The organism is Candidatus Rokuibacteriota bacterium, from assembly GCA_016188005.1.
Lineage (GTDB): Bacteria > Methylomirabilota > Methylomirabilia > Rokubacteriales > CSP1-6 > UBA12499.
The window spans coordinates 1-40,658 of record JACPIQ010000134.1 but is presented as its reverse complement, the minus strand read 5'-3'; the positions used below and the strand labels follow the sequence as shown (position 1 = coordinate 40,658).

The window sequence follows — 40,658 nt, the reverse complement described above, 5'->3', positions numbered from 1 at the left end:
CCTCAACCAGCTCCCGGTGCAGCGACCCATCCCGGTGTGGATGGGCGGCGAGAGCGAGGTCGTGCAGCAGCGGATGGCCCGCATCGCCGACGGATGGATGCCGCACTTCCGGCCCGGCGCGCCGGCGCAGGCCGCCGTCGATCGGCTCCACGGCATGATCCGCGACGCCGGCCGCGACCCGAAAGCGTTCGGGATCGAGGGCCGCATGACGCTGCCCCAGATCCCGCCGGCGGACTGGCGCAAGGAGCTGGAGGCCTGGCGCGCGATGCGCGGGATCAGCCACCTCTGCGTCCACACCTCCGGGATGGGCCTGGCGACGCCGGCCGATCACGTCGAGACGCTGCGCCGCTTCCGGGAGACCGTCGGGCTCCCGTAGCGCAACTGCCACTCACCACAGCGGCGCGTCGTTGATGGTGGAGACGAAGAGATCCTTGCCAGCGACCGTCAGGCCCGCGAGCGGGCCGCCGGGTGCACCCGCGAGCCGCAGCGGCGAGCCGGCGACGAAGGGGCTGGTCAACGCGCGACCCGGCCCAACTCTGTCGTCAGCCTGGAGATGGCGAGCGCCCGGATCTTGGTCGAGAGAGGATACGTGTCGCCGCCGGCATGGACCACGTCGATCGACTCGAGGCCCAGATCTCGGATCGCGACGTGCATGGATTTTGTGACGCCGGGCGCATCGGTCCGCTTGAACTCGAATCCGCGGCGCCTTCCCCCCCGCACCACGAGCAGGTCCAGCTCGGCGCCCTGATGGGTGGCCCAGAAGAAGCACTGCTCGGGTCGCGCGGAGAGCGCCCGCATCACCTCCTGCAGAGCGAACCCCTCGAACGAGGCCCCGACCTTGGGGTGTGTCTCGAGGGCCCGAGCGCTCGGAATGTCGAGCAGCGCATGGAGCAGGCCGGTATCGCCGATGTAGACCTTGGGCGTCTTCACCATGCGCTTGCCGATGTTCTCGCTCCAGGGCAGCAGCACGCGCACCATGAACGTACTGGCCAGCAGGTCGAGATATCGCTTCACCGTGGATTCGGCAATGCCGAAGGCCCGCGCCAGCTCGGCGCCATTCCAGATCTGAGCGTGGTAGTGGGCGAGCATCGTCCAGAACCTGCGGATCGTCCCGGCGCCGATCGTGATTCCGAGCTGGGGCTGTACCATGAAATCCTAGCGATATGAGCTAGGATTTCATGGACACGATCCGCCCGTCTCGACGTCCGGCGGGACTCGCTCCGCTCGCCGGCGGCGCCGACCGAGATCCTCGGGCCATCGCGGGGTGTCCGCCGGCGCGAGAATCCCGTATACTCTGGCCGCGCAGCCACCGCCCTCCCATCGAAAACGCCGGCGGCCACTGCCTGCACACACGGGGACGGCCGATCATCGTGAGCGACACCGACGTCAGGCAGAGCCCGTGGCGCGCGGTCGCGGCCGCCACCGCACTCAATACCCCGCTCGGCTCGCTCTATGCGTTCAGCGTGTTCTTGACGCCGCTGGAAACTCTGCTCGGGCTGAGCCGAGCCGATCTCGCGCTCGTCTTCGCCCTGGCCACGGCCGGATTTGGCGCCGGCATGAACCTGGCGCCCCACGTCTACGGCCTCGCGTCGACCCCGATACTGGTGCTGGCCTGCGCGGCCGCGAGCACCCTGGGCATCGCGCTTGCCGCCACGGCCGGCGGGCTGGCCCAGCTGGCCATCGGATACGGGCTGCTCTTCGGCGCCGGTGGCGGCGCTGGGTACATCCTCATGCAGCAGGCGGTGAACCTGGCGGTGACGAGACACCAGGGCCTGGTGAACGGCTATATCATCGGCCTGTATCCCGCGGGCGCCATGATCGCCGCGCCCCTCTTCGGGTGGTCCGTCCGCGAGTTCGGCGTGCGCGCCACGCTCGGGGGGCTCGCCACTGTCCTGGCCGTCACCGGGGTGATCAGCGCGTGGCTCATCGCGCGCTCGGGGATCACGCTCGCGGCGGCGACCGCGGCCGTCGAGCCCGACGCCCAGGAGCGTCGCCGGCCCCTGTTCTGGCGGTTGTGGCTCGTCTTCTTCCTGGCGGCGTCCGCCGGGCTCATGGTGCTCAGCCAGGCCGCGGGCATCATCGCCTCCTACGGCGGCGCCGCCGCGCTCGCCATCTACGGCACGACGTTCATCACCGGCAGCATCGCGGCCGCGCGCATGGGGGGCGGCTGGATGGTCGACTGGCTCGCCATTCCCACGGTGGCAGCCGGCGCCCACGCCGTCGCGCTCGCCGGCAACGTGGCACTGACGCTGTGGCCCGGTCCCGGGGTGTCGGTGCTCGCGCTGGCGCTCGTGGGGCTGGGCTACGGGCTGATCTCCGGCGTCACGGCGGCTGCGGTGGCTGTCTACTGGAGGCGTGCGCTGTACGGCCGGATGGCCAGCCGCCTCTACACCGCGTGGTGCGCCGCCGCCATCGTGCTGCCGATCACGGCCGGCCGCCTGTTCGACCTGACCCAGGGCTATGGCGCAGCGGTCCTGATCGCCGCCGGCTGCAATGCCCTGGGTGTCCTCGTGGCGCTCGGCCTGCCCCGTCCGGACGCGCCGCGCGCCGCCGACCCCGACGCCTGAGGCCGTTCCTACTCTCCGGCGTCGTCCTCCCTCGCGGCCTTGCGCACGAGCTGCTCCAGCGCCTCGTAGGGCTGCGCGCCCACGACGCCGGAGCGCCCGGCGACGAACGTCGGCACGCCCGTGATCCCGTACTGGCGCGAGAGCTCCCAGTCGGCGTCGACGGCGTCCTTGAACGTGCGCTTCTCCAGCACCTCGCGCGCGCGCTCGGTGGACAGGCCCACGTGCTGCACGATGTCCAGGAGCACCGCGGGTTGGGAGATGTCGCGCGCGGCCACGAAGTAGGCGCGGAACAGCGCGTCGTGGATGGCCTCGCCGCCCGGCTGCGTGTCCGCCCACTTGCCCAGCTCCTGGGCCAGGCGGCTGTTGTACGTCATGGTGCGCTCGCCGTACGGGAGACCTTCGGCGTCCATGCGGGCCTTCATCTGTGCGTGCATGGCTTTCCGGTCCAGGTGGCGCCCCGCGAACAGATCGGCCAGCGCGCGGCCCTCCGCCGGGGTGTCCGGGTGCAGCGGGAAATGCACCCACTCGACCTTCACGTTGTGCTCTGCCTTGAGCCGCTCAATACGCACGGTACTGAGGTAGCACCAGGGTCAGACGTAGTCGGAGAAGATCCTCATCGTCACTGGCTGAGTCACGATGCCTCCTGTCTTCGGCGTACCTGCTCGCCCGGCCGCGCCATCCGCGCGTGCTTCCGGGCAGCGCTCGGCTTGGAGAACGGGGCAACCGCGGCGAACAGGTAGCGCTCGAACCACCTCGGAAAGGCGCGCACCCATTCGCGTGGACCCTCGAGGATCAACCCTGCCGCGCGCGCCTGCGGGAGCGTCAGATCACCGCGCCACCATCCGATCAGGGTTCGGCGGTCCACGCGGAGGCAGAGCTCCTCCGGAAATCCAGGGTTGGCGGTGCAGAGCGACACCTCGCTGCGCCGGAGCAGCAGATAGCGACGACTCGCGGCGCCGCGCACGTCCGACAGCTCGATCCGGACGACGAGCGGCTTCTCCGGAAGCGTCTCCCTGCGTACGCGGCGATGGATGTCCCAGACGAGTGCGTCCACGTCCAGCTCGCTCGTGTGGAGCTCGCGGGGCAGCCACCGCTGGCCCCACGTGCCCAGCTCACGGACGACGGCCGCGAGCTCCATACCGGCTGCCGTCATTCGGTGCTCGGGCCCGCGGCTGCCGTCCGGGCGCTCGATCACCCCAGCGTCGAGCAGCTCACGGAGACGCGCCGAGAGCATCGTCCGCGAGATGCGCGGAATGCCGCGCTGCACCTCCCCGAAGCGACGGCTTCCGCACAGGAGCTCACGTACGATGAGCAACGTCCACCGTTGACCGAGCAGATCGAGCGCCCGTGCCACGGAGCAGAATTGACCGTAGCCCTTCATACACCAACGATACCCCGGCGGGCGGCGCAGACTGGTGCGGATTTCGTACCGCCGCGGGCGAACGCGCGATCGTAGCCTTTCCGAGGGAGGCGCCATTCCCAAGGCGGCCATGGATGGCCGGAGGAGGAGATGCCATGAAGAAGGTCGAGATGGAGAAGGTCCTGCGCTGCGCGGATGTGTCGGGTACGTCCTGCCAGTTCGTCGCCCGCGGGCGGACGGTGGACGACATCCTCCAGCAGGCGGGCAAGCACGCGGTGGAAAGCCACGGGCTCGCCGTGACGCCCGAGCTGGTCGAAGCAGTCAAGGCGCGGGTCACCGAGGAGTGAATGGCGGACCGGCGGGCGGCGGATGCTCGCCGCCCGCCGGCGATGGCGTGGGCTTTCAGGCGGTCACTGACAAGCCCGATGCTTCAGGCATTCTCAAACCTGAGGGACACCTCGAGAAGCCGTTCAGGGTGTCAGCCTGCTTTACACCCATCTGGGGCTCCTCTCTGACGGCCATATACAACTGATTGTTTTCATTCGCAGCTTGTAAGCTAGCGTGCACCCCAGGACCTCCACGTAGAACCGCTGCGAGGCCTCCTGGTCGCTCACGCGCAGGACGATGTGGTCGATGCCGAGCGGCTCGAATGCTCTCATCGTACGTCCTTCTTCGTTCTTCGTTCGGTGAGCAGCCGTCGAGAGATCCCGGAGAGTACCGGCGCCTCTCAGCCCCTGAATGATACTCGCCGTTGACGTTCAACGCTCGGAGTCACGGAGCAGGGTCGTCATCGGACTCTTGCTCAGGCGCCCGTCCCCCGTTCGGGAGCAGAGTCGCCCGTTCACGTTGTACAATCCAGGCTCACCCCGCATGCATGCAGAGAGAAGAGGTTACGGCCTCCGTCGCAGCCCCTTCGTCGTTCCGGGGATCCATGTGCGAAGAGGAGAAGAGGAGGCAACCGCGTGGCCAACATCGAGACCGCGATCAGGGAAGCAATCGCCCGGGGTGCCCGGCGGCAAGTGCGCCCGGTGGTCCTGCCGCTCCGGCGAGAGGTCTTTCGGCTCCGGCGAAAGGTGGCGCAACTCCACAGCGCGCTCACGGCTCTGCGTCGGCTGGCCGTGGGCTGGGAGCGACTGATGGAGGCCGCACCGCTTCTCCCGCCGGTGTCGGGGGAGGCAGCGAAGGCCGCCCGGCTGTCGCCCCGACTCGTCCAGAGCCTGAGGAAGCGCCTCGGGCTCAGCCGGATGGCTCTGGCGCGGCTGGTCGGGGTGAGCGCGCCGGCCGTGGCGCACTGGGAGGCGGGAGAATCGACTCCCAACGGGCAGAACCGGGCAGCCCTCGTGGCACTCCGGAAGGTGGGCAAGCGCGAGGTCAAGACGCTCCTCGCTCGACGCACGAAAGAGACCGCGTCGCGGACGCGGAAGGCTCGCCTTCGCGTGAAGAAGTCGCGCCGACGGACGAGGAAGTAACGGAGCGCCGGTCCGCCGGCGCGTTCGCCCGCGCCTCAGCCTCACGCCCAGCACCCCGGCAGCGTCCCGGCGCCCCCCCCTCGGGCCGTCCGGACTACGCTGGTCGTCCCGCGCGGCTCGTCGTCACCACGAGCACCCCGGCCAGCACGAGCAGGCCCCCCAGCACCTCGCGCGGCGACGGCACGCTGCCGAACAGGCCGAAGGACCACAGCATGGTCACCACCGGGCTGAGGGTCAGGATGATGGTGTGCAGGCTCATGTCGAGACGCCTCAGCGCGAGGTAGTAGAGCCCGCGGCTGATCACCGTGTCCACCGTGGCAGTGAGCGCGAGCAGCGCGAGGCCGGCGGGGCCGGGGACCGACCCGAGATGACCCGACGCCACGGCGATCAGGCCCAGCATCGCCGTCGAAGCCAGCAGGCGGTACAGGAAGAAAGTCACGAAGGGCATCTCGCCGCCGAACCGCTTCACCAGCGCCGCGTGGAGCGCGTACATGAACGTGCTCACGAGCGAGATGAGCGCGCCCAGGCGGAGATAGTCGCCCGGCCGGAACGCCACCACGACGACGCCGGCCACCGCGACGGCCGCGCCGAGGGCCTTGATCCGCCCGAGGCGTTCGCGGAGCCACAGCACGCCGAAGCCGAGACCGAAGATCACCGAGATGCGGCTGAGCAAGGAAGCCGTGCCCGGATCGATGTAGCGCACCGACAGCAGGCTCAGATAGGTGCTGGCGCCCACCAGGAGGCCGATGGCGACGAAGAAGCCGAGATGACGCCGCAGCAGGTCGAGCCGCCACCGCCCGCGCGTGCACAGGGCCACCTCCAGCGTGGAGAGGGCCATGATGTAGACGCCCGAGACCTCGGGCGGCACGTGAGGCAGCAAGAGCCGCGCGAAGACGAAGTGCAGGCTGTCGACCAGCAGCAGGGTGGGGACCAGGAGCCAGGGGCTATCCACAGGGTGACGCGATGGCGCTCAGCCAGCCGGGGTGCAGGATGTCTCCGGGGTCGGGCCCTCGGGCGGCCGACGCCGGGCGTGGACGTGGACGTGACATAGGCGGACATCTTCCAGCCAACACCAGTGCCTGCAGAGGTTGTGATTCAGCAGCACTCTCTTCCGCATGGCCTCGTTGTAGGACTTGAAGATCAACCCGGCCAAGCACTTCGGGACGCCGAGGCGAGACTCGATCATATCGTAGACCCCCCAGCATCCGTTCACTTCGCCCGCGTCCCCCTGGTTGCTCGGTCTCATCGCGTTCTCGCTTCGTGAAGCAGCCGTCGCTGGCCCGCGTGGCCCAGAAGTGTCGAGTGTCTTTACAATCCCTTCCTCGACTCCCGCTGGCCCTTTCTCAACTTACTGTCCTGCATATCTTTTCGTCCTCGTGTGTGAGTGGCACGACACATGCTCATCTCAGCTCCCACGGTGTGAACTGATAGGGCAAGGAGGCGGTATGTCCACGATCAGATCGATGGGGATCGGGCTGCTGGCGTTGGCGGCACTGGCTTTGCCTGGGACGGCTTCGGCATTCCCCATTGCCGCCCCGGGAACGGAAGGGCTGAAGGTTCTTGTCGGAAGCACCAGTAACGTGATCGCCACGTATCAGGGGAACTCCGCGGCCTTCAGCAATGACCTCTACCTGTCGACGCCCGCGGGTTTCTTCTCGACGAGCATCATCTTCAACAACCATACGTCCGCCGTCGGGAGCACCGTGGATCTGGGCTCCTTTCCAATCGGCACCGAGTTGATCTTCAGGTTGCACGTGAACAACACGGGACACGACTTCTTCACGGGTCCGGCCTCGCGCAATCCTGACCTGCACGAGCATGCCCGGGTCCAGGAAGGCTGGCAGCCCAACGAGACCCTCGTCAGCTTCGAAGACCTCCTCAATGGGCCGTTCGACTACAACGATCTGAGCTTTTCCTTCACGAATGTCCAAACCACCGAGCCGAGCCCGAGCGTTCCCGGGCCCGCCACTCTCGTGCTTCTCGGTCTCGGCCTTGCCGGGATGAGGCTGATCGCGCGCGGCAAGAGGTAGAACGGCCCCCTTCGCCTACGCCCCTCTTGGATACCTGAAGCGCGGATCCGTCCGGCGGTGAGGGGCCGGTTTGACCAGCCCCTGACGATTTGGCAGGATCGGCGCGATGAAGGTCGTCATCATCGGCGCCGGATTCGCCGGCCTCCAGTGCGCGCAGCGTCTCTCCGGCACGCCGGTGGACGTGCTGCTGATCGACCGCAACAACTACCACCTGTTCACGCCACTCCTCTACCAGGTCGCCAGCTCCCTGCTCAACCCGAGCGACATCGCCTACCCGGTGCGAGCGGTCTTTCGCGGCTCGCCCAACGTTCGTTTTCTCGTGGTCCAGGTGACCGGCGTGGCACTCGATGCGAAGATCGTGCGGACGGCCGACGGCGGCCGGCTTCCGTACGACTATCTCGTGATCGCGACGGGGAGCGCCACCAATTTCTTCGGGTTGGGCTCGGTCGAGCGGGCGGCGCACGGGCTCAAGGACCTGCCCGAGGCCGTGGCGCTCCGGACCCACGTCATCCGCGCATTCGAACGAGCGGCCCGCGAGACGGACCAGGCGGCCCTGCGCGCGTGTCTCACGTTTGTCGTGGTGGGCGGCGGGCCCACCGGCGTGGAGTACGCCGGCGCGCTTTCCGAGCTGATCCACCGGGTGCTGATCCGGGACTACGCGGAGCTCGATCTCCGCGCCGTGCGCGTGATCCTGGTCGAGGCGCTCGATCGCGTCCTCCCGGCCTTTCTCCCGGCCCTCTCGTCGGACGCGCGGACGCGGCTGGAGCGGCTCGGTGTCGAGGTCCGGCTGGGCGCCCGGCTGCTCGACGCGACGGACGGGCGGATCACGCTCTCGAGCGGCGAGATCGTTGCCGCGCGGACCCTCGTGTGGGCGGCGGGCGTCAAGCCGTCGGAGCTCGACACGGCACTCGGCGTCCGGCGCACCCCGTCTCGGCGGATCGCGGTGGACGAGTACCTCCGGATCCCGGATTACCCCGGAGCCTTCGCGATCGGGGACGTGGCGGGGGCCATCCAGGACGGGAGTGAGCTCGCGATGATGTCGCCGCAGGCGATGCAGGAGGGGCGTTATGTCGCCGATGCGATCGTCCGGCTGGAGCGGAAGCAGCCGCTGCAGCCTTTCCGCTACCGCGACAGGGGCATCATGGCCACGATCGGTCGCCACGCCGCCGTCGCCCAGGTGGGACCGCTCTCGTTCACCGGGCCCTTCGGCTGGTTCGTGTGGCTCTTCGTGCACCTGTACTACATCATCGGCTATCGGAACCGTCTGGTGGTGCTGATCTCGTGGGCGTGGAACTACGTCTTCTACGATCGCCCCATCAGGCTGATGACGCGGGGGAAGGACGGCACGGAGGGGGAGTGAGGCCGGCTCCAGGCCGCGCGCCCCTCGATGGCGACGGGGCGCGCGAGGCGGCGGAGCCGGGGGCGGCCGCCTCCCGCGTCGTCCCCCCAGCGGCCGCGGGCCGGATCCTCTCCGGCCTCGGCGGCCCCTCCCCTGCGGAGGCCCGCCGCGCGAGCGGGCCTGAGGCGCTACTTGAACGGCTCCTTCACGACCACCTTGACGCCCGCGATGACGCCGGTAGCCGCCTTGCGAACCTGCTCCACGGCTTCCTGGCTGATCTCGCCGGCGCCCCTGAGCGCCCCGGTCGCCGCGGCCGAGGCCGCTTGCCCGACGTCGAGACCGATCTGCTTGGCGCCGGAGATGGCTCCCTCGACGGCGTTCCTGGCGGCGACGCCGACGTCGCTGCCCACCTCGGCGGCACCCTTGACGACGGCGCGGGCGCTGGCGCTGACGGCGTCGGTACCCTCGATCCCGACCTCCTTGGCACCCTTGAGAACGCCCACCACGGCGCCCTTGGCGGCGGTGCCGACGTCGCCGCCGACCTGGGCGGTGCCCGTGATGGCCCCGCGCAGGATATCGGAAAGGGTCGTCGTCAACGCAGCGCCGACGGCGCCGGTGCCCTTGATCGCCGTCACCATCGTGCCACTGACCGTCTCGATGACGCTGTTGGCGACTTCACCGGTGCCGCGGATCGAACTGACCACCGTGTCCTTCACCGACTCCATGATGTCCTTCTGGCTCTCGCGCGTGTCCATTGGGACCTCCTTCCGGAAAGGCGCTTCGATATTCGCCCAGAAGAGCGGCTCCTATCCCGCGTCTCCCCCTCTTGAACAAGGCTACACCCCGCCCGGCAGCCCGCGAACGCGGCGTATCGCACCGCGTCGGACATCGACGTCAGGCGCCACGCTGCACCGCGCCCCGCGTCGCCACCGTTTCGGGACCGGCCATCATGCTCGTCGCCCTCGGCTTCGATCTTCGCGGCGATCGCCGTCCGCGACACCCTGGATCCCCGGCTGCGCGAGGAGGGCTGGGCCCGGGGGAGCCGGAGTGGACATGTAATTCCTACTCCGCGACCGGAAGACCTTACTGGAGTCTGCGTCTCGCCGGCGTGCGCATGACCGCGTTTCCGCCAGGTTCACGCCACTTGCGGGCTTGGCACACGCGATGCACCCTTCCGGGAAAGAGCATTCCATCGACTGCGGAGGCGGCTATGGTCTTCGTCTATCTGCTGATGGCGATCATCGGAGTGGCGGCCGTGATCTTCACGATCCAGAACCCTGACCCGGTGGCCGTGAGCTTTCTGCACTGGCGTTCCGTCAGCCTGCCGCTGTCGCTGATCATCCTGCTCTCGGCCTCGGTGGGCGTCGTCGTCGCCTCGATCAGCGGCTTCGCTCAGCAGATCCGGCTCCGGGGCAAGATCCGGAAGCTGGAGCGCCTCTGCGCCGGGCTGTCGACCGCGGCGGCGCCGGCCAGGGTCGAGCCGATCACGCGGTCAGGTCTTTCACCAGCCCCACGGACACCCATACCAATCCGAGGAGGTCACCCCATGGAGGCGACTCAATTCATCAAGCAAGAGCACGACAAGGCCAAGGCGGCTTTCGACAAGGTCCTGCACGCCTCACCGCAGCAGCGGGGCCAGCTCTGGGAGGAGCTCAAGCCCGAGCTCAAGCTCCACGAGCAGATGGAGGACGCGTGCCTGTACGAGCCGCTCGCGCGCGATGGGGGCTCGAAGGACGCGAGGCTATCCGAGTGGAGAGAGCAGCACCACAAGGAAGTCCAGAAGGTCGAGGGCTTGATCGAGGCGACCGGCCGGATGCGGCCGGACGAGGCCGCCTGGCTGGACAAGATCAAGGAGGTTCACTCGAGCCTCGAGACCCACATCCGCGAAGAAGAGCAAGACATCTTCCCCCGCATCACCAGGGTCTGGGACGAGGGACGGCGCGAGCGCGCCGGAACGCAGATGGCGGAGATGCATTCGAAGAAGGTGGGCCGGATCGCCTGAGAGCAGGGATCCACAGCCGCTGCGAGGCCCGCCGGCCTGCCCCCGGTTGGGCCCGCAGCGCTCCCGGCCGCCGCCCGCTTCAACGCAACCCCCGCCGACCGCCGCGACAGCAGCCCGATCACTCTCAGCGACCGCCGATTACTGCAAGCGCGCGATCTTCTGGCCCGCACTGAGGATTACGACTGTCGGATTGGCGGCAGTGTGCTTCGGGAGACGTGATTGTCCTGTAGACTAGGCGACCATACCAGCCTCTTCCCCCGCTCCGACGGGGAGAAGGCGAGGGCCAATCTCACCCTTGGCGGAAGAGCATGGAGACCAGAATGCAAGCCATCTTCTGTGAGCAATTGGGGGGCCCCGAGCACCTGGTGCTGCGCGAGGTCGCGTCACCGACGCCCGGCCCTGGAGAGGTGAGGGTCGCGCTGCGTGCCCGCGGCGTGAGCTTCGTCGACGTGCTGATGATCGCCGGGCAGTACCAGACGAAGCGCGAGGTCCCCTTCATCCCGGGGAGTGAAGCGGCCGGAGTCGTCATCGAGACCGGGCCGGGGGTCGAGCACGTCACCGCCGGGGACCGGGTGCTCGTGCCGGGGGGCTTCGCCGACGAGACAGTCGTGGCGGCGCGGCAGGCGATACCCTTGCCCGCGACCGTGAGCTTCGAGACCGCGGCCGCCTTCCGCTCGAGCTACTGCACCGCCTACTACGCTCTTCAACGCGGCCGCTTGCAGGCCGGGGAAGTCCTGCTCGTGCACGGCGCCGCCGGCGGCGTGGGGCTGGCCGCCGTCGACGTCGGCAAGCTGCTCGGCGCCACCGTGATCGCCACCGCCAGCACCCCCGAGAAGCTCGCCGTGTGCACGCGCATGGGAGCGGATCACGTCATCAACTACACGGAGGGGTTCCGGGAACAGGTGAAGGGTCTGACGGCTGACCGCGGCGCGGACGTCATCTACGACCCCGTCGGGGGCGACGTGTTCGACGAATCCATGCGCTGCATCGCTCCGTTCGGTCGGCTGCTCATCGTCGGGTTCACCAGCGGCCGGGCTGCCGTCGTCAAGACCAACCACCTCCTGATCAAGGACGCGGAGGCGATCGGGTTCACGATCGGCGCACTGGGCCGGCTCGATCCCGTCCGGGAGCGCAAGAATCTTGCGACCCTGATGGGGTGGCTCGCCGCCGGGCGTATCACCCCGCATGTCTCCCACCGGTTCCCGCTCGCGCAGGCCGCCGACGCGCTGACCGTGGTGCGCGAGCGCAAGGTCATGGGGAAAGCGGTACTGGTGTAGGTCGGTGTGAGCGCGTGCCCCCCCACCTCTTGTGCCGCGATGCGATCAGTAGAGTCGGAAGCGCTACGATCAGGCCGGGCGGCCCGGACGGGGCGAACGGGGCGCCCGGGAGGCTGACGCCACCCGGTGAAAGTCGCTACTGTCGGAGTCGGTCTTTCCGCCCACCTGCGTCCCACAGACACTGCACGTGTAATCGTACTTGTTGCCGCTCGGCAGGACGAGCAGGAGCTTCTTCCGCACGGGCGTAGCCTGCTTGCAGCGGGGGCAGAAGAGGCTCGACGCCTCGAACTCGCCGAAGCTGTCTGCCATGCGCTCATTCTAGACCAGGAAGGCGTCGGAAGGGCATCGGCCGCGTCGGCCACGGGCGAAGTGGAAGGGCGCTGGGGGGCTGCAATACGACCGGGCCTCTCCCCGGCGTCCTGAAGTGGTTTGCCGGGATGAGGTGCTGCATGATGAGCGTACCGAGGAGGAGAACGGCGATGAAACATCACGTGATGGCTCTGATCGCCCTGCTGATCGCGGCCCTCGGCCTCGCCGGCTGCCCGACCAAGTCGGACGCCGAGCGGTGCAGGGACGAAGGCGGAGTGTGGCGCGATACCTTCTGCGAGAGGCAGGCGAGGTAGGAGGGGAACCGCGCGCAGTATAATCGTCCCATGCTCGCAGCGGTCGTCTCCGCGCTCCACGTGCTGGCGCTGGCGATCGGCCTGCCGAGCGTGTGGTGGCGCGGGCGCGCGCTCGAGGGGCGGCTCGACGCCGACGGGTTCCGGCGACTGTTCGCGGCCGATACGGTGTGGGGCCTGGCCGCGCTACTCTGGATCCTGACGGGCTTGCTGCGGGCCTTCGGCGGGCTCGATAAGGGCTCGCAGTTCTATCTGAACTCGACGCTCTTCTGGGCGAAGCTGGCCCTGTTCCTGGGCGTGGTGGCGCTGGAGATCTGGCCGATGCTCACCTTCATCCGGTGGCGCGTCCAGCTCCGCCAAGGTCGCACGCCGGATACCTCGCGCGCCCGCACCCTCTACGTGCTCAACCACATCCAGATGGGTATCGTTGTGCTGATCGTGTTCGTGGCAAGCTCCATGGCCCGGGATTTCGGGCAGAGATAGCGGCAGGTCGAGCGTGGACGTGGCTCGTCGCGATCTGCTCAAAGCCGCGGTCGGGGCGGGCGCTGCGTGCCTGCTACCCAATGGCCGACCCGCGGCCCAGCCGGGGTCCCTGATCGAGCGGTCGATTCCCTCCACGGGCGAGCGCGTGCCGGTGATCGGCATTGGGACGGCGCGGCGTTGGGAGGCGGGGCCGAGGTCCAGCGACCGGGCAACCCTCCGCGAGGTCCTGCGGCGGTTCGCGGCGCGAGGCGGCCGGGTCATCGACACCGCGCCGTCCTACGGCGCCGCCGAGGCGGTGGCGGGCGAGCTCGTCGCCGACCTGGGCGTGCGCGGGTCCCTCTTCCTCGCCACCAAGGTCGGCGCGACCGGGCGCCAGGCCGGGATCGAGGAGATCGAGGCCTCGTTCCGCCGGCTACGAACCGCCCGCATCGATCTCATCGCCGTCCACAACCTGCGCGACACGACGATCCAGCTGCAGACGCTCCGGTCGCTCAAGCAGACGGGGCGCATCCGCTACGTGGGCATCACCACGTCGTTCCCGAAGCAGTACGCCGACTTCGAGCGGACCATGCGCGCCGAGACGCTCGACTTCATCCAGGTGGACTACGCGCTCGACCGCCGGGACGCGGCGGCGACCATCCTCCCGCTGGCGGCTGACCGCGGAGTGGCCGTCATGATCAACCTGCCATTCGGGCGGGGCCGGCTGTTCCAGGCCGTCCAGGGCCGGGCGCTGCCACCGTGGGCAGGCGAGTTCGACTGCGCGAGCTGGGCCCAGTTCTTCCTCAAGTACATCGTGTCGCACCCGGCCGTCACCTGCTGCGTTCCGGGGATCGCCAGGGTCGACTATCTCCTCGACAATCTGGGCGCCGCCGAGGGCCGCCTGCCGGACGTGGCGACGCGGCGGCGGATGGAGGCCTTCATCGACCGGCTGTGAAGCGCCGCCCGAGATGACCGGGCCCGTACTACATCCTCCGGCCCATCCGGGACGAGCCGGGGGTCGCGGGCGGGGGGTCGCGGGCAGCGTAGCGCACCTGCCGTGGCTCTTCCTGGATGCGCTGGCGGGCATGCTCGCCGTCAATCCCCCCTTCGCCGGGCTGGTGCGGTGGCTTCCGCGGGCACGCTTCGCGCCTCGCCCGGCTCCTGGCGCCCGCTGGTGCTATAGTGCTCCCGGATGCTGGCAGACACTGCCCCACGCCATTCGGCCCTCACCGGGCGCTGGCGCGCACGGACGCCGGAAACCGCCCGCTCAGGAGGGCCGCCGCGCGCCCGGACGTGGCCCAGCAGACGCACTCCCGTTGACCGAGACGCCTCGCAGTCGGCGCCAATCCGAGGCCAGCGCCCGCGCCGGATCGTCCCCCTCGCATGACGGGGTACCTCCATCCGGGATATGCAGGCTCCTTCGACGCCTTTGGTCGCCCGAGAGCCCTTCCCCGCTCCGGCGCCTATGTCCTGGAGCGGCCCATCCCCGGCTCGACCGATCGTGACGCGATGGGCTGCTACCCACTCCTCTGCTGCGCGGAGTGGCGCGCGCTGCCCCAAGACCTGCGCGACCTGGAGGACCTCGTCAGCCTCACGTGCGTGGCAGACCCCTTCGCCCCCTGTGACCGCTCCACGCTCGAACAGTGGTTCGACGTGGTGCTCGACTTCAAGCCCCACTTCGTGACCGAGTTGACGCGCCCGGTGGAAGCCATTGTCTCGCGCTCGCACCAGGCTGCGGTCCGGCGGGCGCTCCGGCACGTCGACGTCGAGGTCTGTCACGACCCGGCGGCGCAGCTCGACCAGTGGGTACGGCTGTACGACTGCCTCATCCAGCGCCACGGGATCACCGGCATCCGAGCTTTCTCGCGCGCTGCCTTCGCACGACAGCTTGCGCTGCCCGGGATGGTGATGTTCCGGGCCACGTCCGGCGCCGGGGAGACGATCGGCATGGACCTCTGGTACGTTCAGGGCGACGTCGCGTACGGACACCTGGCGGCGTTCAGCAGTCGGGGGTATGAGCTGCGAGCGTCGTACGCCACCAAGTGGCACGTCCTGCGCCACTTCCACGGCAAGGTTCGCTGGCTCGGGCTGGGCGGCGCCGCGGGCACGCGGCCCGGAGTGGCCGACGGCCTCTCGGCGTTCAAGCGCGGCTGGGCAACGGGCACGCGCATGGCCCACTTGTGCGGGAGGATCCTGGACCGGTCGCGCTATGAAGCCCTGTGCGCCTCCCGCGGCACCGGGACCACGCGCTACTTCCCCGCTTACCGTCAGGAGGAGTTCGCGTGACGGGATCTTTGCGGTTTGCCTTCGTCTCGTCCTCGGCGGGGTCGATCATGGACCAGGTCCTGCACCACGCCCTGGTGCGCCGCCTCACCCTGGGGCTGGTCTGCGACCGCCTCTGCCCCGCGCTCGACAAAGCAAGAGCGCACGGCCTGGCCGTCGAGGTGATCCCCGAGCCGGATCCGGATCGGTTTGGCGACCGGCTGCTCCGCTACCTCCAGGACCGCCGCGTCGACTATGTCTTCTCCTTCTACACCCAGTTCTACTCCGCAGCCGTCCGCGACGCGTTTCGCGACCGCATTCTGAACTTCCACCCCTCCCTCCTCCCAGCGTTCAAGGGGATGGACGGCTTCGGCGACGGCTGCCGCCACGGCGTCAAGTTCCTTGGCAGCACCGTCGAGTTGATCGACGAGGTCATGGACGGAGGCAAGATCGTCATGCAGACTCTCTTCCCGCGGGACCCCGCGCTCCCGGACCTCGTGCTTCGCCATCGCCTGTTCGTCCAGCAGTGCAAGTCGCTTCTCCAGGCGGCCAAGTGGCTGGTCGATGGACGCCTTCACGTGAATGGCAAGCGCGTGACGGTCACCGGCGCGCGCTTCGACGATCCGGAGTTCTCCCCGGCGCTCGACTGGGACGAGGCCCGCCGGCTCGAGATCCCGTTCCCGGGAGCCGCCGCTTTCGCCAGCCGCGCGATGACCGGGCCACCGCTCGATGAGCGGCGCCCTGACTGACGGGAGCAGCGGCGCCGGCCGCCGGGCGTGCGCGCCGCCGCCACGGAGCGCCCGCTGGGGACTGACGCGGGCCCAGCCGGCGCGGAGCGGGAGACTTCCATGACGAAGACGCGGATCGACGAGTTGGCCATCTTTGGCGGCGCGCCGAGCTTCACCGAGCCTCAGCACGTCGGGCGGCCCAACATCGGCGACCGCGACGCGCTCATGGCCCGGTTGAACGACATCCTGGACCGGTGCTGGCTGACGAACCACGGGCCGTACGAGCAGGAGCTCGAGCGGCGGGTGGCCGCCATCCTCGCCGTCAAGCACTGCCTGGCCGTCTGCAACGCCACGGTGGGTCTGGAGATCGCCATTCGGGCCGCGGGCCTCACGGGAGAGGTCATCGTGCCCGCCTTCACCGCGGCTGCCACGCCCCACGCCGTCCACTGGCTCGGCCTCACGCCCGTCTTCTGCGACATCGACCCACGCAGGCACAACATCGACCCGGGACGTGTCGAGGAGCGCATCACGTCACGGACCACGGGCATCCTCGCGGTGCACCTGTGGGGCCGGCCATGCGACGTGGACGCCCTGTCGGCGATCGCCCGCCGCCACGGGCTCAGGCTGCTCTTCGACTCCGCGCACGCCTTCCTCTGCTCGTATCGCGGCGCGCTCGTGGGCGGCTTCGGCGACGCGGAGATCTTCTCCTTCCACGCCACCAAGTTCTGCCACAGCCTCGAGGGGGGCCTGATCACGACCAACGACGACACCCTGGCGGAGCGGGTCGACCGCATGCGCACGTTCGGCTTCCGCGGCGCCGACACCGTGGTGTCCGAGGGGACGAACGGCAAACTCAACGAGTTCTCGGCAGCGATGGGGCTGACGTCCCTCGAGGGCGCCGGCGACGTGGTCGCCGTCAACCACCGGAACTGGCGGCGAACGGTAAGGAACCTCGCGGGCCTGCCCGGTGTCTCCGTCATCGAGTACGACGAGACCGAGCGAAACAACTACCACTATCTCGTCCTGGAAATCGACGAGGTGCAGGCGAGTGTGAGCCGGGACGCCCTGGTCCAGGTGCTGACCCGGGAGAACGTCCTGGCCCGACGGCACTTCCATCCGGGCTGCCACCGCTGGGAGCCCTACCGGACGCTGTACCCGCAGGCCCGGCTTCGGCTGCCGCAGACCGAGAGGGTCGCCGCGCGAGTGATGCTCCTGCCCAACGGGACGGCCGTGTCCGAGAGGAGCGTCGACGCGATGTGCGCGGTCGTCCGCGTCGTGGTGGAGAACGCGGGCGAGGTCATGCGCCGGCTGGCGGCGGGCGGCCTGGTGCCGGGGCATGCGTCCGCGTCGTGACCGGGCGTCTCCCGTGAAAACCAGCGTCCTCATGCTCACCTACAACCAAGAGCGCTTCATCACCCAGGCGATCGACAGTGTGCTCATGCAGCGCGTGAGCGAGCCCTACGAGGTGGTGATCGGAGACGACTGCTCCACGGACGCCACGGGTGCCATCATCCGGCGCTACGCCGAGCGATACCCGGACCTCGTACGCCCCCTGTGGACGGACCGGAACCTCGGGATGATGCCGAACTTCCGGCGATGCTGGGAGGCCTGTCGCGGTCAGTACATCGCGGTCCTCGAAGGCGATGACTACTGGATCAGCCCCCACAAGCTGCAGCGACAGATCGACTCCATGGACCGGCACCCCGAGTGGTCCATGTGCTTCGTGCGGGTGCGGATGGTCTTCGACGACGGGCGGCCCCCGCTCGAGCATCCCGCGGGTCCGCAGGTGCCGGTGTTCACCGTCCGGGAGCTGCTCGCATCCAACCCGATCCAGCCGTGCGGCGTCATGTACCGCCAGGGGGTGCTCGGGGCGTGGCCGGAGGTTCTCGACGTGCTCGCGCTGGGCGATTGGCCCTTGGGCATCCTCCACGCCCTCCGTGGGGACGTGGGTTTCCTCGACGAGGTGATGGCAGTCTATCGACAGCACGGGGCCGGGACGTGGTCGTCCAAGCCCCGCGACTGGAAGGTGAGGCAGTCCGCCCGCATGTTTGATGTGATCCGTCCACAGGTGGAGCGTGGGCTCCGCGACCGGCACCTGATGTGGACGCACGACGTGCGGTGGGTCGTGTGGTGCATGGAGATCGGCTGGCGGGCCCGCGCCCGCCGGCACGCCAGGCTCTGCGTGAAGGAATCGCCCCTCCGCCCCTACTCCTGGCGACTCCTCCTCTGGTCGCACCTCGGGCCGCTGGAACGGCTGCTGGACCCGCAACCCGCGAAGCGGCGGGAGGCGAAGACGCGGGGCTGAGACCAGGGGGGTCGGGCGCTCACCTCCGGTCACCCGCGGGGCGAGGACGGCAGCTTCTCGACCTTGCCGGGCCGGCAGCACCCGTGACGGCATACGGGCGAGTAAGGCGCCTCCAACCTGTGAAGTTCGAGGTAGGGTTCCAGGCGATACGGGCTGCACGCGCCGTGGCGCCGGCACGGAGTCACCCGAGAACGGATCGTCCCAGATCTCGCTGGCTCGGACCAGGGGCGAGCCGGCGCCACCCGGCACCCCGGGATGTCAGTTCTCTTTACAGGTTGCGGCAGGCCGCCCTGGAGCGGGCGTGTAACTGCCCAGGGGGAAAGCGCTCTCTTGCGCGGCGCAACGCTTGCATACCCAGGACTCCTGAGTCATATGCGTCAAGCTATTCGACAGTGCAGATGATGTAAGACGAAGTGCATTCTCACGGAGCGTTCAGGAGGTGGCAATGGTCGCTCGATTGGCTATAGTGATCGCCCTTGGCGTGGGGCTGCTCCCCGTGGGCCCGGCGGGAGCGGTAACCCTGTTCGGGCCGTCCCCGTACCTCTGCTTCGACACGGCAACGGCGCCGGCCGGCTGCGGGGGGGCGGATAGCCCGTTCAAGTCGCTGTCGTTCTCGTCCTTCTTCCTCGAGACGTTCGAGGATGGCTTGCTCAACACACCCGGCGTGAGCGCCTCCTCGGGAGCTCCGTTTCCGCCCACCGGCATCACCGACTCCGTCGACGCCGACGACGGGACAATCGATGGGTCCGGGACCGGCGGACGCTCGTTCTTCACCTCGCCTCCTGTCACCTTCACCTTCAGCTCCGTGGCGCTCGGCGGGCTTCCGACTCACGTAGGCATCGCGTGGACCGATGGTGCCGGCACCATCTCATTCTCGGCCAGCGGACCAGGCGGCGTCCTGGCTCCATGCGCGGTCGCGGGCTTTTCGGATGCGGGGTCTCCGGACGGGGGGATCTCCGGCACGACCGGTGACGACCGCTTCTTCGGCTGCAGCGATCCGGGTGGGGTCTCGTCGATCACCATCTCGAACACCGCGGGTGGTATCGAGGTCGACCACCTCCAGTACGGTCTGGCCGCGGCAGGCCCCGGGCCTGTCACGCCGGGCGTTCCTGCACCGGCCGGCCTCATCCTGATCGGATCGGGCCTGATGAGCATGGCGATAGCACGGCGGCTTCGCCGCCGCAGGTAACGCTCGCCGCAGGACTTCGTATCTCACACGGGCGCCGGCCATGGTTCGGCGCCCGTGGCATCTTCGGTGACGCGGCGACGGTTGCCCCGCGCTCGGGCCCACGAGCCGGCGAGCACGATCTCCCGGAGCGGCCGCCGGTCAGCGGTCCGGGTGGATCAGGACCTTGAGCGCCGCGCCGTGGGCCATCATGTCGAGGGCGCGGGGCACGCCCTCCAGCCCCATGGTGTGCGTGAGGAGACGATCCGGCACGAGGGTCTGTGCCTCCAGGAGCTCGACCGCGCGGTGGATCAGGTCCGGCGTGTGATGGAAGGCGCCCACGAGAGTCAGCTCCTCGTAGTGGGCCCGTCGCGTGTCCAGCGCCACGGTCGTCCCGGGTGCGCAGCCGCCGAAGAACACCACGGTGCCGCCACGCCCGGTGACGGTGATGGCGAGCTCCCACACGGCCGGCTGGCCCGTGGCATCCACCGCCACGTCGGCGTCCCGCCCGCCCGTGGCCGCCCGGATCGCGGCCTGGAGATCGGGCGCCGCCAGCACATCCAGGCAGTCGGCGAGCCGCGCCTCGCGGATCCGGTCGAGGCGCCATCCCGCCTTCCCCACGAGCAGCACGCGCGCCTTCCGCTGCGCGGCCACCATCGCCAGGAGACAGCCGAGGGGGCCGTGGCCGAAGACGACCACCGTCATCCCGGCCTCAACCCGCCCGCGCTCGATCCCCCGGAGCGCGCACGCCAAGGGCTCGACGAAGGCCGCCCGGGCCGCCGGGAGCCCGGCGGCGATCCGGATCACGTTCCGCTCGACGAGCCGGGCAGGCAGCGCGATGTACTCTCCATAGGCCCCGTTCACGAAGAGGAGATCCTCGCAGAGGTTCGGGCGCCCGGCTCGGCAGAGGGCACAGCGGCCGCAGGGCGCCGAGTTCGCCGCGACCACCCGATCGCCCTCGCGAAGGCCGGTGACGCCGGCGCCGACGCCGGCCACGGTGCCGGCCAGCTCGTGACCGAAGACGGTGGGCAGGCGCGGGATCATGACCGGGTGGCCACGGCGGAGCGTCTTCACATCGGTGCCGCAGGTGAGTGCCGCCTCGACCTTGACGAGCAGCTCGCCTGCGGCGGGCTCGGGCGTCGCGATCTCCTCCAGGCGGAGGTCGCCCGGCCCGTGGAAGACCTGGGCCCTCATGGGGTCACGTACACCTTCACGGCCTGCTGCCGCTTGACGAGCTCCACGCCCTCGGCCAGCCGCGCCAGCGACAGCCGGTGAGTGACGAGGCCGTCCACCGTCACTGCGCCCCGCAGGAGGAGCTCGAACGCCGCGGCGAGCTCCACGGGCGAGGACGAGTACGTGGCCGAGAGCGTCACCTCGTGGTGGTAGAGGCTTTCCAGCGACAGCGGCAGTGCCTCCCCTGCCCCGCCGGCGAAGTAGTGGAGCGTCCCCCCGTCGCGGACGCGGGCCCGGGCCCACGGCAGCACCGCGCCCCCACCGGCCGTGAGGACGACGGCATCCGCGCCGCGGCCCTGCGTGGTGGCGCGTAGCTCTCCGTCCAGCTCCGCCTCGCGCTCGTGCACCCGCGCCCCCGCCGCGATCCCCAGGCGCCGGCGCTGGGCCAGGAGATCCGTGGCCAGCACCGTCGCGCCGGCCAGCCGGAAGCTCTGGACGAGGAGACAGCCGATGGACCCGAGCCCGACCACGAGCACCGTGTCGCCGGCTGCCGTTCCGCAGCGGTTGACGGCGCGCAGGCAGCACGCCAGGGGCTCGGTGAACGAGGCCGTCTCGTCGGACATGCCGGCCGGGATCGCGAAGGCGGCGTGCGCGACGTTCGGCGCGGGCACGCGGACGCGTTCGGCGAAGCCGCCCGGGTCCAGGTTGCCACGCTTGAAGGACCGGCACATGGACGGGCTGCCCCGCCGGCAGTAGTGGCAGTGGAAGCACGGCACGTGATGGGCGACGACGACGCGGTCGCCCGGCGCGAAGCGCGAGACCCCCGGGCCTGCGTCCAGCACCTCCCCGACGACCTCGTGCCCCAGCACGGCCGGCACTGTGGCCTGGCTCGAGGCGAGCTTGGCGATGTCGGAGCCGCAGAGTCCGCACCCCCGGACTCGCAGCAGGAGCTCGCCGGGCCCGACGGAGGGTGCGGGCCAGTCGCGCAGCTCCAGCATCCCGGCGCCAACGTGCACGCAGGCTTTCAATTATCTCGCCTGAATGTGGATGACATCGCGTTGCGGTTCGGCCTCTTCGCCCTGTCGGGCTCATCGGGGCGTCGCTTCAACCGCGGCCTCTTCGCGCCTGCGGCGCTCTGTTCATCTCGCCTGAATGTGGATGACATCGCGTTGCGGTTCGGCCTCTTCGCCCTGTCGGGCTCATCGGGGCGTGCGCGTCATTGGAGTTTCCGAGCGGCGGGGGCGGAGGCGGGCACCGGCCCAGCAGCGGAGGGCGATGGCCAGCCGGCGGGAGGCCCGGACGCTGACGCGCCGCTCGAACACGCGGAAACCTCTCGCCTCCATGGCGCGCAGCAGGGCGAAGTAGGTCCGCCCCATGATCTCGGCGGCGAAGAGCGTCCGCCGGTCGGCCTCCGGGAAGGCCCGCCAGGCCCGCCCGTAGTAGTCGCGGGCGCGTCCGGCCTCCCACGTCATCAGCTCCACGAACGCGGGAGTGTAGCGCCCCTCTCGGAGCTCGTCCGCCGTCACGCCGAAGCGGCGCAGATCCTCCTGCGGCAGGTAGACCCGCCCCATGCGCGCGTCGGGCTGGACATCGCGGAGGATGTTGGTGAGCTGCAGCGCGATGCCAAGGTTGATGGCGTACTCCCGGGCTCGCGGGTCGGAGTGGCCGAAGATCGCGATGGCGCACAGCCCGACCGCGGAGGCGACCCGGTAGCAGTACGGGTAGAGTGCCTCGAAGGTCTCGTAGCTGGGATGGTCCAGGTCCATCTCCACGCCGTCGATGATGTCCTCCAGCGCCCCGCGCGGGATGGGGAAGGCGCGGATCGCTTCCAGGAGGCGCTGGGCGGCGGGGTGCTCGGGGCGGCCGTCGAACACACGGCCGATCTCCTCCCGCCAGCGCAGCAGCTCCTGGCGCTGGGCCGAGCGGTCCTGCCCCACGTCCACGGTGTCGTCCACGATGCGACAGAAGGCGTAGACCGCAAAGATCGCCTCGCGCTGGGCACGCGGCAGGAGGAGGAAGGCGTAGAAGAAGTTCGAGCGGCTCTTGCGGGTCAGCCGCGAGACGAAGCGCTCGGGGTTCACGCCGCCCGCCTCCCGCCAGCCCGCCGCTCGGCGTAGCCGCGCGTCAGGAACCACTCGACGGCCTCCCCGAGCGCCTCCTCGATGGGCGTCTGGGGGAGCCCCAGTTCCCGGACGGCGCGGGCCGGGCTGAAGTACATCCGCTTGCGCGCCATGCGCACCGCCGTCAGGGGCACCGAGGGCGGGACGCCCGTCAGCCTGGCGATGCCCTCCATCCCGACCGCCGCCAGCCAGGCCACGGCGTACGGCACCCGGAAGCGGGGCGCGGGCACCCCCGTGAGACGACCCAGCAGGCGGAAGATCTCCAGCAGAGAGACGTTCTGGTGCCCGAGCACGTAGCGCTCCCCGACACGCCCGCGCTCGGCGGCCAGGATGTGGCCGCGCGCGACGTCGCGGACATGGACCAGGTTGAGCCCCGTGTCGAGGGAGGCCACCATCCTGCCCCGGAGGAAGTCCACGATCATCCGGCCGGTGGGGGTCGGCTTGACATCCCACGACCCCACCGGCGCCGAGGGATTGACGATGACCACCGGCGTGCCGCGCGCCGCGTACTCCCGGGCGACTTCCTCGGCGAGGAACTTGGAGGCCTTGTAGGGGCCCACCATGTCCGCCAGCGACACCGGCGTCCGCTCGTCCCCGGGGCTGCCGTCCTTCGGTATGCCGAGCGCTCCCACGGTGGAGGTGTAGACGATGCGCTCGACGCCGGCGGTCGCAGCCACCTCCAGCACGTGGCGCGTGCCGTCCACGTTGGCCCGGAAGAGTGCCGAGGCGTCCTTCGCCCACAGGCGGTAGTCGGCGGCCACGTGGTAGACGCGACGCACGCCGCGCACCGCCGGGACGAGGGAATCCGGCACCAGGAGATCGCCTTCCACGATCTCGACAGCGCAGCCAGCGAGGGCCCGGCGATCACCCCCCGGGCGGGCCAGCACACGCACCGTCTGGCCCTCCGCCAGGAGCTCGCGGACGAGGTTGGCGCCGACGAAGCCCGTGCCGCCCGTGACCAGGGCGTCCATGCGCACCCCGCCTACGCCATCAGCGCAGCCAGCGATCGTGCCACCGCGCCGAGGGCCAGCCGGCTGCCCCGGCGCAGGGCCACGGCCTGCGCGATGCTCCCCGGGTGGGTCAGGGCCAGGGCCAGCGCTCGTCCGCCGTGGAGGCGGCCGTCCGCCCCGACCAGCCCACTCAGCGCGGGAAGCACGCCGTGGGCCGCCTCGTCGGAGACGCCGCGGACCACGAGGGACGGCCAGCCCGCCTCCTCCGCGCAGGTCAGGATCGGGGCCGATTCCATGTCCACCGCCACGGCGCCCGTCCCGGCGCGGAGACTGGCCTTGGCCTCGGGCGTGGCGGCGACCTCGCAGATCGTCACGAGGCGCCCCGCGCGGGCCCGCCCGCCCGCGCGGGCAAGGAGGAGCCCATGCGCCTGCGCGTTCACCCGCAAGAGCTCGCCGGACGGAGCGAGGACGGCCTCGGGAAGGACGAGGTCCCCCACTCTCAGGTGGGGATCCAGAGCTCCGCAGAGCCCCGCGGACACCACGAGCGGCGCGTGCAGCCCGCAGGAGAGGCCGTACCAGCGCTCGGCGAGGAGGCTGGCCCGTGGGCCGATCGCGGCGAGCCGCACGTCGCCGCGCCCGAAGGCGCGGAACGGGAGCCCGGAGAGGCGCGGGAACTCGAGCCGGCGTGCCAGCGCCGCGGTCTCGAGCTCCACGGCTGTCAGGATCAGGAGTCCGCTCACCGCGCTACGCGCCGGAGGCGGCGGCTTTCTCGGCCCTTTCCCTGTCCTTGCGCTCGAGCCAGGCGGTCCACGAGTTGCCGGCGGCCGTGTCCTTGCCGGTGAACGTGATGGTCGCGATGTCGGCGAGGCGAATCCGGATGGGGCCCTGGCCGGCCTCGTCGAACATCTCGACGAAGGGCTCGGGCGCGCCCGCGTCGCGATTGAACAGATAGCCGACGGTCTCGGTCCCGTCTGTGCTGACCACGGTGACGTTGCCGCGGTAGTCGAAGGCGTGCTCGACCACTTCCTCCAGCGTGAGATAGGGCCCGAGCTGTGGCGTCCACCCTTCCAGGGACATGCTAGAGCCTGTGCGTCAGCGTGACCACCACGGTCTCGAGGAAACCCCTGAGCGAGCCGAAGGTGTGGTTCACCGCCGTCGCCTCGAACCCGCTGTGCACCATGCAGTCCTGGCACTTCTCGTTGCCGCTCCGGTGGCCGTACCGCTGCCACTCGGTGGTCTCCATCAGCTCCCGGAAGGTCGCGGCATAGCCCTCCTGCAGGAGGTAGCAGGGGCGCTGCCAGCCGAACATGTTGTAGGTCGGCATGCCCCAGGGCGTGCAGTCGAAGTCGTGCTTGCCCATGAGGAAGCGCAGGAAGAGCGGCGACTGGTTGAACTTCCAGCGCCGCTTGGGGCGGTCGAGCATCCGCGCGAACAGGGCATGGGTCTTCGTCCGGCGCAGGAAGTGCTCCTGATCGGGCGCCTTCGAGTAGCTGTACCCGGGCGAGAGCATCATGCCCTCCACCCCCAGGCTCATCATCTCGTCGAAGAAGGCGCGCATCCTGACCGGCGAGGTCCCATCGAAGAGCGTGGTGTTGGTGGTGACGCGGAACCCGCGGGCCAGGGCCTCGCGGATCGCCCCCACGGCGCGGTCGTAGACACCCTCCCGGCAGACCGCGTCGTCGTGCTCGTCGCGCAGCCCGTCCACGTGCACGCTGAAGCTCAGGTACCTGGAGGGCGTGAACAACGCGAGCCTCTCAGCGAGGAGGAGGCCATTGGTACAGAGGTACACGTACTTCCGCTTCGCGACCAGCGCCGCCACGAGCCTGTCGATCTCCGGGTGCATGAGCGGCTCGCCCCCGGGGATGGCCACGATGGGGGCCCCGCACTCCTCCACGGCATTGACGCATTGTTCCACTGTCAGGTGCTTCTTGAGGATCTGAGCGGGGTACTGGATCTTCCCGCACCCGGCGCAGGACAGGTTGCAGCGGAAGAGGGGCTCGAGCATCAGCACGAGCGGGTAGCGCTGCCGGCGAGCGAGCTTCTGCCTCACGATGTAGGAGGCCACCGTCACCATCTGGGATAGTGGGACGCTCATTTATCTCGCTTGAATGTGGAAGACATCGGGTTGCGGTTTGGCCTCTTCGCCGCTACGCGGCTCATCGGGGCGCCCGCTCCACCCCGAGCCTCTTCGCGCAAAGGCTCATCGGGGACCATCCTACCGCGTTCCCGGTCATGAGGTAGAGGTGGCACCCTCGGGCTCGCGGGGGCCGGACGAGCCCCGCCAGTGGCCGCCCGCATCCGCCAGCGCCACGGCCCGGCCGGCAAACCCGCCCCAGAGTACCAGAAACAGAGCGCCGTGAATCAGGAATCCCGTCGCGGCCAGCAAGGGCTGGCCGATCCAGACCGTCAGGATCCAGCCGAAGAGGAAGACGCCGTAGTAGAGACCGGCCCCGAGGCGCACCGACCCTCGCAGAGGCGTGGATCCGGCCGCTACCCGTACGTACCCCGCGACGATGACCCAGCCGACGATCGTCCAGCCGAAGAAGTTCGACAACGGCACGCCGAAATAGGCTCCCCCGTCCGGGTAGAAGAAGATGTAACCGAGAAACCACCGCTCCCCCCGGACCGCCAGCGGATCGATCACCACGTCCAGGAGCATCATCACGATCCCGGACAGCCCCACCGCGGCGGCGCCCCCCGCGCGCCCCGACGCCCAGCGGGCGAGGCACCAGGAGGCATAGGCCAGGACGGGAAAGGACAGTGAGTCAAAGAGCGGGATATTCGACAGGTACAGCTCGCGCCCCACCGTCGCGCCCGTGTAGTGGTAGAGGCCGAAGGGCAGGCCCACCCGGGTCGAGGCGTACTCGGCCGCGAAGGCGACGGCCCAGCCCCAGACGAGGAACGCCGCGGCCTTCCTGCCCCCCACGTCTCGTACCGCGAGAACGAGGAAGGCCGCGAGAAGGACGACGACATAGGGGCGCAGGGACACGGTCCCCCACACGAGCGTGCCGATCGCCACGACCTCGCTCACTCGCAGTGCCCTCCGTGACACCCGCCGCCGCTGGGCCGCGTGGAAGCGGGCCGCTGCGTCAAGTTATCCAAGCCCGCGAGTTTTTTCAAGGTTTGGCTGCATAGGGATTGCCGGGGCGCTGTGCTAGTATGTAGCGATGTTTGTCCCGAGAACCGATCCGGCCCCTGCCTCTCGGGCGTCGTCTGGCACACGCGCACGCGACATCGACGCCGCCATCGAGCGGGCCCAGCAGCATCTCCTCTCGGCCCAGGCCCCGGACGGCCACTGGGTGGGCGAGCTGGAGGCCGACAGCACGATCACCAGCGAGTACCTCCTCTCCTGCCACCTCCTCGGCCGCGTCGATCGGGAGCGGGAGGAGAAGATGGTGCATTACCTCCGTCGCCAGCAATTGCCAGACGGGGGTTTCAGCCTCTATGACGGCGGCCCGGCGAACCTCTCGGCAACCATCAAGGCTTACTTCGCCATGAAGGCGGCCGGGGTGCTGCCCGAGGATCCGGCCATGACCGCGGCCCGGGCGCTGGTCCGGCGATCAGGCGGTCCCGTCGAGGCCAACGTCTTCACCAAGATCCTGCTGGCGCTCTTCGGGGAGTACGACTGGTCGGGTATCCCGGCCATGCCCGTGGAGATCATGCTCCTGCCACGCTGGTCGTACTTCAACCTGCTCGAGGTCTCCTACTGGTCGCGCACCGTCATCGTACCGCTCCTGATCCTGATGGACGTCAAGCCGGTGAAGCGCCTGGCTCCGGAGTGCCACCTGGACGAGCTCTGGCCGGTCCCCCGGGAGCGCTCCAGCCTCCGGTTCCACCGGGTGCCCCGTCCCTTCTCCGCGAAGACCTTCCTCTGGAAGAACTTCTTCATCGGCGTGGACGACTGCCTCAAGGGCTGGGAGCGCCTGGGGCCCCGGCCGTTCCGCCGCCGCGCCATCGAGGCGGCGCGCCGCTGGCTCGAGGAACGGCTGGCCGTGCCGGGCGGGCTCGGGGGAATCTTCCCGGCCATGGTCAACTCGGTGCTTGCCCTGCGCTGCCAGGGATACCCGGACGATCACCCGCTGATCCGCGGCCAGGTGAAGGAGATCGAGGCGCTTGGCGTGGAGGACGGCCAGTCGCTGCACTACCAGCCGTGCGTGTCGCCGGTCTGGGACACCTCCATCGCCGCCAACGCGCTGATCGAGTCGGGGCTGCCTGCCGATCACGCGGCCCTCGTGCGCGCCGGCGAGTGGATGATGGACCACCAGGTCACGGTCCCCGGTGACTGGCAGGCCAAGCGCCCCGATGTCACGCCGGGGGGCTGGCCCTTCCAGTATCACAACGACTTCTACCCGGATCTTGACGACTCGGCCATGGTCATGATGGCCCTCCGCAAGATCGACGGGCTCGATCCGGCGCGCCGGCGGCGCGCGCTCGAGCGGGGGCTGGAGTGGTTCCTGGGGATGCAGGGCTCCGACGGCGGCTGGGGTTCCTTCGACGCCGACAACAACCGGCTCATCTTCAACAACATCCCCTTCGCCGACCATGGCGCCCTCCTGGACCCGTCTACGGAGGACCTCACGGGGCGCGGGCTCGAGCTGCTCGGCACCCTCGGCTACGCCCCCGACCTCCCCGTGGTCCGCCGAGCGGTCGGGTTCATCCGGCGAACCCAGCGCCACGATGGCCCCTGGTACGGGCGCTGGGGGGCCAACTACATCTACGGCACCTGGTCCGTGCTGCGCGGCGTCGGCGTCGTCGGGGAGAGCCTGTCGCAGGAGTACGTGGAGCGCGCGGTGGCCTGGCTCGAGGCGCGGCAGAACCCGGACGGCGGCTGGGGCGAGACTCTGGCCTCCTACGAGGACCCGACGCTGGCGGGCTGCGGGGAGTCCATCCCGAGCCAGACTGCGTGGGCGCTGCTGGGCCTTCTCGCCGCCGGGCGCCGTGACGGCCCGACCGTCGAGCGGGGCATCGCCTTCCTGCTGGACAGCCAGGGGGGGGATGGAACCTGGGAGGATCCGTTCTGGAACGGGACGGGCTTCCCGCGCGTCTTCTACCTGAAGTACCACCTCTACGCCCGCTACTTCCCGCTCTGGGCGCTCGGGGTCTACCGGAACAGCCGCGGATGAGCCAGTCCGTCCCCCCCGCGGCCCAGGCCCTCCCGGCCCGTCTCGTGGGGACCCTGGGGGCGGGCGCGCTCGACGTGGTGGCCGCGCTGGGGCGCTTTGGCGCCTTCCTGGCCGATGCCGTCGTGCATGTGTTCATCCCGCCGTTCAAGGTGCGCCAGCTGGTGGAGCGTATCCACTTCATCGGCTTCCGCTCCCTCACCATCGTTCTCCTCACGGGCGCCTTCACGGGCATGGTGCTCGGTCTGCAGGTCTTCCTGACGCTGTCCCGCTTCGGCTCCGAGGCCTTCCTGGGCCCGGCCGTGGCGCTGGCGCTGATCCGCGAGCTGGGCCCCGTGCTCTGCGCCCTCATCGTCACCGGGCGCGCGGGCTCGGCGCTGACCGCCGAGATCGGGATCATGCGCATCTCCGAGCAGATCGACGCGCTCAGGGTGATGGCGCTGAACCCGGTCCGCTACCTGGTGGTGCCGCCCGTCGTCGCCGGCCTCCTGACCTTCCCGCTCATGACCGGCATCTTCGACGTGGTGGGCATCTTCGGCGGCTACCTGGTTGGGGTGGAGCTCCTGGGGATGTCCGCCGGCACGTACTTCGGCGAGATGCAGAGCTTCGTGGACATGACCGACATCATGACGGGCTTCTGGAAGGCGCTCTCCTTCGGGGTCATCGTGACATGGGTCTGCACCTACAAGGGCTTCCGCTGCGGGCACGGCGCCGAGGGGGTCGCGCGCGCCACCACCCAGGCGGTTGTGCTCTCCTCGGTCCTGATCCTGGTGTGGGACTACTTCCTGGGGACGGTGCTCCCGTGATCCGCGTCGAGAATCTCCATCGGTCCTTCGGCGGCCAGCGCGTGCTCCGCGGGCTGACCCTGGAGGTGGCTGCCGGCGAGATCATGGTGGTCATCGGGCGGAGCGGCGGCGGCAAGTCGGTGCTGCTGAAGCACCTCCTGGGGCTGCTGCGGCCGGACTCGGGCCGCGTGCTGGTGCACGGCACGGACATCACCCGACTCCGCGGCCCGGCGTTGGACCGCGTCCGCGAGCGCTACGGGGTCGTGTTCCAGGGGGGCGCGCTCTTCGACTCCATGTCGGTGTTCGACAACGTGGCGTTCCCGCTGCGGGAGAAGACGCCGCTCCGCTGGCGCCAGATCGCGGAGCGCGTGGAGGAGAAGCTCGACCAGGTAGGCCTGGCGGGCATGGGGCACAAGAACCCCGCGGAGATCTCGGGAGGCATGCGGAAGCGGGTGGCCATCGCGCGGGCGCTGGTGACGGAGCCCGAGGTGGTGTTCTTCGACGAGCCGACCACCGGGCTCGACCCCATCCTGGTCAACACGATCCACCACCTCATCCTCGCGATGCACCGGAAGTTCCGCTTCACGGCCGTGATGGTGAGCCACGAGATTCCCGAGATCTTCGGGATCGCCGACCGCGTGGCCATGCTGCACGACGGCGTGATCATCGAGCAAGGGGCGCCGGATGCCATCCAGGCCTCCGCGAACCCCACCGTGCAGCAGTTCATCCGCGGGGACGTCGAGGGAGCCCTCCGGCCGGCATGACGGCCCCGACGACACCGATGAGCTCCATGGGGGCGAAGAGGCCAAGCTGCCGCGTGAGGTCATTCACGTTCAGGCGAGACAAGAGAAGAAGGCGGCGGCTGACATCGCGAGAGGGAACACACGGAGGCGGAGCTTCCGGCGGGGGCGGGCGGGCGACAGCCCGGGTGCCCGCCCCTGGTGAAGGAGACCCGGCATGAGGCGTACCACGCTGGAGCTGTCGGTGGGAGTGTTCGTGCTGATCGGCGTCTTGGCGCTGGGGTGGCTTTCCGTCAGACTCGGCAAAGTCGATGTCTTCGGAGGGCAAGGCTACCGGGTCACCGCGGATTTCCCCTCCGTCGGGGGGCTGAAGGCCGGCTCCAGCGTCGAGATCGCGGGGGTCGAGGTGGGCCGCGTGGACGGGATCACGCTGTGGGACTACCAGGCCCGGGTGCTCATGAGCATCCGCCGGGGCATCCGCCTCCAGGAAGACTCCATCGCCTCGATCAAGACCAAGGGCCTCATCGGAGAGAAGTACATCCGCATCAACCCCGGTGGCTCCGAGAAGATCATCCCGCCCGACGGACGCATCACCGAGGTGGAGCCGCCGGTGGACTTCGAGGAGCTCCTGTCCAAGTACATCTTCGGGAAGGTGTGAGCACAGGTGGGAGGGAGCAACGCCGCATGAGCCGCAGAGATCACGCGCGGGGCCTCCGCCTCGGCATCGCCGGACTGCTGGCCGTGCTCGCCACCGCCGCGGGCGCCTCCGCCCAGGCCCCGCGACCGGCCGGCACCGTCGTCCTCACGCTCGCCGACGCCGTGAAGGCGGCTGTCACCCGGAGCCCGGAGGTGAGGGGCGCGGCCCTCGACGTCGAAGCCTTCCTCGCGAAGAAAGAGCAGGCCGACGGCGCTCGCTGGCCTCAGCTCACGGCGCTGGGGGTGGTCGGGCCGTCCCCGGAGGCCGAGCGGCTGGACGGTTCGGGGCTTTCGACGCCACTGCGCTCGGTGAACGCCCGGGAGGGTGCGGTGAACGGCGCCTTCGGCCGTCTGGATCTCCTCCTCGTCCAGCCCATCTACACCTTCGGGCTCATCGACAATCTCCGGGCCGCGGCCGAGCACGGCGTGCGAGCCCGGCAGGCGGGACGCGACAAGACGGCCGCAGAGGTCGCCCTCAGGGTGCGCGAGGCCTACACGGGGCTCTTGCTCTTCAGGGAGCTCGGCTCCCTCCTCGACGACCTGCACGAGCAGCTCGTGAGGGCCGGCGAGCGCCTCGAGCTCCTCCAGGAAGGCGGCTTCGCCGCCGAGCAGGACGTCTTCAAGCTGCGCGCACTCCAGGGCGAGCTGGAGAAGAACATGAACATGGCCGCGCGCGGTGCCGGCATCGCCGCCGAGGCGCTCCGCGTCTGGACGGGGCTCCCGGCGGGGGCCAGCGTGGAGCCCGGGGAGAGCCGGCTCCTGGCGGACCTCGAACCCCTGCCGCCGCTCGAGCGCTTCGTCGAGGACGCGCGCGCGAACCGCCCTGAGTTCACCCAGCTCGCAGCAGGACTGCGCGCGAAGCGGGCGCTGGTGGAGGCCGAGCGGGCGAAGGCCTGGCCCATGGTGTTCTTCGGCATCCAGGGCTCGGTGGCCCAGGCGACGAACCGGGACCGCGTGCTCAACAACGCCTACCTCTCCGATCCGCTCCAGCACGCCTATATCGGCCCGGTACTCGGGCTCAGGTACGATCTGGACTTCGGCGTCGCCTCGGGACGCGTCCGCGAGGCCCAGGCGGAGGTGGCCAAGCTCGAGACCCTCCGGGTGCAGGCCGTCGAGGGCATCCCGCTGCAGGTCGCGAGGGCCCACGGGGAGGTCCGCGAGGCGGCACAGAACGTGGCCGTCCTCGACCGGGCCCGCGACAACGCCAAGAAGTGGGTCGTCTCGGCCAGCGCCAACGTCGACCTCGGCATCGGCGACACCAAGGATCTGGCGGACGCGGTGCTGGCGCTGGCGAAAACCCGCGCGGAGTACCTCCAGGCCGTGTTCAACTATCGCGTGGGACTGGCTCGACTGGACAACGCCGCGGGTCGGGATCTCGAGGAGATCCGCGCGCTCATGGCTGGGACCGTCACGTCACTGACGACAGCGGAGGTCACTCGATGACTGTTTCTCGCGTGGTGGGCATGGGACTCGCGTGTCTCCTCGGCCTGGCCGCGGCGGGCGGCGCGTGGGCGGGGACGCCCACGGAGCAGCTCCGGGGGGCCATCGACCGCGTGATCAAGACGCTCGACACCCCGGCCCTGAAGGGGGACAACAAGGTCGCGGACCGCCGGAGCGCGGTCCGGAAGATCGCCAACGACATCTTCGACTTCGGCGAGATCGCCCGCCGCTCGTTGGGGCGGCACTGGCAGGGGCGCACCGACAAAGAGCGCGAGGAGTTCATCAGGCTCTTCGGCGACCTCCTGGAGCGCTCCTACATCTCGAAGATCGAGCTATACGGGGGCGAGCGGATCCTGTACACGAGCGAGCGGGTAGAGGCGGAGGTGGCGGTGGTGAGCACCAAGATCATCACCAAGAACGGCAGCGAGGTGCCCATCGACTACCGCCTGCTCCGCCGGGGGGACCGGTGGCTCGTCTACGACGTGAACATCGAGGGCGTGAGCCTCGTGTCGAACTACCGCACGCAGTTCAACAAGATCATCCAGACCTCCTCGTACGGCGAGCTGGTCAAGAAGATGAAGGCGAAGCAGGACGAGGTCTCCTTCGAGGACGAGGCGCAGAAGAAGAGCAAGACGACCAAGACGCAGTAGACCGGCGCCCGCCTGCAACCGCGCGGGTCCGCCCTGCGCCGGCCCCGGGGTGACCCCGGCCCGCCGCGGGCGGAGCGCGTGGTCTTCGACGGCGGCCGCACCGCGCGGATGGGCCAGGGCGCCCTGCCGAGGATCGGGGGAGGACCCGTGAAGGAACAGGACCGGCCGGTGCACTTCGTCCACGTCGCGGCTTCCGCGGCGCAGGCCACGGACCGCGTCCGGCAGGCGCCCGGCGGCTCGGCGGGGGGGCGCCGATGAACGCCGTCATCCTGGCGGCCGGCGTCGCCCGTCGCCTCGGCCCGCTCACCGACCACACCCAGAAGTGCCTACTGCCCGTTGGCGGCCGCTCCCTGCTGGACCGCATGGTCGCTGCCCTCGCCGGCAGCGGTGTCGAGGAGACGGTTATCGTCGTCGGCCACTGTGAGGACCAGGTGCGCGCGGCGGCCGGCGAGCGGCGGGGCGACATGCGCATCCGCTGCGTCTACAATCCCGAGTACCAGAAGGGCTCCATCCTCTCGCTCTGGCGGGCGCGCGAGGTCCTCCTGCAGGACACGACCCTCGTGATGGACGCCGACGTGCTGTTCCCGTCGACGTTCCTGTCGCGGCTCATGGCCTCCCCGCACCCGAGCGCGCTGCTCCTGGATCAGAGCTTCACGGACACCGGCGAGGAGGTGAAGCTCTACGGCGTCGGGGATCGCCTGATCGCCCTGGGGAAGAAGTTCGTCCCCCAGCGCTGGGAGGTGGTCGGCGAGGGCATCGGGTTCTTCAAGTGCAGCCCGACCCACGCTCCCGAGTACATCCGGCTCCTGGCCGAGTCCATCGAGGAGACCGGCGGCGTCAACGAGTACGAGGACGCCCTCCACCGCCTGCTGGGCGTCGTGGAGGTCGGCTGGGTGGACGTCACGGGCCTGCCCTGGACCGAGGTCGACTTCGCCGAGGACCTCGCCCGCGCCGAAAGCCAGATCCTCCCGAGGATCGAGCGCCTCGGGCACTGACGTGGCGCGGGCCGTCCTGTACCTCCCAGACGCCGCCGAGCGCCGCCTCGCCGCGCTGCCAGTGGCCGGCCGTCCGCTCGCGGTGCGGGCCATTGTGGCCGCCGCACGGACGGGCGCCGAGAGAGTGGGCGTCCCGGCCGCGCTGCGCACTCCCGCTCTCGAGGCGGCGCTCCGGCGCATCCAGGGGCTGGCGGGCCGGGTGCGCTGGCTCGACGGCCGCGACCCGGCCGAGAGCCGGGCCTTCGCGTGTGAGCCGTGCCTCCTCGTGCCAGCCTCGGCCCTGATCGAGGCACGCACGTTGGCCAGCCTCCTGGCGAGCCCCATGGAGGTCGGTGGGGCGGCCATCGTCGAGTCGGCAGAGAGCGGGGCGCCCGTGCTGCTGGCGCCGCCCGAGCTGGTGACGCGACTCTGGGCCCTCCTGGCGGCGGGAGCGGGTCTCGGGGCCGCGCTGATGCGCCATGTGGAGGAGACGCGGCCAAAGCTCCGTCCGGCCGGGGGGCTCTTCGTGCGGGTGACCGCCGAGGCCGACCGCCGGGACGCCGAGGCGGCCCTCTACGCCTCCCTCGGCACCGACGATGACACGGCCGTGGACCGGCTCATCCATCGGCGCTGCTCCCGGCCGATCACGCGGGTCCTCGTCCAGACGCGAGCGACGCCGAACCAGGTGAGCGCCGCGAGCCTCCTCATCGGGCTCGGGGCGGCGTCGGGCTTCTGCCAGGGCACGCCGCTGGCTGCCGTCCTCGGCCTGGGGCTCTACTCGCTGGCCGTGGTCCTGGACCATGTCGACGGCGAGCTGGCGCGCCTCACCTTCCAGGAGACGCGATTCGGCGCCGCGCTGGACTGGACCATCGACACGGTGGTCCTCTCGCTGGTCGTCCTGGCCATGGGGCTGTCGGCCGGGCGCGGCCCCGGGGCCGTCGCCATGGGCTTCCTCGGCGCGCTCGGCGTGACGCTGAGCGCCCTCGTGGCGCGCTACCTGCCGCGAAAGATCGCCGTCGGCGAGACCATCGGGGGGGCGCTCAAGAGCATGGGAAACCGCGACCTCTTCTACCTGCTGCTGCTCACCTTCGTCCTCCTGACCTGGGCGCTGCCTGCGGCGCTGCCGATCCTCGTCCTGATCATCGCCCTGGGCTCGCAGGCGTACTGGATCGCCTGCGTGGCGAAGATCCGGCGCCACGCCGCCCTGCTCTAGGGCCGGCCACCCGCTCCCGTCTCCCGTGTCCCGCCTCGACGGTCCCGCCTCGGTTCTCCTCCGGATGCTCCGTCCGCTCCTGCTCCTTGCAGGCGCCGCGTTCATCGTGTACCTGGTGTACGAGGTCGGCCCTGCCACCGTCTGGGAGTCGGTGCGCACGCTCTCCTGGCGCCTGCTGCTCGTGGTCTGCTTCCCGTACGCGCTCACCACGACACTGGACACGCTCGCGTGGCGCTGCGTCTTCCTCGGGCGCGCGGCGCCCTTCTGGCCGCTGTGGGGTGCCCGGCTGGCCGGGGAGGCGGTCAACGCGACCACGCCGACAGCCTCCGTCGGCGGGGAGCCCGTGAAGGCCTACCTGCTGCGGCCCTGGGTGCCGCTCCCGGAGGGGCTCGCCTCGGTGATCGTCGACAAGACCACGGTCGTCGTCGGCCAGGGGCTGTTTCTCGTGCTCGGCCTCCTCGTCGCCACCTCGCTCGTGCCGGCCGCGAGCCCCCTGATGACCGCGATGGTCCTGCTGCTCGGACTCGAAGTAGCCGGGGTGGGGGGCTTCGTCATGGTCCAGCTCCGGGGCCCGGCGGGGCGCGGCGGCCGCCTGCTCGGGCGCCTCGGGATGGGGCCAGGCGAGCGCGGACAGGAGCGGCTCGAGGGTCTGGACCGGGCCCTGGCCGCGTTCTACCGCGCTCACCGCCGCCGGCTCCTGGCCGCCGTCCTGTTCCACTTCGCGGCCTGGACTGCCGGCAGCCTCGAGATCTACCTGGTGCTCACCCTTCTCGGGCTGCCGATCTCGCTTCCCGCCGCCGTGGCGATCGAGTCCTTCGGGACCGCCGTCAAGTTCGCGAGCTTCATGATCCCGGCCTCGCTGGGGGCGCTCGAAGGGGGCAACGTCGCCATCTTCGCCGCCTTCGGGCTGGGCGGCGCCGCCGGATTGTCCTACACGCTGATTCGTCGGCTCCGCGAGGCGGCGTGGATCCTGGTCGGGCTTGCCGCCATGGCCCCGCTATCGGGGCGCCAGGCGGCGGCCGGGGCCGCCGCCACGGAGCACCAGACCCGACCCGGCCGCCCCCCGTTGTGCTAGACTCGGGCCGGCCGCGGCTGCCCCCTGCATCGCACGCCGGAGGGGGTCCCGTCTACGGTGCACTCATCAAGGAGGCTCACGTGGGTTCCGTCCGCGTCGCCATCATCGGAGTGGGCAACTGCGCCTCGGCCCTCGTCCAGGGCATCCAGCACTACGCGACAGCCGACGCTGACGGCTTCATCCCCGGGCTCATGCGGCCCCGCGTCGGCGGGTACCGCGTCGGCGACATCGAGTTCTCCGCCGCCTTCGACATCGACGCACGCAAGGTCGGTGCCGATCTGTCCGAGGCCATCGCCACCGCCCCCAACAACACCGTGCGCTTCGCGGAGGTGCCGCCCCTCGGCGTACCGGTCCACCGCGGAATGACCCACGACGGCCTCGGGCACTACCTCTCCCAGGTGATCACCAAGGCGCCCGGCTCCACGGCCGACATCGCGGGGATCCTCCGCGAGACCCGCACGGACGTCGTGGTCAACTTCCTGCCCGTGGGCAGCGAGATGGCGACCAAGTGGTACGTCGAGCAGGTGCTCGACGCGGGCTGCGGGTTCGTCAACTGCATCCCCGTGTTCATCGCCCGGGAGGCGTACTGGCGGGGGCGGTTCGAGGAGCGGGGCCTGCCCATCGTGGGGGACGACGTGAAATCGCAGCTCGGCGCCACCATCGTGCACAGGGCGTTGACCAAGCTCTTCATGGACCGGGGCATCCACATGGACCGCACGAGCCAGCTCAACGTGGGCGGGAACACGGACTTCTACAACATGCTGGAGCGCCAGCGGCTGCAGTCCAAGAAGATCTCCAAGACCGACGCCGTCCGCTCGCAGCTCGCCCACGACCTCCCCGACGACGCCGTCCACATCGGCCCCAGCGACTACGTGCCGTGGCTCGCCGACCGGAAGTGGGCGCACATCCGGATCGAGGGGCGCGGCTTCGGGGACCAGCCGATCAACATCGAGCTCAAGCTCGAGGTCTGGGACTCGCCAAACTCGGCCGGCGTCGTGATCGACGCCATCCGCTGCTGCAAGATCGCCATGGACCGGGGCCTCAAGGGGGCCCTCCTCGCCCCGTCCGCCTACCTGATGAAGTCCCCGCCCCGGCAGTGGTCGGACGAGGAGGCCCGGGCGCGCCTCGAGCAGTTCATCGCCGGCGACGAGTAGCCCCGCGGCCCCGGGGAGCCCGGGACTCCCCTCCGCCACGTGTCGCCGCTGGCGGACCCCGGTGGTAGACTTGAGGCGTTCTGCGTGTCCCTTCCCATGATCGCGATCTCGAGAACTGGCCGCCTGCTGCGCAGCCTGGTTCGGGTGTCCTGCCGGCGCCCGGTCCTGACGGTCGCGCTGTCCCTGCTTCTGGCGCTGCTGGGTGCGGCGGTCACGGTCCAGGGCCTGCGCTTCAAGACCTCCGGGCGCGACGTCCTGCCCAAGAACGCCGGCTACGTCCTCCGTTACGTGGAGTACAGCCGGGAGTTCGGCGAGCTGGAGGACATCGTCGTCGTCGTCGAGACGCGCTCGTTCGAGGCGGCGAAGGACTATGCGAGCCGCCTCGTCCAGGAGCTCCGCCACTCCCCGGTCCAGTTCCCTCGCGCCTCCTACCGCATCGACCCGAAGCGTTTCGAGGGGCGCCAGCTCCTCTACCTGTCCACGGCCAAGCTGCGCGAGATCCGCGACAAGATCTTCGATCACCAGGAGTTCATGGAAAGCTTCGCCGCCGATCCGAGCCTTGCCCAGCTCGTGGAAGGGGTGAACAGGCAGCTTGCTGCGGCGTTCATCACGAACATCTTCGACCTGGGCCTGTCGGACAACCAGCCCACCGACACGCGGTTCCTCCGTGTCCTGCTGGAGCAGATCGCGACCCGGCTCGACCGCCCGATGCCCTACCGCTCCCCCTGGGGGACGCTCTTCTCGTTCGGCGGGGAGGCGCCGGCGGATGCCGGCTACTTCCGCTCCGATGACAAGAGCCTGCTCTTCGTGCTCGTCGAGACCCCCGAGGGACAGAAGGGCAGTTTCGTCGGGGATCAGCGGGCCATCGACACGATCCGGAGCGTGATCGATCGCCTCCGCCCGGTCTTCCCCTCCGTGCAGGCGGGCGTGACGGGAGCCCCCGTGCTCTCCAACGACGAGATGTCGGCGGCCTTCCAGGACAGCCAGGTCGCCACCGTCCTTGCGTTCGCGCTGACACTCCTGGTGATGACGCTCGCGTTCTGGCGCGTGGGGAAGCCGCTCCTGATGCTGGTTGTGCTCGCCGTGAGCCTGGCCTGGGCCATGGGCGTCGTCACGCTCACGGTCGGCCACCTCACGATCTTCTCCGTGATGTTCATCTCCATCGTGGTCGGCATCGGCATCGACTACGGGATCTACTTCCTCTTCCGCTACGAGGAGGAGATCTTCCTGGGCCGGAACTTGAAGGAGGCGCTGGAGCTCACCGCGGCCCGCACCGGCCCCGGGATGCTCCTCGGGGCGCTCACGGCGGGCGGGACTTTCTACGTGCTCGGGCTCACGGATTTCCGGGGGATCCAGGAGCTGGGCTTCATCGCGGGCAGCTCGATCCTGCTGGCCTGGGTCAGCATGATGACCTTCTTCCCGGCGCTCCTCGTCCTGATTGACCGGCACCATGCCGCCCGCCCGCGGGACCAGAAGCCGCGCGCCCACGAGCTCGAGCGCATCCGTGTGCCGATTCTCGAGCGCCTCACCCGTTTTCCGGTCACCATCCTCGTGGCGGCCGGCGCGCTCACGGCCGCCTCCGTCTGGGCGCTGCCGTCCGTCGGCTTCGACTACAACATGCTCAATCTCCAGGCCAAGGGGACGGAATCCGTGGCGTGGGAGAAGCGGATCCTCGCCACGACCGGGCGCTCCGGCTTCAACGGGCTGGCCTCGGCCGGCTCCCTCGAGGAGCTCAGGCGGAAGCAGGAGGCCTTCGAGCGGCTCCCGTCCGTCTCCGAGGTGGACTCCGTGCTCCACCTGATCCCGGAGGAGCAGCGGGAGAAGACCGCCCTCATCAAGAGCTTCGCCCCGCTGGTGGCGCCGGTGAAGGTGGCGCGGTCCAGCGCGGTGGACGTCGACCGGCTGACCCAGGCCGTGCGCGATCTCAAGCGCCGCCTGGACCTGGCGGCAAGCGAGGCGGGCGACCGGCTCCCGAAGGAGGTCCGCCAGCTGCGGGAGCAGACGGGGGCGCTGCTGAGCCAGCTCGCCTCGGCGGACCGGGAGCTGGCCGAGCCGGCGCTCACCCACCTGCAGGCGCAGCTCTACCGCGACTTCGTGGCCAAGTTCCACATGCTCCAGCGGAACCTCCGGCCCCGGCCGGTGGAGCTGACCGACCTGCCCGACGAGCTGCGCCGGAAGTTCGTCGGCAACAGCGGGCGCTTCCTCCTGCAGGTCCACCCCAAGGTGGACATCTGGGAGCGCGCGGGCGCGGAGCAGTTCGTCACCGAGCTCAGGTCGGTGGACCCGGACGTGACCGGCGCGCCCATCATCACCTACGAGGCCATCCGGCTCATGGAACGGGCCTACGTCCAGGGGACGGCCTACGCCTTCATCCTGGTGGGCGGGCTCACGTTCTGGATGATCCGGCGGGTGCGCCTGACCCTGCTGGCCCTGCTGCCGCTGGGCCTCGGGCTGCTCTGGACCCTGGGCCTCATGTGGGTCTTCGACCTCAAGTTCACCATGGCCAACGTGTGGGGGCTCCCGCTGATCATCGGGACCTCGGCGGAGTTCGGGCTGAACATCGTGATGCGCTACCTGGAAGGCCGGGAGCACGGGGGCCCGCTGGTGGCGCGGAGCACGGTGATGGCGGTGGCGCTCAACGGGCTCACCACCATCGTGGGCTTCGGCAGCCTGATGATGGCCCGCCACCAGGGGATCTTCGGCCTCGGCCTGCTCCTCACCCTCGGGTCGGCCTGCGGGCTGCTGGCCTCGCTGGTGGTGCTGCCCGTGGTGCTCCGCATGCTGCCGCGCACGGGGGTCCGGCGGCAGCCCGCGGCGGACACGCTCACCCGCTCCCCCGCCGCCTAGCGTGAGTTTACCCCGGAGCTGGTGGGCGCTTCGGGAAACGGGCTGAAATCACGCGCGATTCTCGCCCGAGGAGCGTAGTTACTACGGAGTCGGGAGCAAGTCAAAGCCCACCGCCAGCCGCCGCGCTGGCTCGGG

Annotated in this window: 43 protein-coding genes; 28 read left to right on the top strand and 15 right to left on the bottom strand. The window is 70.0% G+C overall.

All coding sequences use genetic code 11. From position 1 onward, the window contains the following. Nucleotides 1-376: LLM class flavin-dependent oxidoreductase (locus HYV93_25715; GenBank protein MBI2529373.1), on the top strand; the 376-nt coding region annotated here is incomplete at its 5' end. 137 nt (nucleotides 377-513) lie between these two features. Here HYV93_25715 and HYV93_25710 read toward each other — a convergent pair. Continuing rightward, nucleotides 514-1,149, bottom strand: a complete 636-nt coding sequence (locus tag HYV93_25710) for a DUF4143 domain-containing protein (protein MBI2529372.1) — start codon at nucleotides 1,147-1,149, stop codon at nucleotides 514-516. A gap of 221 nt (nucleotides 1,150-1,370) precedes the next feature. On the opposite strand from HYV93_25710, the gene HYV93_25705 reads away from it, so the two are divergent. Then, the gene (locus tag HYV93_25705) at nucleotides 1,371-2,567 is read left to right on the top strand and encodes an MFS transporter (protein ID MBI2529371.1); all 1,197 of its coding nucleotides are present in this window, start codon (nucleotides 1,371-1,373) and stop codon (nucleotides 2,565-2,567) included. 8 nt (nucleotides 2,568-2,575) lie between these two features. On the opposite strand, the gene HYV93_25700 is transcribed toward HYV93_25705, so the two are convergent. Both HYV93_25700 and HYV93_25695 read right to left on the bottom strand, forming a co-directional pair. After that, the gene (locus HYV93_25700; protein MBI2529370.1) at nucleotides 2,576-3,136 is read right to left on the bottom strand and encodes a DsbA family protein; all 561 of its coding nucleotides are present in this window, start codon (nucleotides 3,134-3,136) and stop codon (nucleotides 2,576-2,578) included. 62 nt (nucleotides 3,137-3,198) lie between these two features. Beyond that, entirely contained in the window at nucleotides 3,199-3,948 is a 750-nt protein-coding gene (locus HYV93_25695; protein ID MBI2529369.1) for a helix-turn-helix transcriptional regulator, read from the bottom strand. Nucleotides 3,949-4,097: 149 nt separating this feature from the next. On the opposite strand from HYV93_25695, the gene HYV93_25690 reads away from it, so the two are divergent. After that, entirely contained in the window at nucleotides 4,098-4,274 is a 177-nt protein-coding gene (locus tag HYV93_25690; GenBank protein ID MBI2529368.1) for a DUF1059 domain-containing protein, read from the top strand. Nucleotides 4,275-4,415: 141 nt separating this feature from the next. On the opposite strand, the gene HYV93_25685 is transcribed toward HYV93_25690, so the two are convergent. Continuing rightward, on the bottom strand, nucleotides 4,416-4,586 hold the full coding sequence (locus tag HYV93_25685) for a VOC family protein (GenBank protein MBI2529367.1): 171 nt from the start codon (nucleotides 4,584-4,586) through the stop codon (nucleotides 4,416-4,418). Between the two features lie 303 nt (nucleotides 4,587-4,889). On the opposite strand from HYV93_25685, the gene HYV93_25680 reads away from it, so the two are divergent. After that, nucleotides 4,890-5,396: a helix-turn-helix domain-containing protein gene (locus tag HYV93_25680; GenBank protein MBI2529366.1), complete on the top strand. Its 507-nt coding sequence runs from the start codon at nucleotides 4,890-4,892 to the stop codon at nucleotides 5,394-5,396. Nucleotides 5,397-5,490: 94 nt separating this feature from the next. Here HYV93_25680 and HYV93_25675 read toward each other — a convergent pair whose 3' ends face one another. Then, complete coding sequence (locus tag HYV93_25675) at nucleotides 5,491-6,348, bottom strand: DMT family transporter (protein ID MBI2529365.1); 858 nt, start codon at nucleotides 6,346-6,348, stop codon at nucleotides 5,491-5,493. Nucleotides 6,349-6,859: 511 nt separating this feature from the next. Here HYV93_25675 and HYV93_25670 point away from each other — a divergent pair. Further along, complete coding sequence (locus HYV93_25670) at nucleotides 6,860-7,426, top strand: PEP-CTERM sorting domain-containing protein (GenBank protein MBI2529364.1); 567 nt, start codon at nucleotides 6,860-6,862, stop codon at nucleotides 7,424-7,426. Nucleotides 7,427-7,532: 106 nt separating this feature from the next. Next, nucleotides 7,533-8,786, top strand: a complete 1,254-nt coding sequence (locus tag HYV93_25665) for an NAD(P)/FAD-dependent oxidoreductase (GenBank protein ID MBI2529363.1) — start codon at nucleotides 7,533-7,535, stop codon at nucleotides 8,784-8,786. Nucleotides 8,787-8,953: 167 nt separating this feature from the next. On the opposite strand, the gene HYV93_25660 is transcribed toward HYV93_25665, so the two are convergent. Continuing rightward, nucleotides 8,954-9,520 carry a hypothetical protein gene (locus HYV93_25660; GenBank protein MBI2529362.1) on the bottom strand — a complete coding sequence of 189 codons (567 nt, stop codon included), beginning with the start codon at nucleotides 9,518-9,520 and terminating at the stop codon, nucleotides 8,954-8,956. Between the two features lie 455 nt (nucleotides 9,521-9,975). Here HYV93_25660 and HYV93_25655 point away from each other — a divergent pair, with 455 nt between their 5' ends. Both HYV93_25655 and HYV93_25650 read left to right on the top strand, forming a co-directional pair. After that, on the top strand, nucleotides 9,976-10,767 hold the full coding sequence (locus HYV93_25655) for a hemerythrin domain-containing protein (GenBank protein ID MBI2529361.1): 792 nt from the start codon (nucleotides 9,976-9,978) through the stop codon (nucleotides 10,765-10,767). Nucleotides 10,768-11,087: 320 nt separating this feature from the next. Further along, nucleotides 11,088-12,044, top strand: coding sequence for an NADPH:quinone oxidoreductase family protein (locus tag HYV93_25650; protein MBI2529360.1), 957 nt, complete (start codon nucleotides 11,088-11,090; stop codon nucleotides 12,042-12,044). Between the two features lie 69 nt (nucleotides 12,045-12,113). On the opposite strand, the gene HYV93_25645 is transcribed toward HYV93_25650, so the two are convergent. Further along, nucleotides 12,114-12,353, bottom strand: coding sequence for a cytoplasmic protein (locus HYV93_25645; protein ID MBI2529359.1), 240 nt, complete (start codon nucleotides 12,351-12,353; stop codon nucleotides 12,114-12,116). 170 nt (nucleotides 12,354-12,523) lie between these two features. Between HYV93_25645 and HYV93_25640 the strand changes: the two genes are divergently transcribed. The 8 genes from HYV93_25640 to HYV93_25605 all read left to right on the top strand — a co-directional run bounded on the left by HYV93_25640 (nucleotide 12,524) and on the right by HYV93_25605 (nucleotide 19,610). Next, a complete protein-coding gene (locus HYV93_25640) occupies nucleotides 12,524-12,667 on the top strand; it encodes a hypothetical protein (GenBank protein MBI2529358.1) in 144 nt (47 codons plus the stop codon). A 30-nt stretch (nucleotides 12,668-12,697) separates the two neighbouring features. Then, nucleotides 12,698-13,147, top strand: coding sequence for a DUF2214 family protein (locus tag HYV93_25635; GenBank protein ID MBI2529357.1), 450 nt, complete (start codon nucleotides 12,698-12,700; stop codon nucleotides 13,145-13,147). A 19-nt stretch (nucleotides 13,148-13,166) separates the two neighbouring features. Next, nucleotides 13,167-14,081, top strand: a complete 915-nt coding sequence (locus HYV93_25630) for an aldo/keto reductase (GenBank protein ID MBI2529356.1) — start codon at nucleotides 13,167-13,169, stop codon at nucleotides 14,079-14,081. Nucleotides 14,082-14,509: 428 nt separating this feature from the next. Beyond that, nucleotides 14,510-15,412, top strand: a complete 903-nt coding sequence (locus HYV93_25625) for a GNAT family N-acetyltransferase (GenBank protein ID MBI2529355.1) — start codon at nucleotides 14,510-14,512, stop codon at nucleotides 15,410-15,412. After that, the gene (locus HYV93_25620) at nucleotides 15,409-16,137 is read left to right on the top strand and encodes a hypothetical protein (GenBank protein MBI2529354.1); all 729 of its coding nucleotides are present in this window, start codon (nucleotides 15,409-15,411) and stop codon (nucleotides 16,135-16,137) included. Before HYV93_25625 ends, HYV93_25620 begins: the two co-directional genes overlap by 4 nt. 99 nt (nucleotides 16,138-16,236) lie before the next feature. After that, nucleotides 16,237-17,469 carry a DegT/DnrJ/EryC1/StrS family aminotransferase gene (locus HYV93_25615; GenBank protein MBI2529353.1) on the top strand — a complete coding sequence of 411 codons (1,233 nt, stop codon included), beginning with the start codon at nucleotides 16,237-16,239 and terminating at the stop codon, nucleotides 17,467-17,469. Nucleotides 17,470-17,482: 13 nt separating this feature from the next. Beyond that, nucleotides 17,483-18,421: a glycosyltransferase gene (locus tag HYV93_25610; protein MBI2529352.1), complete on the top strand. Its 939-nt coding sequence runs from the start codon at nucleotides 17,483-17,485 to the stop codon at nucleotides 18,419-18,421. 445 nt (nucleotides 18,422-18,866) lie between these two features. After that, nucleotides 18,867-19,610 carry a hypothetical protein gene (locus HYV93_25605; protein ID MBI2529351.1) on the top strand — a complete coding sequence of 248 codons (744 nt, stop codon included), beginning with the start codon at nucleotides 18,867-18,869 and terminating at the stop codon, nucleotides 19,608-19,610. 138 nt (nucleotides 19,611-19,748) lie between these two features. On the opposite strand, the gene HYV93_25600 is transcribed toward HYV93_25605, so the two are convergent. The 8 genes from HYV93_25600 to HYV93_25565 all read right to left on the bottom strand — a co-directional run bounded on the left by HYV93_25600 (nucleotide 19,749) and on the right by HYV93_25565 (nucleotide 26,860). Then, on the bottom strand, nucleotides 19,749-20,780 hold the full coding sequence (locus HYV93_25600) for an alcohol dehydrogenase catalytic domain-containing protein (GenBank protein MBI2529350.1): 1,032 nt from the start codon (nucleotides 20,778-20,780) through the stop codon (nucleotides 19,749-19,751). Beyond that, nucleotides 20,777-21,787 (bottom strand): alcohol dehydrogenase catalytic domain-containing protein, encoded by a 1,011-nt coding sequence (locus HYV93_25595; protein MBI2529349.1) that lies wholly within the window; start codon nucleotides 21,785-21,787, stop codon nucleotides 20,777-20,779. Before HYV93_25595 ends, HYV93_25600 begins: the two co-directional genes overlap by 4 nt. 171 nt (nucleotides 21,788-21,958) lie before the next feature. Next, entirely contained in the window at nucleotides 21,959-22,840 is an 882-nt protein-coding gene (gene hpnD / locus HYV93_25590; GenBank protein ID MBI2529348.1) for a presqualene diphosphate synthase HpnD, read from the bottom strand. After that, nucleotides 22,837-23,850: an NAD-dependent epimerase/dehydratase family protein gene (locus HYV93_25585; GenBank protein ID MBI2529347.1), complete on the bottom strand. Its 1,014-nt coding sequence runs from the start codon at nucleotides 23,848-23,850 to the stop codon at nucleotides 22,837-22,839. Before HYV93_25585 ends, hpnD begins: the two co-directional genes overlap by 4 nt. A gap of 11 nt (nucleotides 23,851-23,861) precedes the next feature. Continuing rightward, entirely contained in the window at nucleotides 23,862-24,569 is a 708-nt protein-coding gene (locus HYV93_25580; GenBank protein ID MBI2529346.1) for a hypothetical protein, read from the bottom strand. A 4-nt stretch (nucleotides 24,570-24,573) separates the two neighbouring features. Then, nucleotides 24,574-24,906 carry a hypothetical protein gene (locus HYV93_25575; protein ID MBI2529345.1) on the bottom strand — a complete coding sequence of 111 codons (333 nt, stop codon included), beginning with the start codon at nucleotides 24,904-24,906 and terminating at the stop codon, nucleotides 24,574-24,576. 1 nt (nucleotide 24,907) lies between these two features. Continuing rightward, a complete protein-coding gene (gene hpnH, locus HYV93_25570; GenBank protein ID MBI2529344.1) occupies nucleotides 24,908-25,924 on the bottom strand; it encodes an adenosyl-hopene transferase HpnH in 1,017 nt (338 codons plus the stop codon). A 135-nt stretch (nucleotides 25,925-26,059) separates the two neighbouring features. Next, nucleotides 26,060-26,860: a carotenoid biosynthesis protein gene (locus HYV93_25565; GenBank protein ID MBI2529343.1), complete on the bottom strand. Its 801-nt coding sequence runs from the start codon at nucleotides 26,858-26,860 to the stop codon at nucleotides 26,060-26,062. A 136-nt stretch (nucleotides 26,861-26,996) separates the two neighbouring features. On the opposite strand from HYV93_25565, the gene shc reads away from it, so the two are divergent. From shc to HYV93_25505, 12 genes are all read left to right on the top strand, one after another. After that, nucleotides 26,997-28,952, top strand: a complete 1,956-nt coding sequence (shc, locus tag HYV93_25560) for a squalene--hopene cyclase (GenBank protein MBI2529342.1) — start codon at nucleotides 26,997-26,999, stop codon at nucleotides 28,950-28,952. After that, on the top strand, nucleotides 28,949-29,755 hold the full coding sequence (locus HYV93_25555) for an ABC transporter permease (protein ID MBI2529341.1): 807 nt from the start codon (nucleotides 28,949-28,951) through the stop codon (nucleotides 29,753-29,755). The genes shc and HYV93_25555 overlap by 4 nt, the downstream gene beginning before the upstream one ends. Continuing rightward, complete coding sequence (locus HYV93_25550; GenBank protein ID MBI2529340.1) at nucleotides 29,752-30,498, top strand: ATP-binding cassette domain-containing protein; 747 nt, start codon at nucleotides 29,752-29,754, stop codon at nucleotides 30,496-30,498. Before HYV93_25555 ends, HYV93_25550 begins: the two co-directional genes overlap by 4 nt. Nucleotides 30,499-30,691: 193 nt before the next feature. Continuing rightward, on the top strand, nucleotides 30,692-31,132 hold the full coding sequence (gene mlaD / locus HYV93_25545) for an outer membrane lipid asymmetry maintenance protein MlaD (protein MBI2529339.1): 441 nt from the start codon (nucleotides 30,692-30,694) through the stop codon (nucleotides 31,130-31,132). 26 nt (nucleotides 31,133-31,158) lie between these two features. Continuing rightward, nucleotides 31,159-32,613 (top strand): TolC family protein, encoded by a 1,455-nt coding sequence (locus HYV93_25540; GenBank protein ID MBI2529338.1) that lies wholly within the window; start codon nucleotides 31,159-31,161, stop codon nucleotides 32,611-32,613. A gap of 20 nt (nucleotides 32,614-32,633) precedes the next feature. Beyond that, a complete protein-coding gene (locus HYV93_25535) occupies nucleotides 32,634-33,260 on the top strand; it encodes an ABC transporter substrate-binding protein (GenBank protein MBI2529337.1) in 627 nt (208 codons plus the stop codon). Nucleotides 33,261-33,338: 78 nt separating this feature from the next. Further along, nucleotides 33,339-33,518, top strand: a complete 180-nt coding sequence (locus HYV93_25530; GenBank protein MBI2529336.1) for a hypothetical protein — start codon at nucleotides 33,339-33,341, stop codon at nucleotides 33,516-33,518. Continuing rightward, nucleotides 33,515-34,255 carry a phosphocholine cytidylyltransferase family protein gene (locus HYV93_25525; protein ID MBI2529335.1) on the top strand — a complete coding sequence of 247 codons (741 nt, stop codon included), beginning with the start codon at nucleotides 33,515-33,517 and terminating at the stop codon, nucleotides 34,253-34,255. The genes HYV93_25530 and HYV93_25525 overlap by 4 nt, the downstream gene beginning before the upstream one ends. A 1-nt stretch (nucleotide 34,256) precedes the next feature. After that, on the top strand, nucleotides 34,257-35,447 hold the full coding sequence (locus HYV93_25520; GenBank protein MBI2529334.1) for a CDP-alcohol phosphatidyltransferase family protein: 1,191 nt from the start codon (nucleotides 34,257-34,259) through the stop codon (nucleotides 35,445-35,447). A 64-nt stretch (nucleotides 35,448-35,511) separates the two neighbouring features. Next, the gene (locus tag HYV93_25515) at nucleotides 35,512-36,522 is read left to right on the top strand and encodes a flippase-like domain-containing protein (GenBank protein MBI2529333.1); all 1,011 of its coding nucleotides are present in this window, start codon (nucleotides 35,512-35,514) and stop codon (nucleotides 36,520-36,522) included. 80 nt (nucleotides 36,523-36,602) lie between these two features. Beyond that, nucleotides 36,603-37,676 carry an inositol-3-phosphate synthase gene (locus HYV93_25510; protein MBI2529332.1) on the top strand — a complete coding sequence of 358 codons (1,074 nt, stop codon included), beginning with the start codon at nucleotides 36,603-36,605 and terminating at the stop codon, nucleotides 37,674-37,676. A gap of 84 nt (nucleotides 37,677-37,760) precedes the next feature. Then, nucleotides 37,761-40,523 carry an MMPL family transporter gene (locus tag HYV93_25505; protein ID MBI2529331.1) on the top strand — a complete coding sequence of 921 codons (2,763 nt, stop codon included), beginning with the start codon at nucleotides 37,761-37,763 and terminating at the stop codon, nucleotides 40,521-40,523. Nucleotides 40,524-40,658 lie beyond the last annotated feature (135 nt).

Coding starts and splice junctions, on each gene's coding strand:
- HYV93_25555 (MBI2529341.1), top strand. CDS start 28,949: ATGAGCCAGTCCGTCCCCCCCGCGGCCCAGGCCCTCCCGGCCCGTCTC.
- HYV93_25540 (MBI2529338.1), top strand. CDS start 31,159: ATGAGCCGCAGAGATCACGCGCGGGGCCTCCGCCTCGGCATCGCCGGA.
- HYV93_25670 (MBI2529364.1), top strand. CDS start 6,860: ATGGGGATCGGGCTGCTGGCGTTGGCGGCACTGGCTTTGCCTGGGACG.
- hpnH (MBI2529344.1), bottom strand. CDS start 25,924: ATGAGCGTCCCACTATCCCAGATGGTGACGGTGGCCTCCTACATCGTG.
- HYV93_25650 (MBI2529360.1), top strand. CDS start 11,088: ATGCAAGCCATCTTCTGTGAGCAATTGGGGGGCCCCGAGCACCTGGTG.
- HYV93_25685 (MBI2529367.1), bottom strand. CDS start 4,586: ATGAGAGCATTCGAGCCGCTCGGCATCGACCACATCGTCCTGCGCGTG.
- HYV93_25710 (MBI2529372.1), bottom strand. CDS start 1,149: ATGGTACAGCCCCAGCTCGGAATCACGATCGGCGCCGGGACGATCCGC.
- HYV93_25615 (MBI2529353.1), top strand. CDS start 16,237: ATGACGAAGACGCGGATCGACGAGTTGGCCATCTTTGGCGGCGCGCCG.
- HYV93_25525 (MBI2529335.1), top strand. CDS start 33,515: ATGAACGCCGTCATCCTGGCGGCCGGCGTCGCCCGTCGCCTCGGCCCG.
- HYV93_25600 (MBI2529350.1), bottom strand. CDS start 20,780: ATGAGGGCCCAGGTCTTCCACGGGCCGGGCGACCTCCGCCTGGAGGAG.
- HYV93_25665 (MBI2529363.1), top strand. CDS start 7,533: ATGAAGGTCGTCATCATCGGCGCCGGATTCGCCGGCCTCCAGTGCGCG.
- mlaD (MBI2529339.1), top strand. CDS start 30,692: ATGAGGCGTACCACGCTGGAGCTGTCGGTGGGAGTGTTCGTGCTGATC.
- HYV93_25695 (MBI2529369.1), bottom strand. CDS start 3,948: ATGAAGGGCTACGGTCAATTCTGCTCCGTGGCACGGGCGCTCGATCTG.
- HYV93_25535 (MBI2529337.1), top strand. CDS start 32,634: ATGGGACTCGCGTGTCTCCTCGGCCTGGCCGCGGCGGGCGGCGCGTGG.
- HYV93_25625 (MBI2529355.1), top strand. CDS start 14,510: ATGACGGGGTACCTCCATCCGGGATATGCAGGCTCCTTCGACGCCTTT.
- HYV93_25660 (MBI2529362.1), bottom strand. CDS start 9,520: ATGGACACGCGCGAGAGCCAGAAGGACATCATGGAGTCGGTGAAGGAC.
- HYV93_25515 (MBI2529333.1), top strand. CDS start 35,512: ATGCTCCGTCCGCTCCTGCTCCTTGCAGGCGCCGCGTTCATCGTGTAC.
- HYV93_25635 (MBI2529357.1), top strand. CDS start 12,698: ATGCTCGCAGCGGTCGTCTCCGCGCTCCACGTGCTGGCGCTGGCGATC.
- HYV93_25605 (MBI2529351.1), top strand. CDS start 18,867: ATGGTCGCTCGATTGGCTATAGTGATCGCCCTTGGCGTGGGGCTGCTC.
- HYV93_25690 (MBI2529368.1), top strand. CDS start 4,098: ATGGAGAAGGTCCTGCGCTGCGCGGATGTGTCGGGTACGTCCTGCCAG.
- HYV93_25640 (MBI2529358.1), top strand. CDS start 12,524: ATGAAACATCACGTGATGGCTCTGATCGCCCTGCTGATCGCGGCCCTC.
- HYV93_25655 (MBI2529361.1), top strand. CDS start 9,976: ATGGTCTTCGTCTATCTGCTGATGGCGATCATCGGAGTGGCGGCCGTG.
- HYV93_25585 (MBI2529347.1), bottom strand. CDS start 23,850: ATGGACGCCCTGGTCACGGGCGGCACGGGCTTCGTCGGCGCCAACCTC.
- HYV93_25645 (MBI2529359.1), bottom strand. CDS start 12,353: ATGGCAGACAGCTTCGGCGAGTTCGAGGCGTCGAGCCTCTTCTGCCCC.
- shc (MBI2529342.1), top strand. CDS start 26,997: ATGTTTGTCCCGAGAACCGATCCGGCCCCTGCCTCTCGGGCGTCGTCT.
- HYV93_25575 (MBI2529345.1), bottom strand. CDS start 24,906: ATGTCCCTGGAAGGGTGGACGCCACAGCTCGGGCCCTATCTCACGCTG.